General features: G+C 69.1%; 49 protein-coding genes (2 of these 49 cut by a window edge). 32 read left to right on the top strand and 17 right to left on the bottom strand.

The window, feature by feature from the left end:
- The 5 genes from HHL11_RS26205 to HHL11_RS26225 all read right to left on the bottom strand — a co-directional run.
- Positions 1-1,010 carry the 5' portion of a mandelate racemase/muconate lactonizing enzyme family protein gene (locus tag HHL11_RS26205; RefSeq protein WP_169421553.1) on the bottom strand. Its footprint begins 76 nt before the window's first position, so 1,010 of the gene's 1,086 nt are visible here — the first part of the coding sequence; its start codon is at positions 1,008-1,010; the stop codon falls past the left edge of the window.
- Positions 1,011-1,028: 18 nt separating this feature from the next.
- The gene (locus HHL11_RS26210; protein ID WP_169421554.1) at positions 1,029-2,246 is read right to left on the bottom strand and encodes an ABC transporter substrate-binding protein; all 1,218 of its coding nucleotides are present in this window, start codon (positions 2,244-2,246) and stop codon (positions 1,029-1,031) included.
- Between the two features lie 66 nt (positions 2,247-2,312).
- Positions 2,313-3,545, bottom strand: a complete 1,233-nt coding sequence (locus HHL11_RS26215; RefSeq protein ID WP_169421556.1) for an MFS transporter — start codon at positions 3,543-3,545, stop codon at positions 2,313-2,315.
- A gap of 127 nt (positions 3,546-3,672) precedes the next feature.
- Complete coding sequence (locus tag HHL11_RS26220; RefSeq protein ID WP_169421557.1) at positions 3,673-4,611, bottom strand: tripartite tricarboxylate transporter substrate binding protein; 939 nt, start codon at positions 4,609-4,611, stop codon at positions 3,673-3,675.
- A complete protein-coding gene (locus tag HHL11_RS26225) occupies positions 4,608-5,519 on the bottom strand; it encodes a LysR family transcriptional regulator (protein WP_169421559.1) in 912 nt (303 codons plus the stop codon). The genes HHL11_RS26220 and HHL11_RS26225 overlap by 4 nt, the downstream gene beginning before the upstream one ends.
- Positions 5,520-5,610: 91 nt before the next feature.
- Here HHL11_RS26225 and HHL11_RS26230 point away from each other — a divergent pair, with 91 nt between their 5' ends.
- The 4 genes from HHL11_RS26230 to HHL11_RS26245 all read left to right on the top strand — a co-directional run bounded on the left by HHL11_RS26230 (position 5,611) and on the right by HHL11_RS26245 (position 11,475).
- Positions 5,611-8,289 (top strand): tannase/feruloyl esterase family alpha/beta hydrolase, encoded by a 2,679-nt coding sequence (locus HHL11_RS26230; RefSeq protein WP_169421560.1) that lies wholly within the window; start codon positions 5,611-5,613, stop codon positions 8,287-8,289.
- Positions 8,289-9,623, top strand: a complete 1,335-nt coding sequence (locus tag HHL11_RS26235; protein WP_169421562.1) for a hypothetical protein — start codon at positions 8,289-8,291, stop codon at positions 9,621-9,623. The genes HHL11_RS26230 and HHL11_RS26235 overlap by 1 nt, the downstream gene beginning before the upstream one ends.
- A 22-nt stretch (positions 9,624-9,645) precedes the next feature.
- The gene (locus tag HHL11_RS26240) at positions 9,646-10,638 is read left to right on the top strand and encodes a tripartite tricarboxylate transporter substrate-binding protein (RefSeq protein WP_169421563.1); all 993 of its coding nucleotides are present in this window, start codon (positions 9,646-9,648) and stop codon (positions 10,636-10,638) included.
- Positions 10,639-10,788: 150 nt separating this feature from the next.
- Positions 10,789-11,475 (top strand): dienelactone hydrolase family protein, encoded by a 687-nt coding sequence (locus tag HHL11_RS26245; protein ID WP_169421564.1) that lies wholly within the window; start codon positions 10,789-10,791, stop codon positions 11,473-11,475.
- Here the strand turns inward: HHL11_RS26245 and HHL11_RS26250 are convergent.
- From HHL11_RS26250 to HHL11_RS26265, 4 genes are all read right to left on the bottom strand, one after another.
- Positions 11,462-13,000 carry an ABC transporter permease/substrate-binding protein gene (locus HHL11_RS26250; protein WP_169421565.1) on the bottom strand — a complete coding sequence of 513 codons (1,539 nt, stop codon included), beginning with the start codon at positions 12,998-13,000 and terminating at the stop codon, positions 11,462-11,464. The genes HHL11_RS26245 and HHL11_RS26250 overlap by 14 nt on opposite strands.
- 192 nt (positions 13,001-13,192) lie before the next feature.
- The gene (locus HHL11_RS26255; protein ID WP_169421567.1) at positions 13,193-13,414 is read right to left on the bottom strand and encodes a hypothetical protein; all 222 of its coding nucleotides are present in this window, start codon (positions 13,412-13,414) and stop codon (positions 13,193-13,195) included.
- 329 nt (positions 13,415-13,743) lie between these two features.
- The gene (locus HHL11_RS26260) at positions 13,744-14,259 is read right to left on the bottom strand and encodes a DUF2867 domain-containing protein (protein WP_342593283.1); all 516 of its coding nucleotides are present in this window, start codon (positions 14,257-14,259) and stop codon (positions 13,744-13,746) included.
- A 51-nt stretch (positions 14,260-14,310) separates the two neighbouring features.
- Entirely contained in the window at positions 14,311-14,727 is a 417-nt protein-coding gene (locus HHL11_RS26265) for a hypothetical protein (protein ID WP_169421569.1), read from the bottom strand.
- A 122-nt stretch (positions 14,728-14,849) separates the two neighbouring features.
- On the opposite strand from HHL11_RS26265, the gene HHL11_RS26270 reads away from it, so the two are divergent.
- From HHL11_RS26270 to HHL11_RS26295, 6 genes are all read left to right on the top strand, one after another.
- The gene (locus HHL11_RS26270) at positions 14,850-14,978 is read left to right on the top strand and encodes a helix-turn-helix domain-containing protein (protein ID WP_169421570.1); all 129 of its coding nucleotides are present in this window, start codon (positions 14,850-14,852) and stop codon (positions 14,976-14,978) included.
- Positions 14,979-15,008: 30 nt separating this feature from the next.
- Positions 15,009-16,091: a sensor histidine kinase gene (locus HHL11_RS26275; RefSeq protein ID WP_169421571.1), complete on the top strand. Its 1,083-nt coding sequence runs from the start codon at positions 15,009-15,011 to the stop codon at positions 16,089-16,091.
- Positions 16,079-16,798: a LytR/AlgR family response regulator transcription factor gene (locus HHL11_RS26280; RefSeq protein ID WP_169421572.1), complete on the top strand. Its 720-nt coding sequence runs from the start codon at positions 16,079-16,081 to the stop codon at positions 16,796-16,798. Before HHL11_RS26275 ends, HHL11_RS26280 begins: the two co-directional genes overlap by 13 nt.
- A 76-nt stretch (positions 16,799-16,874) precedes the next feature.
- Positions 16,875-17,771 (top strand): sterol desaturase family protein, encoded by an 897-nt coding sequence (locus HHL11_RS26285; RefSeq protein WP_169421573.1) that lies wholly within the window; start codon positions 16,875-16,877, stop codon positions 17,769-17,771.
- A 47-nt stretch (positions 17,772-17,818) separates the two neighbouring features.
- Complete coding sequence (locus tag HHL11_RS26290; RefSeq protein WP_169421574.1) at positions 17,819-18,394, top strand: TetR/AcrR family transcriptional regulator; 576 nt, start codon at positions 17,819-17,821, stop codon at positions 18,392-18,394.
- Between the two features lie 55 nt (positions 18,395-18,449).
- The gene (locus tag HHL11_RS26295; protein ID WP_169421575.1) at positions 18,450-19,421 is read left to right on the top strand and encodes a quinone oxidoreductase family protein; all 972 of its coding nucleotides are present in this window, start codon (positions 18,450-18,452) and stop codon (positions 19,419-19,421) included.
- On the opposite strand, the gene HHL11_RS26300 is transcribed toward HHL11_RS26295, so the two are convergent.
- Both HHL11_RS26300 and HHL11_RS26305 read right to left on the bottom strand, forming a co-directional pair.
- Positions 19,411-21,354, bottom strand: a complete 1,944-nt coding sequence (locus HHL11_RS26300) for an FUSC family protein (RefSeq protein ID WP_169421576.1) — start codon at positions 21,352-21,354, stop codon at positions 19,411-19,413. The genes HHL11_RS26295 and HHL11_RS26300 overlap by 11 nt on opposite strands.
- A gap of 82 nt (positions 21,355-21,436) precedes the next feature.
- Positions 21,437-22,465, bottom strand: coding sequence for an AraC family transcriptional regulator (locus HHL11_RS26305; RefSeq protein WP_169421577.1), 1,029 nt, complete (start codon positions 22,463-22,465; stop codon positions 21,437-21,439).
- Between the two features lie 103 nt (positions 22,466-22,568).
- On the opposite strand from HHL11_RS26305, the gene HHL11_RS26310 reads away from it, so the two are divergent.
- The 6 genes from HHL11_RS26310 (at position 22,569) to HHL11_RS26335 (ending at position 30,284) form a co-directional block, all read left to right on the top strand.
- The gene (locus HHL11_RS26310) at positions 22,569-24,242 is read left to right on the top strand and encodes an AMP-binding protein (RefSeq protein ID WP_169421578.1); all 1,674 of its coding nucleotides are present in this window, start codon (positions 22,569-22,571) and stop codon (positions 24,240-24,242) included.
- Positions 24,239-25,861, top strand: coding sequence for a carboxyl transferase domain-containing protein (locus tag HHL11_RS26315; RefSeq protein ID WP_169421579.1), 1,623 nt, complete (start codon positions 24,239-24,241; stop codon positions 25,859-25,861). Before HHL11_RS26310 ends, HHL11_RS26315 begins: the two co-directional genes overlap by 4 nt.
- A 74-nt stretch (positions 25,862-25,935) precedes the next feature.
- Positions 25,936-26,772, top strand: a complete 837-nt coding sequence (locus HHL11_RS26320) for a hypothetical protein (protein ID WP_169421580.1) — start codon at positions 25,936-25,938, stop codon at positions 26,770-26,772.
- A gap of 16 nt (positions 26,773-26,788) precedes the next feature.
- On the top strand, positions 26,789-27,562 hold the full coding sequence (locus HHL11_RS26325) for an enoyl-CoA hydratase/isomerase family protein (protein ID WP_342593284.1): 774 nt from the start codon (positions 26,789-26,791) through the stop codon (positions 27,560-27,562).
- Positions 27,563-27,647: 85 nt separating this feature from the next.
- Positions 27,648-28,286: a DUF4126 domain-containing protein gene (locus HHL11_RS26330; protein ID WP_169421582.1), complete on the top strand. Its 639-nt coding sequence runs from the start codon at positions 27,648-27,650 to the stop codon at positions 28,284-28,286.
- Between the two features lie 6 nt (positions 28,287-28,292).
- On the top strand, positions 28,293-30,284 hold the full coding sequence (locus tag HHL11_RS26335) for an acetyl/propionyl/methylcrotonyl-CoA carboxylase subunit alpha (RefSeq protein WP_169421583.1): 1,992 nt from the start codon (positions 28,293-28,295) through the stop codon (positions 30,282-30,284).
- On the opposite strand, the gene HHL11_RS26340 is transcribed toward HHL11_RS26335, so the two are convergent.
- Positions 30,281-31,348, bottom strand: a complete 1,068-nt coding sequence (locus HHL11_RS26340) for an alpha/beta fold hydrolase (RefSeq protein ID WP_169421584.1) — start codon at positions 31,346-31,348, stop codon at positions 30,281-30,283. The two genes, HHL11_RS26335 and HHL11_RS26340, sit on opposite strands and share 4 nt — an antisense overlap.
- 60 nt (positions 31,349-31,408) lie before the next feature.
- Between HHL11_RS26340 and HHL11_RS26345 the strand changes: the two genes are divergently transcribed.
- From HHL11_RS26345 to HHL11_RS26370, 6 genes are all read left to right on the top strand, one after another.
- Entirely contained in the window at positions 31,409-32,329 is a 921-nt protein-coding gene (locus HHL11_RS26345) for a 2-hydroxyacid dehydrogenase (RefSeq protein WP_169421585.1), read from the top strand.
- 4 nt (positions 32,330-32,333) lie between these two features.
- Complete coding sequence (locus HHL11_RS26350; protein WP_169421586.1) at positions 32,334-33,242, top strand: hydroxymethylglutaryl-CoA lyase; 909 nt, start codon at positions 32,334-32,336, stop codon at positions 33,240-33,242.
- Positions 33,243-33,352: 110 nt separating this feature from the next.
- Complete coding sequence (locus tag HHL11_RS26355; protein WP_169421587.1) at positions 33,353-33,856, top strand: YbaK/EbsC family protein; 504 nt, start codon at positions 33,353-33,355, stop codon at positions 33,854-33,856.
- Positions 33,857-33,932: 76 nt separating this feature from the next.
- Positions 33,933-34,142 (top strand): DUF1289 domain-containing protein, encoded by a 210-nt coding sequence (locus HHL11_RS26360; protein ID WP_169422289.1) that lies wholly within the window; start codon positions 33,933-33,935, stop codon positions 34,140-34,142.
- Entirely contained in the window at positions 34,139-34,768 is a 630-nt protein-coding gene (locus tag HHL11_RS26365; protein WP_169421588.1) for a 2-hydroxychromene-2-carboxylate isomerase, read from the top strand. The genes HHL11_RS26360 and HHL11_RS26365 overlap by 4 nt, the downstream gene beginning before the upstream one ends.
- Positions 34,769-34,893: 125 nt before the next feature.
- Entirely contained in the window at positions 34,894-36,570 is a 1,677-nt protein-coding gene (locus HHL11_RS26370; protein ID WP_169421589.1) for an MFS transporter, read from the top strand.
- A 46-nt stretch (positions 36,571-36,616) separates the two neighbouring features.
- Here HHL11_RS26370 and HHL11_RS26375 read toward each other — a convergent pair whose 3' ends face one another.
- Positions 36,617-37,720 carry an ABC transporter substrate-binding protein gene (locus HHL11_RS26375; RefSeq protein ID WP_169421590.1) on the bottom strand — a complete coding sequence of 368 codons (1,104 nt, stop codon included), beginning with the start codon at positions 37,718-37,720 and terminating at the stop codon, positions 36,617-36,619.
- Positions 37,721-37,883: 163 nt separating this feature from the next.
- Between HHL11_RS26375 and uvrA the strand changes: the two genes are divergently transcribed.
- A complete protein-coding gene (gene uvrA / locus HHL11_RS26380) occupies positions 37,884-43,595 on the top strand; it encodes an excinuclease ABC subunit UvrA (RefSeq protein ID WP_169421591.1) in 5,712 nt (1,903 codons plus the stop codon).
- 52 nt (positions 43,596-43,647) lie between these two features.
- Complete coding sequence (locus HHL11_RS26385; protein ID WP_169421592.1) at positions 43,648-44,961, top strand: S1C family serine protease; 1,314 nt, start codon at positions 43,648-43,650, stop codon at positions 44,959-44,961.
- 9 nt (positions 44,962-44,970) lie between these two features.
- Here the strand turns inward: HHL11_RS26385 and HHL11_RS26390 are convergent, their stop codons facing one another.
- On the bottom strand, positions 44,971-45,531 hold the full coding sequence (locus tag HHL11_RS26390; RefSeq protein ID WP_169421593.1) for an outer membrane beta-barrel protein: 561 nt from the start codon (positions 45,529-45,531) through the stop codon (positions 44,971-44,973).
- Positions 45,532-45,653: 122 nt separating this feature from the next.
- On the opposite strand from HHL11_RS26390, the gene HHL11_RS26395 reads away from it, so the two are divergent.
- The 3 genes from HHL11_RS26395 to HHL11_RS26405 all read left to right on the top strand — a co-directional run bounded on the left by HHL11_RS26395 (position 45,654) and on the right by HHL11_RS26405 (position 48,193).
- A complete protein-coding gene (locus tag HHL11_RS26395) occupies positions 45,654-46,694 on the top strand; it encodes a histone deacetylase family protein (protein WP_169421594.1) in 1,041 nt (346 codons plus the stop codon).
- 91 nt (positions 46,695-46,785) lie between these two features.
- Complete coding sequence (locus HHL11_RS26400; protein WP_169421595.1) at positions 46,786-47,310, top strand: hypothetical protein; 525 nt, start codon at positions 46,786-46,788, stop codon at positions 47,308-47,310.
- Between the two features lie 85 nt (positions 47,311-47,395).
- A complete protein-coding gene (locus tag HHL11_RS26405) occupies positions 47,396-48,193 on the top strand; it encodes a gamma-glutamyl-gamma-aminobutyrate hydrolase family protein (RefSeq protein WP_169421596.1) in 798 nt (265 codons plus the stop codon).
- On the opposite strand, the gene HHL11_RS26410 is transcribed toward HHL11_RS26405, so the two are convergent.
- Genes HHL11_RS26410 through HHL11_RS26420 form a run of 3 tightly spaced genes read right to left on the bottom strand, consistent with a single transcriptional unit; the run spans position 48,179 to position 51,014 of the window.
- On the bottom strand, positions 48,179-48,973 hold the full coding sequence (locus HHL11_RS26410; RefSeq protein ID WP_169422290.1) for an HAD-IIB family hydrolase: 795 nt from the start codon (positions 48,971-48,973) through the stop codon (positions 48,179-48,181). The genes HHL11_RS26405 and HHL11_RS26410 overlap by 15 nt on opposite strands.
- A 14-nt stretch (positions 48,974-48,987) precedes the next feature.
- Positions 48,988-50,235 carry a S41 family peptidase gene (locus tag HHL11_RS26415; RefSeq protein WP_169421597.1) on the bottom strand — a complete coding sequence of 416 codons (1,248 nt, stop codon included), beginning with the start codon at positions 50,233-50,235 and terminating at the stop codon, positions 48,988-48,990.
- A complete protein-coding gene (locus tag HHL11_RS26420; protein WP_169421598.1) occupies positions 50,235-51,014 on the bottom strand; it encodes an IclR family transcriptional regulator in 780 nt (259 codons plus the stop codon). The genes HHL11_RS26415 and HHL11_RS26420 overlap by 1 nt, the downstream gene beginning before the upstream one ends.
- Positions 51,015-51,135: 121 nt before the next feature.
- Here HHL11_RS26420 and HHL11_RS26425 point away from each other — a divergent pair, with 121 nt between their 5' ends.
- The 5 genes in view from HHL11_RS26425 to HHL11_RS26445 are tightly spaced (at most 13 nt apart) and all read left to right on the top strand, a layout consistent with a single transcriptional unit that may run on beyond the window.
- The gene (locus tag HHL11_RS26425) at positions 51,136-52,245 is read left to right on the top strand and encodes a C45 family autoproteolytic acyltransferase/hydrolase (RefSeq protein WP_169421599.1); all 1,110 of its coding nucleotides are present in this window, start codon (positions 51,136-51,138) and stop codon (positions 52,243-52,245) included.
- A complete protein-coding gene (locus HHL11_RS26430) occupies positions 52,242-53,102 on the top strand; it encodes an alpha/beta hydrolase (RefSeq protein WP_169421600.1) in 861 nt (286 codons plus the stop codon). The genes HHL11_RS26425 and HHL11_RS26430 overlap by 4 nt, the downstream gene beginning before the upstream one ends.
- A gap of 13 nt (positions 53,103-53,115) precedes the next feature.
- Complete coding sequence (locus tag HHL11_RS26435) at positions 53,116-54,663, top strand: ABC transporter substrate-binding protein (RefSeq protein WP_169421601.1); 1,548 nt, start codon at positions 53,116-53,118, stop codon at positions 54,661-54,663.
- Between the two features lie 13 nt (positions 54,664-54,676).
- On the top strand, positions 54,677-55,621 hold the full coding sequence (locus tag HHL11_RS26440; RefSeq protein ID WP_169421602.1) for an ABC transporter permease: 945 nt from the start codon (positions 54,677-54,679) through the stop codon (positions 55,619-55,621).
- Positions 55,618-56,341: the 5' portion of an ABC transporter permease gene (locus HHL11_RS26445; protein ID WP_169421603.1), read on the top strand. The gene runs 95 nt beyond the window's last position; the window shows 724 of its 819 coding nt (coding positions 1-724); it begins with the start codon at positions 55,618-55,620; the stop codon falls past the right edge of the window. The genes HHL11_RS26440 and HHL11_RS26445 overlap by 4 nt, the downstream gene beginning before the upstream one ends.

Consider the following 56,341-nt stretch of genomic DNA (forward strand, 5'->3'; position numbering starts at 1 on the left):
TCGACGTAGCCGTCCTTGCCGCAGCGGATGACGTCCTGCATGCCGAGGTCCAGCACGCCCTGCGGGACCGGGATCTCGAAGAAGTCGCAGTTGTGGATGGCCAGCATCACGTGCAGGTGGGCCGCCTGGATCAAGGTGGTGCCGTAGCTGTGCGGCTCGAACTTGGCGTTGAAGCAGTCGCACAGCGCGGCGATCTTCTTCATCGCGCTGATGCCCCCGATCCAGTCGCCGACCGTGCGCACGCTGTCGACGGCGTTGTTCACCAGGTACTTCGGATACTCGCGGAGGCCTTCGGTGACGCTCTCGGCCGCGGTGATGGGAATGCGGAAGGTGCGGGCCAGGTCCTGCAGGCCGATCAGGTCGGCGTCGGCGATGGGCGCTTCGTACCAGTAGAAGTCCAGGTCCTCCAGCACCTTGCCGACCTTCATCGCGCCGAGCCGGTCGTAGGCATTGACCGGGTCCAGCATCAGGTCCATCTTGCCGGCGAATTCCTTGTGCACGGCCTTGCAGACTTCGATGTCCTTGTCCGGGACGCCGAAGGCATGCAGCTTGAAGGCGCGGAAGCCCTGCTCGTAGCATTCGTGCGCGAGGTCCACGTATTCCTGCACCGTGTCGTACATGAAGGTGCTGGCGTAGGCCTTGATGCGCTTGCGCGCGGCGCCCAGCAGGCGATACACGGGCTCGTTGTGGTGCTTGCCCAGCAGGTCCCACAGGCAGATGTCCACCGTGCTGGCGGCCGCCGATGGGATGCGGTAGCCGCTGGTCAGCTTGGACGTGATGGCTTCGATGTCGTGCGGGTCCTGGCCGACGAGGTATTCGCGGTAGCCCTCGATGGCGCCCTCGATCTCGCCCGGTGGCAGCAGGTAGGTGAGGCACAGGCCTTCGTGGCCTTCGTCGGTGCCGATGCGCAGCAGCACGTGCTGCAGGTGGCGCGGCGCGATCTCCTCGTTCCAGCGGAACTTCTGCGGCAGGTGGCGCAGCACGTGCGCCTTGACGTATTCGATCTTCATGCTTGTCTCCTTCGTGTTTCAGGCGTTGGGGGCGCGGCGGCGCAAGAGTCCCCGGGTTTCCTGGCTGAGCGGCTCCTGCGTGGAGTTGGACACCGCCATGCCCACGACGGATACGTCGTAGGCGGTGTGGTTGGCCGGGCTGAACTTCATGGGGCCGAACAGGCCGGGGATGGCGCTGGAGGTGTCCAGCACCTGCTTCACGTGGTCCGGGTCCCAGGACTTCGCCTGCTCCACGGCGTACTTGAGCGCGTAGAGGAAGTCGTAGAAGGGCGTGGTGGCGGCCGGGCCCAGCTGCGTCTCGGTGAGCTTGCCGGCGGCGATGCGCTTGACGAAGTTGCGCACGCGCGCGGTGGGCAGGTCGTCGTCGGTGTAGGTGAGCGCCTGGAAGGTGGCGGTGAAGACCTCGGGGTAGCGCGCGCTGTCGGGGACGGCGCCCGGCGTGCCGGCGAACAGCAGGCCCGCGTGCCCGGCCAGCGGCGGCTTCCAGCCGATGCGCGACAGGCCCACCAGCATCTGCGTGATGTCGGCGTTGTTGGCCACGTGCACCTGCAGCGCCTCGGCGCCGTCGTTGCGCAGCTTGCGCAGGAAGGGCGTCATGTCCGCCGTCTTGATCGGGAAGGTCTGGTCCGACACCACCTGCATGCCGCGCTTCGCGAGTTCGCGCATGGCGGCGGTGCGCACCGAGGCGCCGGCGGCGCTGTCTTCCAGCAGCAGGCCGATGCGCTTGTAGCCGCGCTTCGCGTAGTACTCGGCGATGCGCTGCACCACGGCGTCGGCCGTGAAGTTGAACTGGTAGTGGTAGGGATAGCGCTTGCCGTCGCCGACTTCGCTCGCGGTTGCGTAGGAAGCGGAGATCACCTTCGCCGGCGTGGAGACTTCCAGCGAGGCCAGCGTCTGCGAGCTGCCGGTCGGGCCCAGGATGAAGCGGCAGCCTTCGTCGACGAGGCGCCGCGTGACGATCGGCTCCTTGCCCGGCGCGGCCTCGTCGTCCACCAGCACCTTCACCAGCTTCGTGCCGAGGATGCCGCCGGCGGCATTGATCTCCTCGAAGGCGATGTCGGCGCCCAGGTAGTTGGGGCTGAAGCTGCTGGCCAGCGGGCCGGTCATGGGCTGGATCCAGCCCAGCTTCATTTCGCCGGCCGCACGCGCCTGCAGGCCTGCAAGCGTGGCCGCACCGGCGACGGCCGCACGGCCGCCTTGCGCCAGCAGCGTGCGGCGCGTCAGGACTCGGATCATGTTGTCACCTCGTGGCGACAGACTACGAAGCGCAGCGCCGGCGCTCCATCGTCGCAACCGACGATTTCAGGCCGGCTTGCGCGCCAGCAGGAACAGCACCGAGCCCGAGCCCGCCATCAGCGCGAGCAGGGTAAACCCGAGACGGTAGCTGCCGGTCAGGTCGGCGAAGCCACCGGCCACCAGCGGCCCGCCGATCTGGCCCATCGACACCAGGATGGCCGAGAGCCCGAGGATCATGCCGATCGACTGCAGGCCGAAGTAGTCGGCGCGCAGCGCCTGCATGAAAGGCCCGCGCACGCCCCAGGCCACGCCGTGCAGGACGGCGAAGGCGCCCAGCATCATCGGGTTCACCGCATACGTGAGCAGCAGCAGGCCCAGCATGTGCGCCAGCATGCAGGCGGCGGCCACGTAGCGCTTGTCCCAGCGGTCACCCACGGCCGCGCCGAAGAGCACACCGGCGCCTTGCGACAGCGTCATCAGCGTGATGACGACAGAGGCCTGCGGCAGCGAATAGCCCAGGCCTTCCTTCATGTGCGAGATGGCATGCACGTTGACGGCCGTCACCACCAGCAGCGCCAGCGCATGGCCCACGCCCAGCAGCCAGAAGGCACGGGTGCGCAGCGCTTCGCGCGCGGTAAAGGTGCGATGCGGAGTCGCCGGCGCCGCGCTCGCCGTGGGCGCGGCAGCTGGCGTCGGCGGTACGCCGTCCACCGTCTCGCCGACGTCCTCGGGCCGGCCGCGCACGACGGCGGCCAGCAGCGAGCCGCACACCAGCCACAGCGCCGCGGACAGCAGCGCCATCGTGCGCCAGCCCCAGGCTTCCATGATCCAGCCGACCACGGGCGCGGCCACGCCGCCCGCCGCCAGGCCGATGCCCATCAGCGACAGTGCGCGGGCGCGCCGGCGATGGAACCAATGCACCAGCGTGATCGACAGCGGGAAGTAGCCGCAGAAGCTGTTGGAGATGGCGATCATCATGATCGCGCCGTAGAAGTGCCCCAGCGAGTCGGTGAAGCTGAGGAAGAAGAAGCCGAGCGCTACCAGCAGCACGCCGGTGCGCACCATGATGCGCGGGCCGAAGCGGTCCACCAGCCATCCGAGCAAGGGCCCGAGCACGGCGCCTTCGATCGACAGCAGCGCGGCGCCGCCCGAGAGCGCGGTCTTGCTCCAACCGCGTTCGGCGGACAGGACCGCGACGTAGGCGCCGAAGGCCTGCATCAGCAGCGCCGCCTGCAGGAACTGGATGCCGGCGCCCGCCGCGGCGATGCGCCACCCGTGGAACAGCTTGGGGGAGGTCAAGCGGTGCAGTGTAGCGGGGAGGCCGCGCCCTGGCCTCGATGTAGGGTGCGCAGCTTGCTGCGCACCGCACGAAGCGCTTCGCATGGTGCGCAGCAAGCTGCGCACCCTACATGGCCCGTGTGCGGGTTCAGCGCTTCCGCATCGCCGCCACCAGCCGCGCGTTCGCCGCCGACTGCTGCGCGATCGCATGCGTGAAATCGGCGGGGCTGCCGGTCGCCGGCAGGTTGCCGCTGGCGAGCAGCTCGTGCCGGAACTCCGGCTGCGCCAGCACCGCGGCACAGGCCGCGTTGATGCGCGCCACTTCGCCGGCGGGCGTGCCTTCGGGTGCGAACAGGCCGAACAGCGAAGAGAGATTGGCGCCCGGACAGCCGACCTCGGTGAACGTGGGCACGGACGGCAACTGCGGCACGCGAGACGAAGCGCCCACCGCCAGCGCAGTGAGCCGGCCGCTGCGCACGTACTCGATCTGCAGCGGCGCGAGGTTGGTCGAGAGCAGCTCGAAGCGCCCGGCCAGCGCGTCCTGCAGCTGCGGCCCGCCGCCGGCATAGGGCACGTGCACCATGTCCAGCCCCAGCGCGAGCCGCACCTGTTCCAGCGCCAGGTGGCCGATGGTGGCGATGCCCGAAGTGGCCCAGCGCAAGCCACCCGCTTGCGCGCGCGCCACGCGCACCATCTGCGCGAAGTTGTCCGCTGCCAGCGCCGGCGTGCCCACCAGCAGGAGAGGCGTATGCATCACGCCGCTCACGGGCGCCACGCGCGGCGCCAGGCTGCCGAAATGCGGCGACAGTGCCAGCGGGCTGATCGCGGAGAAGGCAAGCGTGCGGCCATCGGCCGGCACGCGCGACAGTGCCTGCAGCGCGACGCTGCCGCCGGCGCCGGGCCGGTTCTCCACCACGACTGCCTCCACACCCAGCAAGGGCCCGAGCTGCAGCGCCAGCAGCCGGGCGACGCGGTCGCTGATGCCGCCGGGCGGATAGGCGACGAGGATGTGCACCGCATCCGCCGCGCGCACGCGCACGGCAGCGGCGGCACAGGCGGCGGCAAGCAGCGTCCGGCGCCGCGTCATGCGTGCTTTTCTTTCGGCGCCACCTGCCGCACCAGTTGTACGAAAGACTGCAGCGCGCCACGCAGTTCGGAAGCGCGATAGACCAGCGTCACCGGCGCCGTCAGGCTGCGCGCCTGCGCGATCGGCCGGTATTCCACCAGCCCCGGGTGCACGCCCTGCATGGACGCCGGCACGACGGCGATGCCTTCGCCCGCCGCCACCAGGCTCAGCGCGCTGATCATGCGGCCCACCTCGTGGCCCACCGTGGGCGTGAAGCCCTGCTGCTCGCACAGCGCCAGCAGGTCCGCATAGAGGCCTGGCGCGCCGCTCTGGCGGACCAGGATGAAGCGTTCGTCCTGCAGCTGCGGCAACGCCAGCGCCTTGCGCTTGCCGCGCAGCAGCGCATGGCCGGCCGGCAGCGCCACCAGCACCGGCTCGCGCGCCAGCGTCTCGAACACCAGGCCCGGTGGCCGCGCCACCGGCACGCGCAGGAAGCCGCAATGCAGGCGGCCGGCGGCCAGTGCGTCGGTGAGGCCGGCCGCGTGGTCCTCGGTGATCTGCAGCGCGATGCCCGGGTAGGTGCTGCGGCACTCGCGCAGCAGGCGCGGCATCAGGTCGTGCGAGGCGGCGGAACTGGTGAAGCCCACCGCCAGCACGCCGGAATGGCCCGCCGCCACCGCTTTCATGCGGGCGCGCACGGCCTCGACGTCGTCCAGCAGGCGGCGGCTGTCGGCCAGCAGCAACTGGCCGCTGTCGGTGAGCGTAACGCCCTTGGGATGGCGGTGGAAGAGGGTGGTGCCCAGCGTCTCCTCCAGCGCGCGGATCTGCTGCGACAGCGGCGGCTGCTGCATGCCCAGCTGCGCCGCCGCGCGCGTGATGTGGCCGGTCTCGGCCACGGCCACGAAGTAGCGCAGGTGCTTCAGGTCCATATGTTTTTCGTCTGCAGATCGCCCTTTTATTGTATTTGACCTTATGGACCCGCGTCCCTATCGTTCGCCCCCACAAGTAGGAGACAAGAAGATGCGCCACGCATTTCTCGCGCCGCTGCTCGCGGCCGCGTTGCTCGCCGGCTGCGGCGGCGGCGACGATGCCGCCCCCGTCACCACCGGCGGCGACACCACCACGACCACCCCGCCCGACGACGGCACCACCACCACCACGCCGCCCGCCGCCACCGCGCTGGCCTGCGGCGACCTGGCCGGCCGCACCGTCGCTGCTTCGGCCATTGGCGTCGCCAGCGGCGCGGCCACGGTGGCGTCGGCCACGCTGGTTGCCGCCGACGCCACTGGCAACCAGCTCGGCGCCTATTGCCAGGTGCGCGGCACCATCGCGCCGCTGGACTCCGCCGCGCCCGACATCAACTTCGCCGTCAACCTGCCGGAAACCTGGAACGGCAAGTCCATCCAGTTCGGCGGCGGCGGCTTCGACGGCACGCTGATCGACGGCAAGGAGCAGGTGCGCTTCGGGCCGCCGGAGAAGATGGCGCCGCTGGGCCTGGGCTACGCCACCTACGGCGACGACGCCGGCCACCAGAGCGGCAGCATCACCGACGGCACCTTCGCGACCAACGACGAGTCGCTGGCCAACTACGGCGGCAACACGCTGAAGAAGTCGCACGACGTTGCGATGGCGCTGATCAACCTGCGCTACGGCAAGGCGCCCAAGCACTCCTACTTCCTCGGCACGTCCACCGGCGGCCGCGACGCGCTGACCGCCATCCAGCGCTGGCCGGGCGACTACGACGGCGTCATCGCCAACGAGCCGGCGCTCAACTACACCGGCACGCGCCTGTCGAACGTTGCGGTCGGCCGCGCCCTGTACCTGAACGGCGGCGCGGGCTGGATGAACGTCGCCAAGACGCTGCTGGTGCAGCGCACCGTGCTGTCCGCCTGCGACCGCCTCGACGGCGCCAGCGACGGCGTCATCAGCAACGTCGAAAGCTGCCGGCAGCTGAACTCGCAGGTGCTGGCAACGCTGCGCTGCGCCGGTGGCACCGACCTCGGCGACACCTGCCTGTCCGATGCGCAGATCAACACCGTGCGCACGATCGAGTCGCCGCTGAACTTCACCAACTACTCGCTGGCGCACGGCGTCACCAAGGCGGGCGGCTACAACTTCCTGGAAGGCACGCAGGTCGCCGGTTCGTACACCACGCGTGACCTCGGTACGCGCAAGGTGCCGGGCAACCCCGCCACCACGGCCGACGCCAACCAGTACGTCACCGGCGACCAGTGGGTGAAGTACTTCGTCACGCGCCAGCCCGCCTTCGACACGCTGACCTTCGACCCGCTGGACCCGGGCGCCTTCACGCAGCGCGTGGTGGACGTCTCCGGCATCACCGACGCGGCCGACCCCGACCTGCGGCCCTTCCTGGCGCATGGCGGCAAGCTGATCCTGCTGCACGGCCTGGCCGACGAGGTGATCAGCAACAACAGCACCATCGACTACTACCAGCGCGTCGTCACCACGGTGGGCCAGGCGGCGGTGGACCAGGGCATCCGCTTCTACACCGTGCCCGGCATGGGCCACGGCACCGGCGTGTTCATCCCGTCCTGGGACTCGCTGGCCGCGCTGGAGAACTGGGTGGAAGGCGGACTCGCGCCCGCCACCGGCGTCGCGATGGACACCGTGGCCGGCACCTACGGCCGCACGCGCCCGCTGTGCCAGTGGCCGGCCTGGCCCAAGTTCAGGGGCAGCGGCAGCCTGGACGCGGCCGTCAACTACAGCTGCGTGCAGGAAGTGGGCGACCCGCTGGCTTGCCAGAACCTGCCCGGCTCGGTCACGGCCTACAAGGGCGGCGACGTGTTCGGCGAAGAACTCACCGTCAGCATCGACCCGACCAACCTGACGTACAGCATCAACGTCGACGCCAGCCTGCAGCGCACCGCCGGCACCACGCGCAGCGGCACGCTGCTGCCCCTGGGCAACTGCAGCTACTCCAGCAACGAGACCGGCGCGGTGTTCAGCTTCGGCGCGGGTGGCGTGCTGCAAGGCGGCGTCAATGCGCCTTCGGGCAGCAGCTTCCTGCCGCTGGTGGCTTTCTCCGACACCTTCAACAACGCGGCCAACCCGGCCGTCTTCAACACCGTCGCCAACATCTTCAACGCCGTCGGCGTGCAGTACGGCAGCGGCGGCACCGCCACCAGCTACGCCGGCTCGGCGCGGCTGCGCAACGCGGGCACCTTCCAGACCTGCCAGGACCCGGCCACGAGCCAGTGGATCACCTACGACGCGGCCTGCACCAGCACGACCAAGGGCTACATCACCTGGAACGCGGCCCACAACGCCTTCGACCTGAAGAACACCTCGCCGACGGGCAGCGCCGTCACCACGGGTGGCACGCTGACGGGCACGGTCGTCGCCGGCAAGGTGGGCACCGCCTACGTGCCGCTGGTGCTGATGCGTGAGTCCGCGACCAGCTACGGCATGCGCCTGTACATGCCGCAGGTCACGCAGAGCTCCGGCACCGCCGATGGCGCTTATGCTTCGCTGTCCACCGCGGGCACGAGCTCGGCGGCGACGGTCGCGGGCAGCACGCTGTCCGCCACCGCCGGCAACGCCGCGCTCACCTTCGACAGCCCCGTGCTGGGCGTGGTGCAGGCAAGCGGCACGCCGAACGGCTTCTTCCTGTTCAACGCCGGCCTCTATGGCTTCATCCCGAGCGCCGGCGGTTCCTTCGAAATGGGCGTCCGACACTGATGAAAAAACGATTCCTTCTCCTCGCCGCCGCGCTCGCCCTGGCGGGCTGCGCAACGCAGGCCCCGGCGCCCGCGCCGGTGGCCAGCAGCGAAGCCGCGCCGCAGTCCATGGCCTGTCCCAAGGACATCCCGGCGGGCACCCGCTGCCTGACCGGGCGCGATTCGGCCGGCGCCTTCTACCTGATCGCCATGCCGGCGCAGTGGAACGGCACCTTGGTGCTGCACGCGCACGGCGGTCCCACGCTGGGGCCGCCCAAGCTGGAACGCTCCATCGAGGACCTGGAGCGCTGGGCCATCACGGTGAAGGCGGGCTATGCCTGGGCCGGCTCCACCTTCCACCAGGGCGGCGTCGCCGTGCACTCGGCGGCCGAAGACACCGAGCGCCTGCGCCAGATCTTCGTGCAGCACGTGGCCAAGCCGAAGTTCACCATCCTGCACGGCCAGTCCTGGGGCGCGAGCGTCGCGGCGGTCGGTGCTTCGGTCTACACGCAAGGCAAGCCCTACGACGCGGTGCTGCTCACCAGCGGCGTGCTGGCGGGCGGCAGCCAGGCCTATGACTTCCGCCTCGACCTGCGGGTGATCTACGAAGCCCTGTGCGGCAACCACCCGCGCGCCGACGAAGCGCAGTATCCGCTGTGGATGGGCCTGCCGGCCGATTCGAAGATGACGACCAAGGACCTGGCCGCGCGCGTCAACGCCTGCCTGGCGCTGGACAAGCCGGCGGCGCAACGCACGCCGGAGCAGCAGCGCAAGGTGCAGACGATCGTCGACGTGGTCAAGATCCCGGCGAGCTCGATCCAGAGCCACCTGAACTGGGCCACCTTCAGCTTCCAGGACATCGCGCAGAAGCGCAGCGGCGGCCGCAGCGTGTTCGGCAACACCGGCGTGCAGTACCGCGGCTCGCCCGACGACGCGGCCCTCAATGCCAAGGTGCTGCGCTACGTGGCTGACCCGCAGGCCAAGGCCGCCTTCGCCGCCGACACCGACCCGGACGGCAAGATCCCGGTCCCTGTGCTGACGGTGCATGCCATCGACGACCCGACCGCCTTCGTCGAGATGGACGACACCTTCCGCCACACCATGGAGCGCGCCGGCACCGCCGACCACCTGGTACAGACCTTTACCGCGGACCACGTGCACAGCTACCTGAGCGACCCGGTGTACCCGACGTTGTTCGCGGCGCTGCAGTCCTGGGCCCAGGGCGGCCCGAAGCCGACCCCTGCCTCCGTCGCGGCCCAGTGCCAGCAGATGGAAGCCAGCTTTGGCTCAGGTTGCCGCTTCCGCCCGGATTACCATCCCCAACCGCTGGCCACGCGCGTGCCGCCGCGGCCCTGATTTCACCCTGGAACCTTTAAGCATGAAGAAGCTCCTGACCCTCACGGCCGCCGCCCTGGCGCTGGCCTTCTCCGCCACCGCCCCCGCCCAGGATGCCTGGCCCGAAAAGGGCAAGACCATCACCATCGTCGTGCCCTTCACGGCCGGCGGCCCCACCGACAAGGTCGCCCGCGACCTGGCCGAAGCCCTGCGCAAGCCGCTGGGCAACGCCAACATCATCATCGACAACGCCGCCGGCGCCGGCAGCCAGGTCGGCACCTCCAAGGTGGCGCGCGCCAACCCGGACGGCTACACGCTGCTGCTGAACCACATCGCCATGGCGACGATGCCGGGCCTGTACCGCAAGCTGCCCTTCAGCGTCGAGAACGATTTCGAGTACCTGGGCATCGTCAACGACGTGCCGATGACGCTGGTGGGCAAGCCCTCGCTGCCGGCCAACAACTTCAAGGAACTCACGACCTGGATCGCTGCCAACAAGGGCAAGATCAACCTGGGCAACGCCGGCGTCGGCTCCGCGTCGCACCTGTGCGGCCTGCTGTTCCAGAGCGCGATGCACACCGAGATGACGCCCGTGCCGTACAAGGGCGCCGCGCCGGCGCTGGCCGACCTGATGGGCGGCCAGATCGACCTGCTGTGCGACCAGACCACCAACACCACGCCGCACATCGAGGCGAAGAAGGTCCATGCCTACGGCGTCACCACCGCCAAGCGCCTGACGGTGCCGGCGCTGAAGGACCTGCCCACGCTGCAGGAAGCCGGCCTGAAGGGCTTCGAAGTGACGATCTGGCACGGCCTGTACGCGCCCAAGGGCACGCCGGCCGCCGTGCAGAAGCGCATCAACGAAGCGCTGAAGGTGGCCCTGAAGGATCCGCAGTTCATCAAGAACGAAGAGATGCTGGGCGCGGTGATCGCCACCGACAAGCGCATCGAACCGGCGGAACACAAGAAGTTCGTGGCTGCGCAGATCGGCATCTGGACGCCGATCATCAAGGCGGCCGGCGTTTACGCCGACTGAGCGTTTCCTGCTTCGTGAAAACGGCCCCGTTCGGGGCCGTTTTTTTTTGCCTCGCTGCGCAGCCTTGCGAAGCGCGTCGGGCGGTGCGCAGCGAGCTGCGCACCCCACATTTTGCGAAGGCGGCGTGATCCGGGCCGACAATCCAGGGCCATGAACGAGCAACTCGAACTCATGGCCGCGGACGGCCACCGTTTCGGCGCCTACGCTGCCCGCCCTGCCACCGCCGCCCGCGCGGGCATCGTGGTGCTGCAGGAGATCTTCGGCGTCAACGCGCACATCCGCAGCATCTGCGACCGGCTGGCCGCGCTCGGCTACCTGGCCGTCGCGCCCGCGCTGTACGACCGCGCCGAGCGCGACGCGCAGCTGGCCTACGGGGCCGAAGGCGTGGCGCGCGGACGCGCGATCCGCCAGCAGGTGAACGACGATGTCGCGATGCGCGACGTGGCCGCAACTGTCGACGCGATCGGCGCCGAACTCGGCCCGCAAGGCAAGATCGGCGTCATCGGCTTCTGCTGGGGCGGCACGCTGGCCTGGCTGGCCGCCGCTCGGCTGGCACGCGTGGACGCCGCAGTGGCTTTCTACGGCACCGGCATCGCCGGCTACCTGGCCGAGGCGCCGCGCAAGCCCGTGCTGCTGCACTTCGGCCGCCAGGACACCAACATCCCGCAGGCCGACGTGGCGAAGCTCCGCGCTGCCTTCCCCGCCGTGCCGGTGCACGAGTACGACGCAGGCCACGGCTTCAACTGCGACGACCGCGCGGCCTACGAGCCGGCCAGCGCGAAGGCGGCGTGGGACCGCACGACGGCCTTCTTCGCGGAGCAGCTCACTCGGGCTTGACGCTGCCGGGGCTGCGGCGCAGCAGCAGGCGCTCGATGAGGTCGAACACCCACTGCGTCACCAGCGCCAGCGCCGCGGCGGGCACCGCGCCAGCCAGCATGAAGGCGGTGTCGTTGACGGCCAGCCCGGCGACGATGCGTTCGCCCAGGCCGCCCGCGCCGATGAAGGTGGCGACGGTGGCCATGCCCACGTTCAGCACCGCCGCCGTCTTGATGCCGGCGAAGAGCGTGGGGGCGGCCAGCGGCAGTTCGATGGAGCGCAGCACCTGGCCGCGGCGCATGCCCAGCGCCAGCGCGGCGTCGCGCATGCCTTGCGGCACGCCCACCAGGCCCGCATGCGTGTTGCGCACGATGGGCAGCAGCGCATAGACGGCCAGCGCCAGCAGCGCCGGCACGAAGCCGATGGTGCCGACGATGGCGATCAGGAAGGCGAGCAGGGCCAGCGAAGGCACGGTCTGCACCATGCCCACCACGCCCATCAGCGCACCGGCCAGCCGCGGCCGGCGCTGCGCGACGATGCCCAGCGGAATGCCGATGGCGACCGCGATCGCCAGCGAGGCGAACACCAGCACCAGGTGCTGGCGCAGCAGGCGCGGCAGGTCGGGCGCGAACAGGCGGTCGATGAAACTCCGGCCGGTCGTCTGGGTGGTGTCCGCCTTGCCGGCGACGAAGCCCTTCGCCACCTCCTCGAAGGTCTTGCCGTCGATCTCCACCTGCCCGTTCATGCCTTGCATCGTCGCTTCGTCGATGCGGTTGGCGAGCGGGGCCAGCGGCTTCTCGTCCACCGAAGCCCGCATCAGCAGAACCGCGTCGTAGCGCGGGAAGAAATTGCGGTCGTCCTTCAGCACGCGCAGCTTCAGCCGCGCGATCTGGGCGTCGGTGGTGTAGGCATCGACCACGTCCACCTGCTTCTGCGCCAGCGCCTGGTAGGCCAGGCCGTGGTCCAGGCCGCTGCCCGGGTCGAAGGGGATCGCATAGGCCTTTTTCAGCGCCGGCCATCCGTCGGCCCGTACCAGGAATTCGTGCGACAGGCCGAAGCGCAGCTGCCCCTTCGCCTTCGCCAGGTCCGACAGGCTGGCGATGCCCAGCCGCGCCGCGTCGTCTTCGCGCATCGCCAGCGCATAGCTGTTGTTGAAGCCGAGCGGCACGCCCACCTTCAAGCCGCGCGGCTTCAGCCAGTCGTTGATCTGCGCCAGCGTGGGTGTTTCGTTGGCGGGCAGGTCCTTCTTCAGCAGCTCGCGGACGATGGTGCCGGTGTATTCCGGATAGAGCTGGATGCTGTTGCTGGCCAGCGCCTGGTCCATCACCGCGGTGTTGCCCAGGCCCTGCCTGTGCTGCGCCGGCACGCCGGCCTGCTGCAAGGTCTGGCTGACGATTTCGCCGAGGATGTAGCTCTCGGTGAAGCGCTTGGAGCCGACGACGACAGGGTCGGCGGCGAAGGCGGGCCAGGCCGCAAGAAGCGTGGCCGCAACGGCCAGCAGGCGCAGGGCGTGGCGGAGCGTGGGGAGCAGGGGGGAGGCGGCCATTCGCTGCGCAGTATGCGCGAAGGCTTGGCGGCGCGCTACTTGGCGCCAGGCCTCACGAGGCGCCTGCCCCGCTTTCAACTTTCTCGCGCACCCACGGCAAGCCTGGGTCAGGTCCGCGACTTCCTGGGAGTTGCGATCGACGCCCCACCGGGACCGATCGAGGGACCGGCATCTTCGCGATGGGTGAAGCCTTCATGCTTCATCACGATAGCCGAGCACAACTGCTTGCGTCTTCGGATCGAGAAGCGCATTGAATCGGTTTGCCTCCAGGATGGATGCCTCTGTTCCGTCCGCGTACAGAACCGCAAGCCACGAAGGTTCGACCTTTCGCGGGTCCGGGAGCAGCTCTTGCTGGAGTGCGTGCTGCATCGCCTTGACCACTGTCTTGTTTCGAGCGATTTCGAGCAGCTTCATTCGCTGGCGCTCCGTTCCCGTTGCGGACGTGAACGTCAGGGATCGAAGGTGAGCCAGGTTCCTTTTCCATTCGGCTCGCAAAGCAAGATCGTCTTCCGTCGGTTCGACGATCCTGCTGAGTGCATGCGTGTAGCGGGAGAGGTCCGGTCGACCCAGGAGAGCCTGGATCGATCCCCGGATCAGGTGCGGCGGGAGATTCAGGCACGGCCTGGACCCGGCATCGAATGCGACGGACGGATCCCAGCCGTCCCGGAAGAGGCATTGCATGACCTCGTCGACCGACTTTGGTGCTCCAAGGGACGGAGTACCTGGTTGATCCATGGCTGCGCTTACGCTTCCGCCGCCGGCGGCCAGCCGCTCCGTGCCGCGCTCCGAAGGCTGGATTGAACGACCCAGCGATGAAACGGGGCGATGAGAAAGATATAAAAACGACCCAGGCGATTGTGGCAATGGACCACGGTCGACAGGACCAAGCGACGCCGGGCTCCCGTCGACGACGGGCCGGAACACAGGACCGAGAGCCTGAAGTCCAGGTGCTTGTCGTCCTCTCCGAGAACGACTTCGGTGGGACCCGTGCTGTAGATCCTGAAGATGCCGAGCCGGCCCGCTCCGCTCTCCGCCTCCAGTGCGGCGAGATGCCTGGCTGTCTTGAGGCCGAAACCGGCCACGAGCGCGTCTCGAACCTTCATCAGGCGGCCGATCCACGGCGGCTGGTGGGCGAAGATGAACCTCGCCAGCAATTCGGGTTGGGCCGACGCTCCGGCGGGCAGCTCGATCGCGTAAGCGTCGGCGAGGTTCGTCGACGCGTAGGCCTTGGCAACCGCCGACTCCGCAGGGAGCGGCACAGAGGTCGGGCGAGAGTGTCCGGTCCGCATCGCGTGCCGCAGGCCGCCGGCTCAGTGCCTGTGCTTGTCGTGGCCGCGACCATGGTCGTGGTCGTGGTCACGATCGCGGTCGTCCCAATCGCGCCGATCGTGGCGGTCATGCCGGTGTTCCTCGACCATCACGTGCTGCTGGTACCAGTTGTCCCGGACGAAGTAGACCGGCGTGCCGCAGGCGTTGTATTCGTGGCAGTGCTTGGACCAGTGCTTCTGGTGGCCGGGCGGCACCCACAGGTAGACCGGCTGCACGACATGCACCGGACGCTGGATGATCACGGGCTGCGCCATCACCACTTCGGGCTGCGGGAAGCGGCCGATGTCGATGCGGCCGTACGCGCCCGGCTGGCTGATGTTGATCGATACGCCGACGTCAGCGGCGCTCGCCGAAAACGCCGCGGCGGCAAATCCCAACGCGAAAAGCAGTTTCTTCATTTGATTCCTTGCAGGTTGAACAGCCAGCTGTTCAACGGCTTATTTTCCGCCATCGTTGACCTGGGCTTGCATCAGGGTGCAACAGCGCGCCTCGCGGTCTGCTAACGTTGTCCGCCAGCGCCATGAGCAAGAAGTACATCACGCACAAGATGATCGAGGCCTTCCGCGCCGCGATCGAACATGGGGGCATCGGCGCCGGCGCGGACGCGCTCGGCATGTCCCAGCCTTCCGTCACTGCCGCGGTCGCCTGAGTTTCCGCGCTGGTGCATCATCGCACCTGCATGGAAACCACCAGCCTGAGCCTGCCGAACCGGCCCCACCGCCTGTGGCGGCGGGTGCTGTGGATCTGGGGCGCGTTCTGGGTGCTGATGTTCCTGATCGGCGCGCAGGAATACCTGTGGACGGGTGGCAAGCAGTTGTGGAACCCGGTCGTCGAATACGGCATCGCGGCCCTGGTGTCGACCGCGCTGGCCGTGGTGCAAGTGCGGCGCTCGCTGCGCTGCGACCACCTGCTGGGGCAGCCGGCGCGCTGGTTCCTGCGCATGTGGGCCTGGATGCCGCTGCAGGTGGTGGCCTTCATCGCGGCGATTCGTGGGCTGCGGCTGGTTTTCTACGCGCTCGCCGGCCTGCCCTTGCACCCCGCGCTGCAGGTGGAGTCGCTGCCTTACGAGGCGATCAAGTTCAGCCTGTTCTATGCGCTGCTGGGTGGCATCCAGTTCGGCGTGCACTCCTACCGCGCCTGGGCCACGGAGCGGCTGCGCGCGGAGCAGCAGGCGCGGCTCGCGCAGCAGGCGCAGCTGGCCCAACTGACGCAGCAGCTGCAACCGCACTTCCTCTTCAACGCCTTGAACACCGTGTCTTCGCTGATCCACACCGATCCGGACCAGGCCGACGCGCTGCTCACGCACCTGGGCAGCCTGCTGCGCGCCGCAACGGATGCCAGCCAGAAGCCCGAGCAATCGCTGGACGAGGAGATGGCGCTGCTGCGCGCCTATGCGGACATCATGGCGCAGCGTTTCGGCGACCGCGTGCGGATCGCCTGGGAGGTCGACGCGGGCGCCGGCCATTGCAGGGTGCCCACGCTGGGCCTGCAGGCGCTGCTGGAGAACTGCTTCCGCCACGTCGTCGAAAAGCGCCGTGCGCCCACGCACATCGTGGTGCGGGCGGCGCACCACGCGGGCATGCTGCGGGTGGAGATCGAAGACGATGGTGACCTGCAGGTGCTGCCGGCGAGGCGCGGCGTGGGCCTGGGCAACCTCGAGCGGCGGCTGGCTTCGCTGCACGGCGCCGGCGCCCGCCTGACCTTGCGCCTGCGGCCCGGCGGCGGGCTGCTCGCCGGCGTGGAGCTGCCATGCGCGCACTGATCGTCGACGACGAAGCGCCGGCGCGCGACAAGCTGCGGCGCATGCTGGCCGCTTTCGACGACGTCGAGGTCGTCGGCGAAGCGGACGGCGGCGCCGCTGCGATGGAGCTGGCGGCGCAGCTGCAGCCGGACGTGATCTTCCTGGACGTGCAGATGCCCGAGGTGGACGGCTTCGCGGTGGCCGCGTCGCTGCCCGACGACGGCCCGGAACTGGTGTTCGTGACGGCCTTCGACCGCTACGCGCTGCAGGCCTTCGACGCGCAAGCCGCCGACTACCTGCTGAAGCCGGTGGAGCCGGCGCGGCTGCAGCGGGCGATCCGGCGCCTGCGCATGGTGCCGCGCGTGCAGGCCGCACGCCCGCAGGCTGCGACGCCGACCACGCAACTGCTGGTGGTGGATCGCGGCGCGACCCACGTCGTGCGCAGCGCCGACATCCAGTGGCTGCAGTCGGCCGACAACTACGTCAACCTGAAGCTGGCGGGCCGCACCTTCCTGCTGCGCCGCACGCTCGAATCGCTGCTGAAGGACCTGGGGCCGGGCTTCGTGCGCACGCACCGGGGCGCCGCGGTGGCGCTGGCCGCTGTGCGGGCCGTGCGGCCGCGTGGCAACGGCGATGCAGTCGTCGTGCTGCAGGACGGCACCGAGGTCCCTTGCAGCCGCCAGCACCGGCCGGCGCTGCTGGAGCGGCTGCAGGCCCCGGCCGGCTGACGGTTCGCCCCGCCAGGGACGCGGTTCGTCCCAAAGCGCTTGGCGGCTCCGGCGGCCGTCCGTAGGCTGCAAAGCCATGGAAATCCTCTACGCCATCCTCAAGGCCGCCGTGGTCACGGTGCTGGCTTCGTCGCTGATCGAGGCGCTGGTGCTCTCGTGGCGCCAGGGCTTCGCCGGCTACGACTGGAAGGCCTCCGGCATCTCGGTCATCGACTTCCTGGTGCGCGAGTACCCGCTGGCCGTGCTGCTCCCCCTGGGCTTCTGGTTCGGCGCGATGGACTGGTTCTGGCAGCACCGGCTGTGGACCCTGCGCATGGACCACTGGACCGGCTGGGCCGCCTGCTTCCTGGGCCAGGAGTTCTGCTACTACTGGTACCACCGCGCGGCGCACCGCGTGCGCTGGTTCTGGTGCTCGCACGCCGTCCACCATACGCCCAACCAGCTGAACCTGTCGGCCGCCTACCGCTTCGGCTGGACCGGCCGGCTGACCGGCACGATCGCCTTCTTCATGCTGGCGCCGCTGTTCGGCATGCCGCCGCGCATCGTGCTGATGCTGCTGTCGCTGAACCTGCTGTACCAGTTCTGGACGCACGCCACCTGGATCCCGCGCCTGGGCCCGCTGGAGTGGATCCTGAACACGCCCTCGGCGCATCGCGTGCACCACGCCTCCAACCTCGAATACCTGGATGGCAACTACGGCGGCGTGCTGATCGTGTTCGACCGCCTGTTCGGCACCTACATCCCCGAGCGCGCCGACCTGCCGTGCAAATACGGCCTGGTCGAGCCGATCACGGGCTACAACCTGCTGACGATCGAGTTTCACCAATGGGTCGGCCTGTGGCGCGACCTGCGCACGGCCCGCTCGTTCGGCGAGGCCTGCGGCTACCTGCTCAAGCCGCCCGGCTGGCGTCCGGGTGGCGAAGGCAGGACGACGGAGGATTTGCGGCGGGAGGCGGTGGCGGCGACGGCCTGAAACCCCGTGTATTTGAACGGTCATTCCAGAATGGCTACAGTCGCCGCATGGCCCGACCCAAGCAGTTCGATCCCGACGATGCCCTCGATGCCGCCGTAGCGGTGTTCCGCGACAGCGGCTACGCCGGCGCGTCCGCGGAGATGCTCACTGCGGCGATGCAGATCGGCAAGCAGAGCCTGTACAACACCTTTGGCGGCAAGTGGGCGTTGTACCTCACCGCGGTGGGGCGCTATGCGGAGCAGGAGACGGCTGCGCACCTGGAGGCGTTGAACAGCGGCGCCACGCCGCTGGCCGGGCTCGAGCAGGTGTTCAAGCGCGTGGTCGCTGAAGCCCGCACGCCCTGCCTGGGCGTCAGCTGCCTCGCCGAGTTCGGCAGCGACAGCGAGGGTGGCGCTGACCTGCGGCCGGTCCGCGAGGCCGCCGGCAAGGTCCTGCGCACGGCGCTGGCCGCACGCATCCGCGAGGCCCAGGCGGCCGGCGATCTCTCGGCCGACACCGACGCGTTGCAGGGCGCTGGCTTCCTGGTATCCAACATCGCGGCGATCCGTCTCGCCGCGCGTGGCGGCGCCGGCGATGCGGAGCTGCGGACGCTCGCGCGGCTCGCGCTGCGGGCTCTCCAGTGAGCCGCCCCTTTTTTTGCCCAGTTCTGGAATGAACGTTCAAAAAAGGATCCCAACGATGAAAGCCATGGTGATTGCCCGCGCCGGCGGGCCGGAAGTGATCGAGCAGGTCGAGCGGCCGGAGCCGGCGCCAGGGCCGGGCCAGGTGCTGGTGGCGGTGGCGGCCGCGGGCGTCAACTTCATGGACATCGGCGTGCGCCAGGACGAGCGCTTCTGGTCCGAGTTCGCGTATCCGAAGCCGCTGGGCGTCGAGGGCGCCGGGCGCGTCCTGGCCGTGGGCGCGGGCGTGACGGAGTGGTCGCCTGGCCAGCGCGTGGCCTGGGCGTATGCGCCGGGCAGCTATGCGGAGCAGGTCGTGGTTCCGGCCGGCGCGCTCGTGGCCGTGCCGGACGGCGTCGACGATCGCACTGCGGCGGCGCTCATGATGCAAGGCCTGACGGCTAGCCATTTCGCGACCGACTTCTACCCGGTGCAGCGCGGCGACGTCGCGCTGGTGCACGCCGCCGCGGGCGGGCTGGGCCTGCTCCTGACGCAGATCATCAAGTTGCGCGGCGGCACGGTGATCGGCCGGGTCTCATCGGCGGACAAGGTTGCCGTGGCGAAGGAGGCCGGAGCCGACCACGTGATCGTCGACACGCAGGGCCGGTTCGCCGAAGAGGCCGTGCGCCTCTCCGGCGGCGAGGGCGTGCACGTCGTCTACGATGGCTCGGGCCCCAGGACTTTCCAGGGCTCGCTGGACGCGCTGCGCGTCTCGGGCACTTTCTGCTGGTACGGGCCGGTGCTCGGTGCGCCGGACGCGATCGAGATCATGCGCCTGCCCAAGAGCATCAAGCTCGGATATGCGGTGTTTGCGCACCATGTCCGCACGCCGGATCTGTTGCGCACGCGGGCAGCCCGCCTGTTCGACTGGGTGTTGTCCGGCCAGCTGCGCGTGCGCATCGGCGGCGAATACCCGCTGGCCGACGCGGCGCGCGCGCATGCCGACATGGAGAGCCGCGTGACCACCGGCAAGCTGTTGCTCATTCCCTAAGCCGGCGAGCGATCGCGTCGACCGTCTGCAGCCAGTGGGCTGCAACGCGCTGGCGCTCCTGGCACGCCTGCGGGGTGCCCATCGCGCGGGGAGCAGACGAGGGCTTGTCTTCCAGCGCATCTGCCGCAGCCTCCAGGTTGGAGGCGACCGCGGCGGCCGATTCGCGCAGGTCCTGCGCATCGCGGAAGTCCTCCGGATATTCGGCGGCCAGGTGCAGCAGGTGCCGGATGCAATACACCAGCACCGACAGCTGGTGCAACCGCTCGCGATGCGGCGCCTTGGCGGCCGGATAGCTGGGATGCGTCACCGGGCCGAGGGCGCGGCGCAGCGCCTGCAGCTTGCGATCGAGCGCACGCACGTCTTCGCGCGCCTCGCCGCGGCCCGGCGGTTCCAGCGCGGCGCGCAGCAGCGGCGCGGCTTCGCGCAGCAGCGCGGCGCTTTCGCGGTCGCTGTGCGATTGCGTGCGCACGGGGAACACCAGCAGCCCGCTGGCGATGCCCACGGCGGCGCCGGCCACCGTCTCCTGCAGCCGCGTCACCAGCAGGTCGGGCGTGTGTTCGCCGAGCAGCTCGTACAGCATGGCCAGCATGGCCGTCAGCAGCAGCGTGTAGAGCGGCTGCAGGCCGCTGTAGGCATAGAAGCCGGCGCCGATGAACATGAACAGCAGCACCAGCTGCAGCGCCATGTGGCCGTGCACGGCGTTGGCCAGCAGCAGGCCGAAGGTCACGCCCACGACATTGGCGAGGATGCCCTGCCAGGCTTGCGACAGCGCCTGCCCCATGCTGGTGGCGCGGGTGAAGACGACGAAGGCCGAATAGACGGCCCAATACCAGTGGTCGCTGGAGATCGCGTAGCCCACTGCGCTGGCGCCGAGCGCCGCCACCGCAGCCTGGCAGGCCTGGCGCTGGCTGTCGGTCAGCGCGTACCAGCGCCGGGGCGCGGCAGGCTCCGCCTTCTTGCCGGGCGGTGCCCGCTGCGGCTCGTCTTCGAGGCAGGGCAGCGGTGCTTGCCACGCCGGGGTCTCGACCAGCTCCCGCGCGGCTTGGCGGAAGCGCCAGGCCAGATCGGGGTCCGGCAGGCTGCGCGCGGCGACGCCTGCGAGCTGCATGCCATCGCCTGAAGCTTCACCACGGACGCTGCCGTGCAGCGCCCGCAAGGCTTCCTGCAGCGGCTCGGCGTGCGGCGCTGCCTCGCTGGCGCTCGCCAGCGTCTCGGCCGCGATCTCGCCATCCAGCAGGCGGTCGCGCAAGGTTTCGCCCGGCGCGCCGGCCACCGGCGGATCGCTGCCGAATTGCGTGAGGCGGGCGTCGATGCGCAGCGACAACGCGTTCAGCCGCGCGAGCTCGCGCCGCGCGTTCGAGCCATGCGCGAGCCTGCCAAGCAGCAGCCCGAAGCGCGCGCGCCAGGCCTGCAACTCGCTGCGCAGCTGGCGCTGCGGCGTCTCGGCGAAGGGCAGTCGCACCCCATAGGCGACGGCCGTGCCGGCGAGCAGGGCCGCCGCCGTCCAGGCCTCCTGGCCCGGCTCCAGCTTCAGCAGCAAGGCATAGAAATAGGAGAGGTAAGCCAGCGCGCCCAGTGCGGCGCCGCGCGGGCCGAAGCGCCGCGCCAGCAGGCCGGCGACGATGACCACGGCGAAGCAGGCTGCCGCCAAGCGCGCGCTGCCGGAAGTCCACGCGGCGAGCCACATGCCGGGCAGGGCGGCCAGCGGTGAGAGCAGCAGCGTGCGTCTTTGCTGCTTCGGGCTCGGATCCTGCAGAACGACGCACGTCATCAGCGGCACCACCGCACCCGCCAGCGCGACCGACGAGGGCTGGTCCACCAGCCGCGCCAGCGGCAGCAGCACGCCGGCGGCAAGGCCGGCCGTGAACAGCGCGCGCAGGCTGCCGCGCAGGCGCTCCCAGCCCGGGTCGGAGGCGAGCAGCCGTTCCAGCATTCGGCGATGCTAGGGGTGTTGCGACGCGCGCCGTGTAGGACCCAGGCCCAGCCGCCGAGTCTCGACGCCGGGGCCGCCCCGGCTACGACGAGCCGTCGCGGAAGGCGCCAGGCGCCACGCCCGCCCAGGCCTTGAAAGCCCGCGCGAAGCTCTTCTCGTTGCGAAAGCCCACGGCCGCCGCCACCTGCTTCACCGGCTTGCCGGTGCGATAGAGCAGGTCCCGCGCCATCTCCATGCGGACCTCGTCCTTCAGCTGCTGCAGGCTGGCGCCTTCTTCCTTCAGCTGGCGGTGCAAGGTGCGCGGCGAGACGTGCAGCATGGCCGCGATGGCTTCGGCGCTGGTGGCCTGCTCCGGCTGCGCGGCCAGCACCTGGCGCACCTGCGGCACCAGCAGGCGGTCGCGCCGGTACTGCAGCACCGTGATGCGCAGCGCCCGCTGCAGCATCTGCGCCAGCGCCTTCTCGTCGCGCCGCAGCGGCAACTGCAGGTAGGCCGCATCGAAGCGCAGCTCGGCATGCTCCGCGCCGAACTGCTGCGGCCCAGGGAACATGTGGGCATAAGCCTCGGCGTGCGGTGGGGCGGGGAAGGGCAGCCGCGTTTCGCGCAAGGGGATGCGTGAATCGATGTACCAGCAGGCCAGGCCATGGACGTTGCGCAGCAGGAAGGCCAGCACCAGCTCGCGCACGTCGGCCGGGATGGGCCGGCGCTCCTCGGCGACGATCGCGGCCACCGGCCCGTTGACGTTGAGCGTGAGCGCGATGTCCTCGGTGAGCAGCCCGTGGTGGCGGCACCAGCGCTTGAGCGCGACGCCCAGCGTGGGCGCACCCAGCGAGGCGCGGGCCAGCATGCCGTAGCTGCCCCAGGGCAGCCGCCGGCCGTAGGCGCCCAGGCCTTCGTCGTCCAGCTCGTGCATGGCGGTGGCGGACAGGGTTTCCATCTGCCGCGCCGTCATGCGGCCGCTGGACTGGCGCAGCTGGCCTGGCGTGATCTGTACCGCCATCAGGGCCTCCTCCGGGGCCTGTCCGGCGCGCCGGTAGGCCGCCACGATCGCCCGGGCGAAGGCCATGGGCGTGGCGGCGGCGGGCAGCGGTGGGGCGGGAGCGGTGGCCATGCCGGAACTGTGGACCAGCTTGGCAGGATTTGCAACCCGGCCAGCGCCCCGCGACGCGCCCCGCGCGACTATGCTTGTCATCCGCACCCAACGGAAGCTGAACATGCTTGACGATCCCCGCCTGGCGCAGGCCCGCGGCCCCCAGGAGCCGCCGCTGATCGAGCAGACCATCCCGGCCTTCTTCGACGCCATCGCGCAGAAGCAGCCGGACCACCCCGCGTTGGTGAGCCGGCACCAGGGCCGGCGCTACAGCTACGGCGAGCTGCGGACCGCGTCGCGCCAGCTGGCCAGCGCGCTGCTGGGCCTGGGCTTGCGCAAGGGCGACCGCATCGGCATCTGGTCCCACAACAACGCCGAATGGGTGCTGATGCAGCTGGCCACCGCGCAGGTGGGCCTGGTGCTGGTCAACATCAACCCGGCTTACCGGACGGCGGAACTGGAATACGCGCTGAACAAGGTAGGCTGCGTGGCGCTGGTGACGATGCCGCGCTTCAAGACCAGCGACTACCTGGGGATGTTGCGCGAGCTGGGCCCCGCCAAGCTGCCGCAGCTGAAGCACACGGTGTGGATCGACGTCGCCGGCCAGGGCGCGGACGAGCCCGGCATGCAGCGCTTCTCCGAGCTGCTGGCGCGCGGCAATCCGGACGATCCGCAAATCGATGAAATCGCGGCCACGTTGGCCCCAACCGACGCCATCAACATCCAGTTCACCAGCGGCACCACCGGCTTCCCCAAGGGCGCGACGCTCACCCACCGCAACATCCTGAACAACGGCTTCTTCATCGGCGAGGCGATGAAGCTGACGGCCGCGGACCGCCTGTGCATCCCGGTGCCGCTGTACCACTGCTTCGGCATGGTGCTGGGCAACCTGGCCTGCTTCACGCACGGGTCCACCATCGTCTATCCCAACGACGCCTTCGATCCCTTGACGGTGCTGGAGACGGTGCAGGCCGAGCGCTGCACCGGGCTGCATGGCGTGCCGACGATGTTCATCGCCGAACTCGATCACCCGCGCTTCAAGGAATTCGACCTCTCGACCTTGCGCACCGGCATCATGGCCGGCTCGCCCTGCCCGATCGAGGTGATGAAGCGCGTGGTGCGCGACATGCACATGGAGGAGGTCACCATCGCCTACGGCATGACCGAAACCAGCCCGGTCAGCTGCCAGAGCTCCACCGACACCCCGCTGGAAAAGCGCGTGGCCACCGTGGGCCTGGTGCAGCCGCACCTGGAGGTGAAGATCGCGGACCCCGAGACCGGCAAGCCCGTCGCACCCGGCGCCACCGGCGAGCTGTGCACGCGCGGCTACTCGGTGATGCTGGGTTACTGGGGCGACGAGGCCAAGACCCGCGAAGCCATCGACGCCGAGGGCTGGATGCACACCGGCGACTTGGCGACCATGGACGCCGAGGGCTACGTCAATATCGTCGGCCGCAGCAAGGACATGGTGATCCGCGGCGGCGAGAACATCTACCCGCGCGAGGTGGAGGAGTTCCTCTACCGCATGCCGCAGGTGCAGGACGTCCAGGTGGTGGGCGTGCCGGACCGCAAGTACGGCGAGGAGCTGTGCGCCTGGGTCATCGTCAAGCCGGGCCAGCAGCTCGCCGAGGAAGACGTGCGCAAGTTCTGCCAGGGCCAGATCGCCCACTACAAGGTGCCGCGCTACATCCGCTTCGTGGACGCCTTCCCGATGACGGTGACCGGCAAGATCCAGAAATTCAAGATCCGCGACGCGATGAAGGCCGAACTGGGCCTGCAGGAAGACAAGACGGCATGAGCATTCTCCACACCCAACTCAACTCCCGGTCCGCGGACTTCCAGGCGAACGCGAGCGCCATGCAGGCGCTGGTGGAAGACCTGAACGCGCAAGTCGTCATGCACGCCGCCGGCGGCGGCGAAAGCGCGCGCGCCAAGCACATCGCCCGCGGCAAGCTGCTGCCGCGCGAGCGCGTGCAGATGCTGCTGGACCCGGGCACGCCCTTCCTGGAGATCGCGCCGCTGGCCGCGCACGGCATGTACCTCAATGGGCAGGGCCAGATGGACGCGCCCTGCGCGGGCTTGATCGCCGGCGTGGGGCGCGTGGCCGGCGTCGACTGCGTGATCGTGTGCAACGACGCCACGGTCAAGGGCGGCACCTACTACCCGATCACGGTCAAGAAGCACCTGCGGGCGCAGGAAGTCGCCTTCCAGAACCGCCTGCCCTGCGTCTACCTGGTGGATTCCGGTGGCGCCAACCTGCCGAACCAGGACGAGGTGTTCCCGGACCGTGATCACTTCGGCCGCATCTTCTACAACCAGGCCAACCTGTCGGCGCAAGGCATCGCGCAGATCGCGGTGGTGATGGGCTCCTGTACCGCCGGCGGCGCCTACGTGCCGGCCATGAGCGACGAGACCATCATCGTCAAGGAGCAGGGCACCATCTTCCTGGGTGGGCCGCCGCTGGTGAAGGCCGCCACCGGCGAAGTGGTCAGCGCGGAAGACCTGGGTGGCGGCGACGTGCATACGCGCCTGTCCGGCGTGGCCGACCACCTGGCGATGAACGACGAGCATGCGCTGGCGCTGGCGCGCCAGGCCGTCGCCACGCTGAACCGGCGCAAGGAGTCGCCCGTCGAACTGCGCGCGCCGGTCGCGCCGAAGTTCGACGCCAAGGAGCTGCACGGCGTCATCCCCACGGATGCGCGCAAGCCCTTCGACGTGCGCGAGATCATCGCCCGCGTCGTCGACGGCAGCGAGTTCCACGAGTTCAAGGCGCGCTACGGCGCCACGCTGGTCTGCGGCTTCGCGCACATCGAAGGCATGCCGGTGGGCATCATCGCCAACAACGGCATCCTGTTCAGCGAGTCGGCGCAGAAGGGTGCGCACTTCATCGAGCTGTGCTGCCAGCGCAAGGTGCCGCTGGTGTTCCTGCAGAACATCACCGGCTTCATGGTGGGCCGCAAGTACGAGAACGAAGGCATCGCCCGCCACGGCGCCAAGCTGGTGACGGCGGTGGCCACGGCCAGCGTACCGAAGTTCACCGTGATCATCGGCGGCAGCTTCGGCGCCGGCAATTACGGCATGTGCGGCCGCGCCTACTCGCCGCGCTTCCTGTGGATGTGGCCCAACGCGCGCATCTCGGTGATGGGCGGCGAACAGGCCGCGAGCGTGCTGGCGACGGTCAAGCGTGACGGCATCGAAGGGCGCGGCGGCAAGTGGAGCAGCGAAGAGGAAGCCGCATTCAAGCAGCCGCTGCTGGACCAGTTCGCCCACCAGTCGCACCCCTACTACGCCAGCGCGCGCCTGTGGGACGACGGCGTGATCGATCCGGCCGACACCCGCCGCGTGCTGGCGCTGGGCCTGTCGGCGTCCCTGAACGCGCCGATCGGCGAGCCGAAGTTCGGCGTCTTCCGCATGTAAGACGCGAGGGCGCAACAGAAGTGATGCATTCTGGAACGGTGCGGCCATACTGGCTCCTCCAACGAGGAGGAACCATGACACGCGCACTCATTGCAATCCTGCTGGCGGCCGCCGCCGCCAGCGCCTTTGCCCGCAACGACAAGCTGTTCCTGCCCATCGAACCCGCGATGCGCAGCAACGGCACCCGCCAACTGGTCAGCCCCGACATCGTGCTGCGCTTCGGCAGCGCGAGCGCCGCGGGCGTCGACACCAGCATGGGCACCGTCGAAGTGCGCACGATCGGCGACCCGTACGCCGGCTCGAACCCGAACAACAACGGCGGCGGTGCACGCCAGCGCCAGGGCGACGACGCCACCTGCCTGGACGCCTTCCGCAAGGCGCTGCTGGAACTGCAGCAGCGTGCCCGTTCGGCCGGCGCGGTGGCCGTGGTCGGCATCGTCAGCAACTACAACCACGTCGAGATGGACAGCCCGCAGGCCTACGAGTGCCATGCCGGCATGACGCGCGCCGTGGTGGAACTGAAGGGCCGCCTGAGCCGCATGGCGCAGCCGGTGGCCGCGCCGGTGTTGCCGCGAGCGCCGCAGGTCATCATCGAGCAGCCGCCGGTGACGGAAGCCGTGCCGCAGCCGCGCCACATCGCGACCGGCTTTGCCGCCATCGACGATGTCGACGCCATCCCCTTCCTGGGCGATCGCGGCCGCGCGGAATACCGCAAGTGGCTGGCGCTGCCCACGCCCAAGGCCTTCGCGCTCGCGCCCAACGGCTATTTCTGGCAGACGCAGGGCGTGCGCCCCAAGGATGCGAGCCTGCCGATCGACCCGGTCGAGCGCGCGCTCGTCGGCTGCGAGCGCTCGGCAGGCATGCCGTGCAAGCTCTACGCCGTCAACGGCGCGGTCGTCTGGACCAAGTAGACCCAAGGAGGCCAGCGTGCTGCAGATCACCCACGAAGGACCCATCGCGACGGTTACGCTGGACCGCCCCGACGTGCGCAACGCGTTCAACGAGGAGCTCATAGCCGGCCTGGCCCAGGCTTTCCGCGAACTCGGTGCGCGCGCGGACGTGCGCTGCATCGTGCTGGCCGCGCGCGGCCCGGCCTTCTGCGCCGGTGCCGACCTGAACTGGATGCGCAAGATGGCCGACTACACGCGCGAGGACAACCTCGCCGATGCCGGCCAGCTGGCGGAGACGCTGCGCACGCTGTACACCTGCCCCAAGCCGACGCTGGCCAAGATCCACGGCGACGTCTACGCCGGCGGCATGGGCCTGGTCGCCGCCTGCGACATCGCGGTGGCGCTGGACACCGCGCACTTCTGCCTGAGCGAGACGCGCCTGGGCCTGGTGCCCGCCACCATCAGCCCTTACGTGATCCGCGCCATGGGCGCGCGGGCGGCGCATCGCTACTTCCTGAGTGCCGAGCGCTTCACCGCCACCGAGGCGCACCGCATCGGCTTCGTGCACGAGCTGGTGAGCAGCGGCCACCTGGACGACCGGGTGGGGGAGATCGCCAACTCGCTGGCCACGGCCGGTCCGGCGGCGGTGCGCAGCTGCAAGGAGCTGCTGCATGACGTGGCGGGCCAGGAGATCACGCCGGAGCTGATCGCGCGCACGGTGCAGGGCATCGCCGACATCCGCGCCACGCCCGAAGGCCGCGAAGGCGTCCAGTCCTTCCTGCAAAAGCGCAAGCCGAACTGGCTGGTGTGATGGCCCCCAGTCTCCGCACTTCGTGTCGTCGCCACCCCCCGAGGGGGCGCAATTCGCCTTGGGGCGGCCCGGCGGCGAATTGACCATGGATTCGCTGGACCACCTGCTCGACACGCCGCACCTGCTTGCGCTGGCGGCGGCGCTCGGCTGGGCCAGCGGCTTCCGGCTCTATGCCGCGGTGTTCCTCACCGGACTTGCGGGTTACCTGGGTTGGGTGGACCTGCCGCATGGCCTGCTGGTGCTGCAGCACCCGGCGGTGCTGGCCGCGAGCGGCTTCATGCTGCTGGTGGAGTTCTGCGCCGACAAGATCCCGCTGCTCGACTCGATGTGGGACGCGGTGCACACCTTCATCCGGATTCCCGCGGGCGCCGCGCTCGCTGCCGGTGCGCTGGGCGCGGACAACCAGGCCATGACCTGGGTCGCGGCGCTGGTGGGCGGCAGCCTGGCCGCCACCAGCCACGCCACCAAGATGACGGCGCGGGCCGCGGTCAACACCTCGCCCGAGCCCTTCTCCAACCTGTTCGTCTCGCTGGCCGAAGACGGGCTGGTGGTGTTCCTGCTGTGGTTGTCGGCCACGCACCCGGCGCTGTTCGCGCTGGTGCTGGCGGTGAGCGTGGTGCTGGCGGTCGTGCTGCTGGTGCTGCTGGTGAGGTTCCTGCGCACGGTGGCGCGGGGCCTGGGTGAGTTCTTCCGCGGGCGGCCGTTGCCGCGCGAGCTGGGTTAGGAAATCATGTTCAAGAAAATCCTCATTGCGAACCGGGGCGAGATCGCTTGCCGCGTTGCGGCCACTGCGTGCCGCATGGCCATCCGCACGGTGGCCGTCTATTCGGATGCCGACGCGCATGCCAAGCACGTCGTGGCCTGCGACGAAGCGGTGCACATCGGCGGCAGCGCGCCGCGCGAGAGCTACCTGCAATGGGAGCGCATCATCGCCGCCGCCAAGGCGACCGGCGCCGAAGCCATCCACCCCGGCTACGGCTTCCTGAGCGAGAACGAGGCCTTTGCCGCCGCCTGCGCGGAAGCGGGCCTCGTCTTCATCGGCCCGCCGGCCTCGGCCATCCAGGCCATGGGCCTGAAGGCCGAATCGAAGCAGCTGATGGAAAAGGCAGGCGTGCCGCTGGTGCCCGGCTATCACGGCCACGACCAGGACCCGGCGCTGCTGCAGCGCGAGGCCGACCGCATCGGCTACCCGGTGCTGATCAAGGCTAGCGCGGGCGGCGGCGGCAAGGGCATGCGGGCGGTGGAGAAGAGCGAGGACTTCGCGGCCGCGCTCGCTTCCTGCCAGCGCGAGGCGCGCAACAGCTTCGGCGACGAAGCGGTGCTGGTCGAGAAGTACGTCCTGCGGCCGCGCCACATCGAGATCCAGGTGTTCGGCGACGCGCACGGCAACTACGTGTGGCTGTTCGAGCGTGACTGCTCGGTGCAGCGCCGCCACCAGAAGGTGCTGGAGGAAGCGCCCGCGCCCGGCATGACCGAGGCGATGCGCAAGCGCATGGGCGAAGCCGCGGTGGCGGCGGCGCGCGCGGTGGACTACGTCGGCGCCGGCACCGTGGAATTCATCGTGGAGCAGCGCGGGAAGGAGATGAACTTCTTCTTCATGGAGATGAACACGCGCCTGCAGGTGGAGCACCCCGTGACCGAAGCGATCACGGGCCTGGACCTGGTGGAGTGGCAACTGCGCGTGGCCGCGGGCCAGCCGCTGCCGCTGCAGCAGGCGGACCTGCGCATCCACGGCCATGCCATCGAGGCGCGCATCTGCGCCGAGAACCCGGACAACAACTTCCTGCCTGCCACCGGCAGCCTGCAGGTCTATCGCAAGCCGCCGCACGTGGAGTTCGAGCGCGGGCCCGTGCGCATCGACGATGGCGTGCGCGAGGGCGATGCCATCTCGCCCTTCTACGATTCGATGATCGCCAAGCTGATCGTGCATGGCGCCACGCGCGAAGAAGCCTTGGCGCGACTGGATGCCGCGCTGGCGGCGACGCACATCGTGGGCTTGGCGACCAACGTGCAGTTCCTGCGCTACGTGGTCAAGAGCCGCTCCTTCGCCGAGGCCGACCTCGACACGGCGCTGATCCAGCGCGAACAGGCCGTGCTGTTCGACCAGCAGCCGGTGGGCCTGGAGCTGGCGGCGGCCGCCGCAGTGGCGAAGACCTTGCTAGACGAACAGGCGCTGGCGGGCAACGACCCGTTCAGCCGCCGCGACGGCTGGCGCTCGCACGGCGTTGCCGGCCGCCGCTTCGAATTCGATTTCGGCGGGCAACACCAGAAGGCGGAGCTGCGCTACCTGCACGACGGCGCGCTGCAGCTGGCGGTGAACGGCTCGGCGCCGGCGCCTCTGGCCTTCCGCGTGGGCGAGGGCTGCATCGAGCTGCAGCACGGCGAGCGGCGTGTGCGCGCCGTGGTCTACACCACCGGCGAGACCGACCACGTGTTCACGCCGCAGGGCGCGGCTGCGATCGTGTCGGTGGACCTGCTGGCGCACGCGAGCGAGGGCGCCGCGGAAGGCGGCCGGCTGACGGCGCCGATGCCGGGCAAGGTGGTGTCCTTCTCGGTGAAGGCCGGTGACAAGGTCGCCAAGGGCCAGCCGCTGGCGGTGATGGAAGCGATGAAGATGGAACACACCATCGCCGCGCCGGCGGACGGGACGGTGGCGGAACTGCTGTATGCGCCGGGGGACCAGGTGGCGGAAGGGGCGGAGTTGTTGAAGCTCGCGGCCTAATCCAGTCGCGGCGCCGCCTTCAACACCTGCTCCAGCTCCTGCTTGTAAAACCTCGCCTGCCCCGTCGTCCCATGCCCCAGCGTCTGGTCGCTCGCCGGGATCAGGTAGATCCGGCCGTTCTTCACGCGCTTGATCTCGCGATCCAGCACGCCCAGTTCCGGCGGGTTGCGCTCGTCGTCGGCGGAGTTGATGGCGACCAGGGTTGCCGTGATCTTCTCCAGCCCCGGCGACGGGTTGTAGTCGCGCGAGGACGCCCACTGGTAGATGTGGTCGTTGGCGTCGCCGGGGAAATCGGCCTTCAGCCGCGCGTCCAGCGCCGCGTCCGCCTTCTCGTGGTTCGGCCCCGCCTTGAAGTACGAGTAGTTGCCGCCGCTGGTGGCGGTGCCGAAGAACACCGAGGCCAGCCGCAGGCTGGGCGGCTGCTGCGTGTAGTTGCCGTTGTTCCAGGCCGGGTCGGCCTTGATGCTTTCCACCAGCAGGCGCCGCAGCATCCAGTTGCGGCCCGACATCGGGCCGGGCGTCGATGCCATCGGCACCGCCACGTCCATGAAGCCCGGGTACTTCTGCGCCCAGATCCAGGTCTGCATGCCGCCCATGGAGTTGCCCATGACGAGGCGCAGGTGCTTGATGCCCAGGCCCTCGGTGACCAGCCGGTACTGCGCATCGACCATGTCGTCGTAGTTGTACTGCGGGAACTTCATGCGCAAGCCGTCGGAGGGCTTGGTGGAACCACCGGTGCCGATGGCGTCCGGCAGGATGATGAAGTAGCGGCCGGCGTCCAGCGCCTGCCCGGCGCCGAACAGCTCGCCCGCGAAGGCCGGCGTCAGCTGGCTGGCGCCCGAGCCGGTCGTGCCATGCAGCACCAGCACCGGCTCGCCGGCGGGATTGCCCACCGTGCGGTAGTGGATGCGCAGTTCCGGCAGCACCTGCCCGTTCTGGAAGCGGTAGTCGCGCAGGACGAAGTTGCCTTCCTTGGCCGCGGGGTAGTCCGCGGCGTTGGCAATGCCGGTGGCGGCGAGCAGCACGGCGCCCAGGCCGGCCTGCAGGAATCCCTTGCGGTCCATGGTGTCTCCTTGTTGGTCGGGCCAGCATGGCACCCACGGCGCTCCCGCACAATAGGGACCATGCGCATCGCCGTCTGCTGTACCGACCAGAAGGTCGCCCCCTGGATCGAAGGCCTCGCCGCGGCCCTGCCCGAAGCGGAAGTGTTCGAATGGCGCCCCGACGCGCCCGAGGCCGACCATGCCGTCGTGTGGGCGCCGCCGCAGGCTTTCTTCGACGCGCAGCCGCGGCTGAAGGGCGTGTTCAATACCGGCGCCGGTGTCGATGCGCTGCTCAAGCTGCAGCTGCCGCCGCAGGCCACGCTCGTGCGGCTGGACGACGCGGGCATGTCCGTGCAGATGGCCGAGTTCGTCTGCCATGCGGTGATCCGCCACTTCCGCGAATTCGATGGCTACGAGCGCGACGAAGAGCAGGGCAAGTGGGGCTTCCGCAAGCCGCGCCTGCGCAGCGACTATCCGGTCGGCGTGATGGGCCTCGGCGTTCTGGGCCAGCGCGTGGCGCAGGCGCTCGCGGCCTTCGAGTTCCCGGTGCGGGGCTGGAGCCGCGCGACCAAAGACGTGCCGGGCGTGCAGTGCTTCCACGGCGAGCAGGGCTTCCAGGATTTCCTGGCCGGCACGCGCGTGCTGGTCTGCCTGCTGCCGCTGACGGACGACACGCGCGACATCATGAACCGCGCCAACCTGTCGCGGCTGCTGCCGGGCGGCTACGTGGTGAACGTGGCGCGCGGTGCGCACCTCGTCGACGAGGACCTGCTCGCGCTCCTGGACAGCGGCCACCTCGCAGGCGCCGCGCTCGACGTGTTCCGCACCGAGCCGCTGCCCGCGGACCACCCCTTCTGGCGCCACCCGAAAGTGACGGTGACGCCGCACACCTCCGCGCGCACGCTGCGCGACGAAAGCATCGCCCAGATCGCGCGCAAGCTGCGCGCCTTCGAGCGCGGAGAACCCATTGCCGGCGTGGTCGACCGGAAGAAAGGATACTGAAGCCATGCGTTACCCCGCCAAGGTCAAGCTCGTCGACGTCGGTCCGCGCGACGGCCTGCAGAACGAGAAGCAGCCGGTCCCGGCCGAGGTCAAGATCCAGCTCGTGCACATGCTGCAGGACGCCGGCCTGAAGGAGATCGAGGTCACCAGCTTCGTGTCGCCCAAGTGGGTGCCGCAGATGGCCGACGCCACCGAGGTGATGGCGGGCATCCAGCGCAAGCCCGGCGTGCGCTACTCGGTGCTGGTGCCGAACATGAAGGGGCTGGAAGCCGCGTTCCCCTCGAAGCCCGACGAGGTCGTGGTGTTCGGCGCGGCCAGCGAGGCCTTCAGCCAGCGCAACATCAATTGCTCCATCGCCGAGAGCATCGAGCGCTTCGCGCCGGTGGTGGAAGCCGCGCGCGCCAAGGGCATCTACGTGCGCGGCGCGATCTCCACCGCCGTCGGCTGTCCCTACCAGGGCGAGGTGAAGCCGGAGTCGGTGGAGCTGGTCGCGCGGCTGATGAAGGAGATCGGCGTGCAGCACTGCGGCGTGGCCGACACCATCGGCGTCGGCACGCCGCGCAAGGTGCAGGCCGCGATGGAAGCGGCGCTGAAGCACTACGCGCTGGACGACATCTCCGGCCACTTCCACGACACCTACGGCCAGGCGCTGCCCAACACGCTGGCCTGCCTGGAACTGGGCGTCTGGCAATACGACGCATCCGTCGCCGGCCTGGGTGGCTGCCCGTACGCGAAGGGCGCGACCGGCAACGTGGCGACCGAGGACGTGGTCTACATGCTGCACGGCATGGGAATCGATACCGGCATCGACCTCGACAAGCTGATCGACGCCGGCAAGTACGTGAGCGACTTCCTGGGCCGCAAGCCGGTGTCGCGGGCGGCGCAGGCGATCCTGACCAGGCGTGCGGGCTAACATTCGTCATTCCCGCGAAGGCGGGAACCCGGGGCGTCCGCCTTGGGCCGCGCGGGGTGCGCGGTTTTGAAAGCACTGGATCCCCGCCTTCGTGGGGATGACGAGGAACTATGTGCGGATCTGAATTGCATTCATTGCCCGAAGGCGTGCAGCGCGTCGCGCGCGTGCTGCAGGACAAGGGCCATCCCCATTCGCCGGTGATGCTGGACGACGCCGCGCGCACGGCGCAGCAGGCGGCTGATGCGCTGGGCATCCAGGTGGGCCAGATCGCCAAGAGTATCATCTTCCGGCGCAAGAGTGACGACGTCGCGGTGCTGGTCATCGCCTCGGGCGACCGGCGCGTCGACGAGAAGAAGGTCGATGCCATCGTCGGCAAGACCGGCCGCGCCGACGCTGAATTCGTCAAGGCCAAGACCGGCTTCTCGATCGGCGGCGTGTCGCCCGTCGGCCATGCGCAGGCCCCGGTGACGCTGATCGACCGCGAGCTTTTCCGCTTCGAGGAGATCTGGGCCGCGGCCGGCCACCCGCACGGCGTGTTCAAGCTGCGCCCGCAGGACCTGGAGCAGCTCACCGGCGCGCCGGTGGCGGACGTCGTGCAGGCGCCGGCAGCATGAGCCCGCCGGGCCGCCCCAAGGGCGAATATCGCAGTGCGCAGCACGGAGGTTTCCTGTGAGCCTCGGCGCGCGGCAGATGATCCGCGACCGGGCGGCGGAAGTGGAGGCAGACGAGGGCCCGGTGCTGTCGCCCTGCATCTCGGTGTGCCGCATGGACGCGGCCTCGGGCCTGTGCGAAGGCTGCTGGCGCACGCTGGACGAGATCGCGGGCTGGAGCCGGATGGGCGACGAGGACAAGCGCGCCGTGTGGCGGCGCCTCGCGGAAAGGGTGGGACCGGAAGAATGAAGCACATCACCTTCTACCTGGACTTCATCTCGCCCTACGCCTACCTGGCGTTCGAGAAGCTGCCCGAGGCGCTGAAAGGCCTGAGCTACGAGGTCGACTACCAGCCGGTGCTGTTCGCGGGCTTCCTCAAGCACCATGGCCAGCTCGGGCCGGCGGAGATCGCGCCCAAGCGCGACTGGACTTACCGCCAGGTGCTGTGGCTCGCGCACCAGCACGGCATCCCCATGCAACTGCCGCAGCGGCACCCTTTCAATCCGCTCGCGCTGCTGCGGCTGGCCGTTGCGTGCGGCGCCAACCGCTACGTTTGCGAGACGATCTTCCGCCACGCGTGGCGCGGTGGCGCAGCGGCCGACGACGCGGCGCGCCTGCAGGCCCTGCAGGAACAGCTGCATCCCAAGCGCGACCCTGCCAGCGATGAAGTGAAGGCAGAACTGAAGGCCGGCACCGAGGCCGCCATCGCGCGCGGCCTGTTCGGCGTGCCGACCTGCGAGGTCGATGGCAAATTGTTCTGGGGCTTCGATGCGCTGGTGCCTTTGCGTGCCTATCTCGAAGGCGACCCGTGGTTCACGCAAGGCCACTGGGAAGCGGCCGCGGCGCTGCCCTCCGGGATCACCCGGAGTCGCTAACTCACATCGTGAAAGCGCGGCTTCGGGTTTGACCTGAATCCGTAAGCGTGCGTTGGATTCGCGTCAGTGGCGGGTCAGAGCCGGGGCGTCGAATCCAGTCTCCACACACACCCATGGAGACAAGCATGGCAACTGCCAGTGCAACCGCCGCCGCCGGAAGCGCCGCCCGGCCGATGACGCCGGAGGAGAAGAAGGTCATCTTCGCCTCGTCGCTCGGCACGGTTTTCGAGTGGTACGACTTCTACCTGTACGGCTCGCTGGCCGCGATCATCGGCAAGCAGTTCTTCTCGGGCCTCGACCCCAGCTCCGGCTTCATCTTCGCGCTGCTGGCCTTTGCCGCCGGCTTCATCGTGCGGCCCTTCGGCGCCATCGTGTTCGGCCGCCTGGGCGACATGATCGGCCGCAAGTACACCTTCCTGGTGACCATCCTGATCATGGGCCTGTCGACCTTCATCGTCGGCATCCTGCCCGGCTACGCCAGCATCGGCGTGGCCGCGCCGGTGATCCTGATCGCGCTGCGCCTGCTGCAGGGCCTGGCCCTCGGAGGCGAGTACGGCGGTGCCGCGACCTACGTCGCCGAGCACGCGCCGCACGGCAAGCGCGGCGCCTACACGGCGTGGATCCAGACCACCGCCACGCTGGGCCTGTTCCTGTCGCTGCTGGTCATCCTGGCCTGCCGCGAGTTCCTGGGCGCGGACTTCGACACCTGGGGCTGGCGCGTTCCCTTCCTGGTCTCCATCGTGCTGCTGGCGGTGTCCGTGTGGATCCGCATGACGCTGAGCGAATCGCCGGCGTTCCAGCGCATGAAGGCCGAGGGCAAGACGTCCAAGGCGCCGCTCGCCGAATCCTTCGGCCAGTGGAAGAACCTGAAGATCGTCATCCTGGCGCTGGTGGGCCTGACCGCCGGCCAGGCCGTGGTCTGGTACACGGGCCAGTTCTATTCGCTGTTCTTCCTGACGCAGCAGCTGAAGGTGGACGCCGTCACCGCCAACCTGATGATCGCCGCGGCGCTGGCCATCGGCACGCCCTTCTTCCTCATCTTCGGCGCGCTGTCCGACCGCATCGGCCGCAAGCCGATCATCATGGCCGGCTGCCTGCTGGCCGTGGTCACCTACTTCCCGGTGTTCAAGGCGCTCACCGAAGCGGCCAACCCCGACCTCGCCGCCGCGCAGGCCAAGAACAAGGTGGTCGTCGTGGCCGACCCCAACGAGTGCTCGTTCCAGTTCAACCCGGTCGGCACCGCCAAGTTCACCAGCTCCTGCGACGTGGCCAAGCAGCTGCTGGCCGCCGGCTCGGTGAGCTACGAGAACGAAGCCGCGCCGGCCGGCACCGTGGCCAGCATCAAGATCGGCGACACGGTGATCCCCAGCTACGCGAGCAAGGGCCTGCCCGCCGACGAAGCGAAGAAGAAGGACGGCGAATTCAAGAAGACCGTGGCCGACTCGCTGAAGGCCGCCGGCTATCCGACGAAGGCCGACCCGGCCAAGATGAACAAGGTGCGGATGGTCGTCATCCTGGCCTACCTGGTGATCCTGGTGACCATGGTCTATGGCCCGATCGCCGCGATGCTGGTGGAGCTGTTCCCCACGCGCATCCGCTACACGTCGATGAGCCTGCCGTACCACATCGGCAACGGCTGGTTCGGCGGCCTGCTCCCCACCACGGCCTTCGCCATCGTGGCGCAGACCGGCAACATGTACAACGGCCTCTGGTACCCCATCGTCATCGCTGGCGTGACCTTCGTGATCGGCACGCTGTTCGTGAAGGAGACGAAGGACGTGGATATCTACGCGCACGACTGAGCGCGGCGTAGATCAAGCAAGGGCGGCCGATGGCCGCCCTCTTTTCTTACCGCCGGAACTTCCCTTCCACGCCGATGATCGACAAATCCGCGAAGTCCAGCCCCGTGTGGTCCGTCGGGCTGTAGCTCACTTCCAGCCCGCCCAGGTCGAAGTGCTGCATGCTCTCCAACGCCTTCTGCAGCTTCTCGCGCGTGACCGGCGGGCTGCAGCGGCGCAGCGCTTCCACCAGCACCTTGGCCGCGGCGTAGCCTTCCAGCATGGCCGGCGAGATGTCGTCGCTGCCCTTGGCCCGGGCCAGGTCGCGCGCTTCCTTCACCATCGGGTAGGCGATCGAGCGCTCATAAGGGAACACCTGCGTGACGATCACCCCGCGCGAACTGTCGCCCAGGCTCTTGATGAAGCCGCCCGAGGCGTTGTTCGACAGCGTGACCACCTGCGCTGCCGAACCCGCCTTGCGCAGCGCCTTCACGCCGTCGGCCACCGCGTTGCCGGAGGCTATCCACACCAGGGCCTGCGGGTCGGTCCTGGTCACGGCGGGAATGATCTGCGCGAAGTCCGGCTTGTTGCGGTCGGTCTTGATGATGATCGTCGGCTCCAGCTTCGCCTTGGTGAAGCCCTTCTTCGCGCCCTCGAGGCCGTCCGCCCCGAACGAGTCGTCGGTATGCAGCACGGCGATGCGCGTGATGCCGACCGTGCTCAGGTACTCCACCGCCTTCTCGGCCTCGCGCTGGTAGGTGGCGCGCACGTTGAAGATCCACTTGTTCACCGGCTGGTGCAGCGACATGGCGCCGGTGGAGGGCGCCACCAGCGGCACGCCGTATTTCTCCAGCAGCGGCATCACGCCTTCGGTGTGGGGCGTGCCGCGATTGAGGAACAGCGCGACGACGTTCTTCTCTTCGATCAGCACCTTGGCGTTGGCGACCGCCTTCTTGGGATCGAAGGCGTCGTCGAGGGCGATGATTTCGATCTTCTGCCCGTTCACGCCGCCCTTGGCGTTGACGTGGTCGATCCACAGCTTCGCGCCGTTCGAGGTCTCCTTCACCCCGGCTTCGGCCACTCCGCTGAATCCGGCCGTCTGGCCGATGAGGATCTGCGCCCAGGCAGGCGCGAACGTGAAGGCGGCGCACGCCGCAACCATCCATGCTTTCATGGGTCCCCTCCGTTTGGGGGCGAGTGTATGGATGGGCATGCTTTTTGGCTACCGGGTTGGCCGTAAGCAAGTAATTTTTCGCGGACGAACGGGCCAAGACCCCACGGCGGCCGGGCCTGGGGGTCCTCCCTAGAATGTTGGGCCTCATTCCAAGAAGCCCTCCATGTCCGACCAGGGAACCATCCGCATCCGCGGTGCCAGACAACACAACCTCAAGAACCTCGACGTCGACCTGCGCACCGGCGAACTGACGGTGGTGACGGGCCCATCCGGCTCCGGCAAGTCCAGCCTGGTGTTCGACACCCTCTATGCGGAAGGCCAGCGGCGCTACGTGGAGACCTTCTCCGCCTATGCGCGCCAGTTCCTGGACCGCATGGACAAGCCCGCGGTGGACCGCGTGGAAGGCGTGCCGCCGGCCATCGCCATCGACCAGACCAACCCGGTGCGGTCCTCGCGCTCCACGGTCGGCACGATGACGGAGCTGAACGATCACCTTAAACTTTTGTTTGCACGGGCCGCGCAGCTGTTCGACCGACAGACGGCGTTGCAGGTGCGCCACGACACGCCCGAGACCATCTACGAGCAGCTGATGGCGCGCACGAAGGAAGGCGACCCGCGGCTGGTCGTCACCTTCCCGGTGGAACTGCCCGCCGGCACGACGCCGGAAGAAGTGGAGCAATGGCTGTCCGCCAGCGGCTTCACCCGCGTGCAGGCCGAACGCGAAGTCGGCACGCCCACTGGCCCACGCAAGGTGCTGGACGTGGTGGCCGACCGCTTCAGGATCCAGAACACCGAGAAGGCGCGCGCCATCGAGGCCATCGAAGTGGGCCTCAAGCGTGGCAGCGGCCGGCTGAACGTCTACGCCGGCAATGAGGAAGAGAAAGAGGTCTGGCGCTTCTCCACCGGCCTGCATTGCCCGGACAGCGACATCCGTTACGGCGACCCGGTGCCGTCGATGTTCTCCTTCAACTCGCCGGTCGGCGCCTGCGAGGTGTGCCGCGGCTTCGGCCGCGTGATCGGCGTCGACTACGGCCTGGTCATCCCCAACGACAAGCTCACGCTGCGCGCCGGCGCGGTGAAGACCTTCCAGACGCCGGCCTGGGCCGAGTGCCAGGACGACATGATGCGGCACGCCGAAAGTGCCGGCGTCCCGCGCGACACGCCCTGGGCCAAGCTGACCCAGGAGCAGAAGAACTGGGTGATCCAGGGCGCGCCCAACTACAAGGACGGCAACTGGAACAAGCAGTGGTACGGGGTCAAGCGCTTCTTCGAGTACCTCGAAAGCAAGTCCTACAAGATGCACATCCGCGTGCTCTTGTCCAAGTACCGCAGCTACACGCCCTGCGAAACCTGCGGCGGCGCCCGCCTGAAGACCGATGCGCTGCTGTGGCGCCTGGGCAGCAAGTTTGACGCCGATGCGGTGCTGGAACCATCGAAGCGCTTCCTGCCGCGTGGCGTGCAGTGGTCGCGTGAGCAACTGGAGGCGCTGCCCGGCCTGACCGTGCACGACCTGATGCTGATGCCGATCTCGCGGCTGCGCCAGTTCTTCGACCGCATCGAGCCGGAAGCCGAAGCGCATGCCGGCACCGGTGAACTGCAGGCGCTGAAGCTGTTGTTCGAGGAAATCACGACCCGCCTCAAGTACCTCGTTGACGTCGGCATCGGTTACCTCACGCTGGACCGCCAGAGCCGCACGCTCTCGGGCGGCGAAGTGCAGCGCATCAACCTGACGACTGCGCTGGGCACCTCGCTGGTGAACACGCTGTTCGTGCTGGACGAGCCGAGCATCGGCCTGCACCCGCGCGACATGGGAAGAATTACGCAGGCGATGCACCGCCTGCGCGACGCCGGCAACACGCTGGTGGTGGTGGAGCACGACCCCGCCGTCATGGTGGCGGCCGACCGCATCATCGACATGGGCCCGGGCCCCGGCGAGCGCGGCGGCAGCATCGTGTTCGACGGCACGACCAATGACCTGCGCGATGCCGACACGCTGACCGGCGCCTACCTGGGCGCGCGCAAGCACGTGGGCATGGGCTTCAAGCGCGCCGTCACCGAGAACACGCCGCGCCTGGTCCTGGAAGGCGCGCGCGAGCACAACCTGCAGGACGTGGCTGTGGAGTTCCCGCTGCAGCGCATGGTCTGCGTGACCGGCGTCTCGGGCTCCGGCAAGTCCTCGCTGATCCAGGACATCCTGGCGCCGGCGCTGCTGCGCCACTTCGGCCGCGCGACCGAAACGCCGGGCGCGCACGACCGCCTGCTCGGCGCCGACCACCTCTCGGACGTCGTGTTCGTCGACCAGTCGCCCATCGGCAAGACGGCGCGTTCCAACCCGGTCAGCTACGTCGGCGCCTGGGATTCGATCCGCGAGATCTTCGCCACCTGCCCGGTGAGCAAGCAGCGCGGCTACACCGCGGCCAAGTTCTCCGTCAACTCCGGTGACGGCCGCTGCCCCACCTGCGGCGGCTCCGGCTACGAGCACGTGGAGATGCAGTTCCTGTCGGACGTGTACCTGCGCTGCCCGGACTGCGACGGCAAGCGTTACCGCCCCGAGATCCTCGAAGTGCACATCGAGCGCACGCCGGTGGGCGGCAAGGAGCCGCGCCGGCTGAACGTGGCCGACGTGCTGGAGCTGACGGTCAGTGAAGCCGCTTCGCTGTTTGCCAATGACCGCGACGTCATCCGCGCGCTGCAACCGATCGTCGACGTCGGCCTCGAGTACGTGAAGCTGGGCCAGCCGGTGCCGACCTTGTCGGGCGGCGAGTCGCAGCGCCTGAAGCTGGCGGGCTTCCTGGCCGGCGCGGCCAAGTCGTCGACCGCCAGCCGCCAGGGCACGGCCACCAAGGGCACGTTGTTCCTGTTCGACGAGCCGACCACCGGCCTGCATTTCGACGACATCGCCAAGCTGATGCGCGCGCTGCGGAAGCTTTTGGAAGGCGGCAACTCGCTGATCGTGATCGAGCACAACCTCGACGTGATCCGGGCGGCCGACTGGCTGATCGACCTGGGCCCGGAAGGCGGCGACGGCGGCGGCCTGGTCGTGGCCGAAGGCCCGCCGGAGGAAGTAAAGCTGCATCCCACCTCGCACACCGCGCAGGCGCTGCGCGAGTACGACGGCACCCTGGGTGTGTCGGAGAAGTTGCCGCAGAAGGCGGAAGAGGGCGCTTACCTGGCGCAGCGCCCCAACGCCATCCAGATCGTCAACGCCAAGGAGCACAACCTCAAGTCGCTCAGCGTCGACATCCCGCACGGCAAGTTCAGCGTGATCACCGGCGTCTCCGGTTCCGGCAAGTCCACGCTGGCCTTCGACATCCTGTTCAACGAAGGCCAGCGCCGCTACCTGGAGTCGCTGAACGCGTATGCGCGCTCCATCGTGCAGCCGGCCGGCCGGCCCGAGGTGGACGCCGTCTATGGCATTCCTCCGACGGTGGCCATCGAGCAGCGCCTGTCGCGCGGCGGCCGCAAATCGACGGTGGGCACGACCACCGAGGTGTGGCACTTCCTGCGCCTGCTGTACGTCAAGCTGGGCGTGCAGCATTGCGTGCACGAAGGCGCCGAGGTGAAGCCGCAGACGGTGGACTCCATCGTGGCGCAGGTCATGAAGCGCTACCGCGGCCAGCACATCGGCCTGCTGGCGCCGCTGGTGGTGAACCGCAAGGGCGTGTACACGGAACTCGCGGATTGGGCGCGGCCGCGCGGCTACACCCACCTGCGCGTGGACGGCAACTTCCTGCCCACCACCAGCTTCCCTCGCATCGACCGCTTCAAGGAACACACCATCGAACTGCCGGTGTGCGACCTGGACATCACGCCCGAGAACGAAGCGCTGCTGCGCGACAAGATCGAGCTGGCGCTGGAACACGGCAAGGGCGTGCTGCACGTGCTGGCGCCGCTGGACGGCCTGAAGGCCGCTTTCCTCGACGGCATCGGCAAGCACGACGCCATCGGCAAGATCGAGGTGTTCTCCACCCTGCGCGCCTGCCCGGTCTGCGCCACCAGCTACCCCGAGCTGGACCCGCGCCTGTTCTCGTACAACAGCAAGCACGGCTGGTGTCCCGACTGCGTGGGCACCGGCGTCAAGCTGACGCGCGAGCAGCGCAAGGCGCTGGACGACACGCTGTTCGCCGGCGACGACAAGGGCCGCGAGCAGACCTTCGCCGAGCCCGAGCTCGAAGAGGTTAGCGACGAGGTCTGTCCCGGTTGCCAGGGCACGCGCCTGAATCCGCAGGCGCGCAACGTGCAGTTCGACAAGACGGCCATCTCCGACGTCGCCGCGCTGTCGGTGCTGGACGTGCGGCGCTGGGTCGAAAGCCTCGGCGTGCGCGGCGTGCTGAGCGCGCGCGAGCAGGGCATCGCCCGCGACCTGATCCCCGAGATCCATTCGCGCCTGCAGTTCCTGGAGGAAGTGGGCCTGGGCTACCTGACGCTGGATCGCGGCGCACCGACGCTTTCGGGCGGCGAGGCGCAGCGCATCCGGCTGGCGGCGCAGCTGGGCTCCAACCTGCAGGGCGTCTGCTACGTGCTGGACGAGCCGACCATCGGCCTGCACGCGCGCGACAACCAGATCCTGCTGGACGCGCTGCACAAGCTGGGCGACAAGGGCAACACGCTGGTGGTGGTGGAGCACGACGAGGACACGATCCGCCGCGCCGACCACATCATCGACATCGGGCCCAGCGCCGGCAAGCGCGGTGGCCGCGTGGTCGCGCAGGGCACGGCGGCGGAAGTGACGCAGAGCGAAGAGTCGCTGACCGGCCGCTACCTGCTGCACGCGATGAAGCATCCGCTGAAGCCGCGCCGTGGCCCCAACGACGATGGGCTGAAGCTGCGCGGCGCCAACCTGCACAACCTGGACAATGTCGACATCGACGTGCCTCTCAAGCGCCTGGTGGTGGTGACCGGGGTGTCCGGCTCCGGCAAGTCGACGCTCGCGCGCGACGTGCTGCTGGCCAACGTGCAGGCGGCGGTGCACCAGCGTTCCACCAAGGCGGGCCGCGATGCCGACACGGCGGGCAAGCGCCCGAAGTGGGTGGGCGCGAAGTCGCTCGATGGCTACCAGTCGGTCGATCGCGTGCTGGAAGTGGACCAGACGCCCATCGGCAAGACGCCGCGTTCCTGCCCGGCCACCTACATCGGCTTCTGGGACACCATCCGCAAGCTGTTCGCCGACACGCTGGAGGCGCGCGCCCGCGGCTACGGGCCGGGCCGCTTCTCCTTCAACACCGGCGAAGGCCGCTGCCCCACCTGCGAAGGCCAGGGCGTGCGCACCATCGCCATGAGCTTCCTGCCGGACGTGAAGGTGCCGTGCGAGACCTGCCGTGGCGCGCGCTTCAATCCGGAGACGCTGGCCGTCACCTGGCGCGGCAAGAGCATCGGCGACGTGCTGCAGATGGAGGTGGACGAGGCGGTGGAGTTCTTCGCCTCCATGCCCAACATCAGCCACCCGCTGCAGCTGCTGCGCGACGTGGGCCTGGGTTACCTCACCTTGGGCCAGCCCTCGCCCACGCTGTCAGGCGGCGAGGCGCAGCGCATCAAGCTGGTGACCGAGCTGTCCAAGGTGCGCGACGACGTCACGCGGCGCGGCCAGAAGGCGCCGCACACGCTGTACGTGCTGGACGAGCCGACCGTGGGCCTGCACATGGCCGATGTGGAGAAGCTCATTCGCGTGCTGCACCGGCTGGTGGACGGCGGCCACAGCGTCGTCGTGATCGAGCACGACCTCGACGTCATCGCCGAGGCCGACTGGATCATCGACCTGGGCCCCGAGGGCGGCAGTGGCGGCGGCCACGTCGTCGCGGCCGCGCCGCCGGAGGAAGTTGTGGCGAAGGGGACGCATACCGGCGTCGCGCTGGCGCCGGTACTGGCGCGCACCTGAGCCGGTAGGCTATAAGTCGGGGAGCCGTGGACCGAGGCAGGAGGGAGTAGCCATGCGAGCAATCGGAGTGTGGGCAGGGATCGCGATCCTGGCGGCCGCGGCGTGGGCCCCTGCCCGGGCCGACGTGCCCCGGGTGCAGGACGTGCCGGTGAAGGAAGCGCTGCCCTTCCCGGCCGGCCAGGAAGCTCGGTCCCTCGTCCTCAAGACGGCGAAGGCGCGCTTCACTTCGCCGCCCACGCACATCGGCGAGCTCCATGACGGCCTGTTCTGCGGCAAGAAGGGTGACATCACCTGGACGGACCGGCTGTTCCAGACCATCACGCCCGGGCTGGGCAAGACCTTCCGCGGCGAGCTGGAGAAGGCGGGCTACCCGATGGCGCCCTCAGCTTCGGACACGCTGTTCCCGACCGCCGCCGACAAGGAGGCGCTGCAGAAGCGCGCCGCCACCCAGCTGCAGGTGGGCGCGCTGGTGAAGGACGTCGCCGCCAATTTCTGCGTGCGCGGTGGCGGCAGCGCGCAGGGCGGCGTGTACCTGCGCATCTTCTGGCAGGTGTTCGCGCCCGACGAACAGAAGGTCATCTTCGAGGCCACCACCGAGGGCAGCTACCAGAACGCGGGCGGCGAAACGGCGTCGCTCAGCTCCTTCTTCCTGCGCGCCTTCGAGGGCGCTTCGCGCAACCTGCTGGCGGAGCCGGGCTTCCGCGACGCCGTGGCCAACATGCCGGTGGCGGCGCAGGTGCCGGTTGCCGCGGCCGCCACGCCGTCGGCCGAAGGCGTGCTGCATCTCGCCGGCAGCAAGGCCGCCACGGCCCAACTGCAAGGCAACCTGACGCTGCTGCGTGCGGCGGTGGCGACCATCGTCACGAACACGGGCAGCGGCAGCGGCTTCTTCATCAGCACCAGCGGGCACCTGCTGACCAACCAGCACGTGGTGGGCGACTCGAAGTTCGTGAAGGTGAAGCTGCCGACCGGCCGCGAGATCCTGGGCGAGGTCGTGCGGGTCGATCGCGAGCGCGACGTCGCGCTGATCCGCACCGAACCCGCCGGCATCGCGCCGATGCCGGTGCGCAGCAGCGAAGCGAACGTGGGGGACGACGTCTACGCGCTGGGTTCGCCGCTGGGCGACCGCTTCAACAGCACGCTCACGCGCGGCATCCTCAGCGCCTACCGGACCATGGAAAACAAGCGTTACCTGCAGAGCGACGTGGCCATCCTGCCCGGCAACAGCGGCGGCCCGCTGCTCGACGCCCAGGGCAACGTGCTGGGCATCACCGTCGCCGGGCTCGGAGCGCGCGGCATGGCCGGGATGAATTTCTTCATCCCGATCGGCGATGCCCTCGCCAAGTTGGGCATCGAGCTGAACTGAGTTGCCGGGCTACCAGTGGTAGCCGACAGCGAGGGTCAAGCCATCCACGTGGTGGCTGCTCTGCTGCGAGTAGCGCATCCAGTCGATGCCGGCGTACCAGTTGGGCGTGAAGTAGTAGTTGCCGCCGAAGCCCCAGGCGAAGTCGTTGTCCCGTTGCGTGGTGCTGGCGATGCCGGCGGTGCGCGAGTCGACGTCGACGGCGGTATGCGCCCAGCCCAGCCGGCCGAAGACCTCGGCCTGCTGGATCCGGTACTTGGGTTTCAGGAAGATGCCATACATGGCCTTCGGTTTCACGTTGACGCGCCCGGAAACACCGTTGACGGTGACGTTGGTCTCGTCGTCGCTGATGCCGCCCGAGATGAACGCCTCGGCCGCGAAGTACGGATGGAAGTCGTACCCGAGCAAAGCGCGCAGCGTGGCCGGCTGGGCAGTCTGGCCCAGCGCTTGCACTCGCATCCAGGTGTACCCGAATTCACCGTAGAGGCCGGGCGGCATCGCCATCTGGGCCTGGGCAGCGCTGCCGCCCAGCAGGAGAAACGCGGCCGCGGCCGCGAGAGCGCTTCGTTTCATTTCAGTCCCCGTGAAAGGAAGGAGTTCGTTCTGGATGACTCCGGGCACGGAGTCGGTTCGAGTGTCGGCACCGGGCACCGGCGACGCCATTGGACGAAAGGTCCACCGGCTACGATGCGCGCATGAAGGTCTTCCTCAACGATCGGCATCCCCTGCACCACGGTCGTCACGAAATGTTCCGCGGCGAACTGGTGCCTTGCTTCGAAGTGCCAGCGCGTGCGGACTATGTGCTGCAGGAACTGCGGGACCGCAGCTTCGGCACGGTCCAGTCCGCGCCGCCGATCGAGCGTGCAACGCTGGAGCGTGTGCACGCCGCGCGCTACCTGGACTTCCTCACCGGCGCGTGGGACGAATGGGTCGCCCTGGACCCGGACAACGCGCAGCGCGACGCGCTGCCTTCGTACTGGCCCATCCGCACCTTCCGCAGCGACGTGCTGCCTGCCAGCTTCCCGGCGCGGCTGGGACTGTTCTCCTTCGATGCCGGCTCGCCGCTGACGGCGGGCACCTGGGAAGCGGCGCGCCAGGGCGCGGCTTGCGCAGCTGCTGGCGCCGCGGCCTTGCTGGCCGGCGAGCGCAGCGCGTTCGTGCTGACCCGGCCGCCGGGCCATCACGCGGGACCCGACTTCTTCGGCGGCTATTGCTTCCTGAACAACGCGGCCATCGCGGCGCAGGTCTTGCGCGACGGCGGCATGGAGCGCGTGGCCGTGCTCGATGTCGACTACCACCACGGCAACGGCACGCAGGCCATCTTCTACGAGCGCGAAGACGTGTTCTTCGCCAGCGTGCATGGCGATCCGCACACCGAGTACCCGTACTACCTGGGCTACGCCGACGAACGCGGGGAGGGCGCCGGCCTGGGCTGCAACCTCAACCTGCCGCTGCCCAAGGGCACGGACTTCGCGCGCTGGCGTGACGCATTGCGCGTGGCGCTGCAGGCCATCGCGGCCCATGGCGCGCAGGCGCTGGTGGTCTCGCTGGGCGTCGACACCTTCGAGGCCGATCCGATCTCGGGCTTCCGGCTCGCGAGCGACGACTACCTTCGTGTCGGCGCCGACATCGCAGCCGCGGGGCTGCCGACGCTGTTCGTGCTGGAGGGCGGCTACGCCGTTGCGGAAGTCGGGCGCAACGTCGTGAACGTGCTGGCCGGTTTCGTGCAGGAATAACGCATCCCATTTGCAATGTCGGCGCTGTCCGACGAACTTTACACGCGCGCCTTTCCAGACTCTGCGTTCCTTCCACTTGCGGAGTTTGAAAGTGAAAGCAGCGCTGTATTGCTCGATGGCCGTGCTGGCCGCATCCCTGCTCACCGCCTGCGGCGGCGGCGACGAGGGCCTCTTCGTCGAGGACAAGACGCCCACGCCCTCGGGCTCTCCCGCTTCGGCCACCATCGCCGGCGCGACCGCCGCCGACGCGGCGCTGAACGGCAGCTATGCGACGGACAACCTCAACACCAACAACGTCACGCACGTGGAACCCATCAGCGGCAGCGACAACACCTGCCGCTTCAAATTCAACAGCCTGCCGCAGGTGGGCAACCCGAACCGCATGATGGACGGCGACATCCGCTACGTGCCCGATAGCACCGCGCTGTCGACGACCTTCATCTCGGTCGATGCGATCGAGTTCTCGCTGCAGGGTTCGGCGGGCGCCACCGTGGACAAGGCCAACAACCAGGTCGTCTACACCGGCGCGGTGTTCACGTCCACGCAGGGCACCGGCCGCACCATCACGCTGACCGCCACCATCCCGATGCGCGGCAACCGCCCCGGCGGCTGCTGACGTCGGCCGCGTCCGACGCGCGAATCGGCGGCGCTGGCGGCGCGGCCATGGATGCGCCTTGGCACGATGAGCGCCGAGGCATTCCATGGCCAGGAAGACCCCGCACAAACCCCTCGTCTGGTTGCCGGCCTGCCACCGCAACCTGGACCTCTCGGATCCCGGTGGCTACTCGGTGCTGGGCGATCGCTATGCGGCCGCCGTCACCGCGCTCGGCCTGCAGCCCGTGCTGTTTCCGATGGCCGAAGCGGAGGACGTGCCCTGCCTGCTGCCGCTGGTGGACGGCGTGCTGCTCACCGGCTCGCCGTCCAACGTGGAGGCCACGCACTTCGGCGCGACCGCGCTGGCCACCGACCTGCTGGATCCTCGGCGCGACAAGCTGACGATGCGGCTGGTGCGCGAGGCGCTGGTCGGCGGCGTGCCGCTGTTCGGCGTCTGCCGCGGGCTGCAGGAAATGAACGTGGCCCTCGGCGGCAGCCTGTACCAGGTGGTGCATGGCGAGGCCGGCATGCTGGACCACCGCGAGCCCGAGAGCGAGGACCTGGCGGTGCAGTTCGCCGAAGCCCACGACGTGCTGCTGGAAGCGGGCAGCGCCTTCGCGCAATGGGCCGGTGGCACGCGCGCCAGGGTCAACTCGTTGCACGGCCAGGGCATCAAGCGGCTGGGTGAAGGGCTGATTGCCGAGGCACGCGCGCCCGATGGATTGGTGGAAGGCGTGCGCGTCGCCGGGGCGCAGGGCTTCGCGTATGGCGTGCAGTGGCACCCCGAGTGGCACCACGAGCAGCATCCCTTCTACGAGCGCACGCTGCAGGCCTTTGCATCGGCCTGCCGGGAAGCGCGGCGCGTGAAGGATGCGGAGCCGGAGGGCCGGTCAGCCCCGGGCTGACAGGATGGCCCGCGCCACCTCGGCGAAGCCAGCCCCGCGCTCGCCATCGGCCACATACGCCGGCTTGAACGCCAGCTGTGCCTCGAAGCGGCGGATGTTCGCCACGCCCACGCTGTGCGGGAAGTGCTCGAACATCAGCACGTCGTTGGTCGAATCGCCCACGTACACCCAGCGCTGCAGCTCGGCGTCGAGGTCACGCCCGAGCAGCTCGCGCACCACCCAGCGCGCGCCGGACAGCTTGTTGTGGTCGCCGTACCAGCCGTTGACGTGGATCGAGCTGACCGTCGCGTTCATGCCTTCCTCACGCATGATCGCCACGACGCGATCGATCTGCGCTTGCGGCAGGTGCGCGAATTCGCTGTGGTCGATGGCGATGTCGGTTTCGCGGCCCGGGCTGTCCTGCGAGACGGTCGCGCCCGGCACCTCGCGCACGATGCGCTGCGCCACCTGCTGCATGCGCTCGTAGTTGGCCGAGCGCACCGGTTCGGGCTGCACGTACAGCTTGCGCAGCTGGAGTGGCATGGCGCCATGCGTCAGGGCGACCGCGCCGTTCTCGGCCACGATGGCATCCACCGGCCACTGCAGCGCGAAGGGCTCGCTCCAGCCGACCGGCCGGCCCGTGATAGGGATGACGTGCACGCCGGCCGCGCGCAAGGCATCCAGCGCCTGCAGCACGTCGGGCGTGACCGCGTGATTGGTGGTGAGCGTGTCGTCGATGTCGGTCAGCACGCCGGCGATGCCGGCGCGCGCAGCCGCGGGCCAGCCGGCCAGCGGCTGCATGGAAGCGCGGCGCGTCAATTGAGGATCCGTCCGGCCCAGGCCGGGCGTGCGCTTTCTTCCAGGTCCAGCTGCGGGATGCTGCTCTGCGCGGTGGCGGCGCCCGCGGGGCAGGCGCCAGTGTCGATGTGGTGGATGGCGGCCTGGAACAGGGGGTCGCCGCCGCTTCCGGGGGTGGTGCTGCGGTTGTCGGTCACGGTGCAGGTGGGAGAGAAGCCGGTGGTGTAGTCACCGAAGCCCTTGTTGTTGGTGCCCTTGAACTCGATCGGGAAATAGGCGTAGCCGCAATTGTTGCGCTGGTGGAAACCATAGGGCTTGCCGCAGGTGGTGCCGCCGACGGTGACCACCTGCACGTCGACGCCGCGCAGGCTGTTGATGACCGACTCGCTCGCCGAGCAGGTGAGGCCCGAGGTCAGCACGTACACGCGCGGCAGGTTCAGCTGGGGCAGCGCAGTGCCCACGCCGAACTGGCTCTCCGGCGTCGTCACGGTGTTGATGAAGGGCAGCCGGCTGGCCGCCGTCTCGGCGCCGCGCTTGTCGTTGTACGTGAGCTGCTCGAAGGTCTTGCCGACGTTGCCCGCGCCCGTGACCATGGACGCCGTGCTCTGGGCGATGTACAGGTAGCCGCCGGAGTTGAAGCGCAGGTCCAGCACCAGGTCCTGCACGCCTGCGCTCTGCATGTTGCGGAAGTCGGTGATCAGCTCGTCCTGCGCGCCGATGCTGAAGTCGTTGAACTGGATGTAGCCCACCTTGCGGCCGGTGCCGGGCGAGGTGATCACGTTGGCCTGCGGCACGGCGGTGCTGAGCGACAGGGCCGTGCTGTCGACCGCGGTCGCTCGCGCGGGCAGCAGGTTCTGCGACAGCGCGGCGGCGACCGCCGACGTGGGCAGCACGGCGCTGAAGCGGTCCTTGGGCTGGCCATTGGCGTCGGGCGTCTTCACCAGCAGCGCGTTGAAGTAGTCGGTGATGTTGCTGAAGGCCGCCGCGTCGACGTCGGGGATCTCGTTGTACCAGTAGTACACCTCGTCCATGTATGCGCGGATGAACTGCTTCTGGCCGTCCAGCGTGCAGATGCCGGCGTAGTTGGACGAGGCCCCGAAGCGGGTCGAGGGCGGCGTGGTCGGGGTGGAACTCCCGCTGTCGCCGCCACCGCCCCCGCCGCCGCAGGCGGCAAGCAGCAGGGACGCGGCCAGGGCCACGGAAGGCAACCGGAGGGACGAGGGCTTGTGCATGTTGGACTTCACCGGCGGATGCGAGCCGCCCATTATTGCCCTCCCGCCGTCCCGCCAGGGGTTTGCACGTAACCGAGAAGGCGGGAAGCTTCCTGCGCCTGTTGCTGCAGGGCACGCAGGAAGGCATCCACCTGTTCCGTCATGCGGCTGGCCGGGGTGGAGATGCTGAGGGCGGCGACGACCTGGCCGCTGGCGTCCCGCACCGGTACGGCGATCGCCGCGGTGTCGGGCGCGCGCTCGCCGATCGAGAGGGCGTAGCCCTGCGTTCGCACCTTGCGCAGTTCCTGCGCCAGGGCCGTCTTGGTGGCCGGCGTCGCCGCGGTGAAGCGCTGCCGCTCCATCGCCATCACGGTTTCCACCACGTCGGCGGGCGCGGCGGAGAGCAGCAGCTTGCTGGAGGCGCCGGCATACAGCGGCCGGCGGCGCCCCACCTCGCCGTGCACCCGCAGCGACTGGGTGGACTCCCACTTGGCGATGCACACCGTCTCCAGCCCGTCGCGGATGCGCACGGCGCAGGTTTCGTTGAACTGCGCGCCCAGGCGCTGCAGCGGCTCCTGCACCACCTGCACCAGGTCGATCTGCGCCGTGGCGGCGGCGCCGAGGTGCAGCGCCTTGAAGCCCAGGCAATAGGTGGCCGGGTCGCCGCGCCGCCGCACCATGTCGCGCTGCTCCAGCGTCGTCAGGAGGCGAAAGCTGCGCGCCTTGGTGTTGCCCGAGCGCTTGGCCAGTTCCGACAGGCCCAGCCCCGGCTGCTGCGCCACCAGGAACAGCAGGTTCAGCGCTTCGTCGACGGCGGCGACCGTGTAATCCATGGGTTCCATTCTGGGTGTGGTGGTTCGAACAGTGAACCAGGGTTTCGCCTATTGTTCCGAAGTCGCTTGAGTTGTTTTAATAGGCGAACCGAGACCTCATTCTACGAACCGCTCGCCTGCGATGACTCCCCCGTTTCCCCTCATCACGCTCACCGGCGGCCCGCGCGAACGCGGACTGCAGTACGGCCGCCAGGCCCGCGACCGCATTCACCGCAGCGTGAGCATCTATGGCGGCCAGATCCAGGGCATGGCCCTGGGCCGCTCGGACATCGAGCCCATCGTGCAGGCCTTCCTGCCGAAGATCGAGGCCTTCGACCCGGCCTACGTCGAGGAGATGCGCGGCATCGCCGAAGGCGCCGGGCTGGAGCTGAGCGACGTGGCGATGATCAACGCCCGCACCGAGATCCTGCGGCTGGCGCAGCGCGAGAGCGAGCTGAAGCGGCTGGACCAGCACCCGGACGGCTGCACCGGCGCCATCCTGCTGCCTTCGGTGACGGCTTCCGGCCGCCTGCTGCACGGGCAGAACTGGGACTGGCGCGCCGAATGCGCCGAATCCACCGTGGTGCTGAAGATCCGGCGCGAGGACGGCCCCGACATCCTCACCATGACCGAAGCGGGCGGGCTGGCGCGCTGCGGCCTCAATTCCGCCGGCATCGCCGTCACGGCCAACTACCTCAGTTGCGATCGCGACTACACGCAGGCGGGCGTGCCGCTGGCGCTGCTGCGCCGCAAGGTGCTGGAGACCGAGCACGTGGCGCTGGCCCTGCGCACCGTGTACGCCACGCCGAAGTCGGCATCGAACAACCTGATGGTGAGCCACGCCGGCGGCTTCGGCCTGGACATCGAATGCGCGCCGGACGAAAGCTTCCTGGTGCATCCCGTCAACGGCATGCTGGTGCACGCCAACCACTGGCAGAGCCCCGTGGCGCTGGGCAAGCTGCGCGACACCGGCATCGCGAACTCGCCGGATTCGCTCTATCGCGACGTCCGCGTGCGCCAGCTGCTGGAAGCCGACAGCGGCAAGCTGGGCCTGGACCACCTGCGCGCCGCCTTCTTCGACGACTTCGCCAAGCCCTGGTCGGTGTGCCGCCCGCCGCGCATGACGGTGGAAGGCAACATGAGCGCCTCCGTGGCCATGGTGCTGATGGACCCCGCCGCCGGCCGCATGGAAGTGGCGCCGCTGCCCGCGCTCAATCGCGAATTCACCACCTACAGCCTGGACCTGCAATGACGGTGACGCCCCCCGCTTCCGCCGATGCCACCGCCAAGGGCGCGGCGCTCTACGACTTCGAAGAGACCATCGTCTTCGCCCACGCCCGCGACCCGCGCTTCAGCTACTGCCTGTACGTGCCGCGCAGCCTGGGCCCCGCGACCGAGCTGGTGGTGATGGTGCACGGCACCGGCCGCGCCTTCATGAAGTACCGCGACCTGATGTCGCCCTTCGGCCGCTGGAACGACTGCATCATCCTGTGCCCGCTGTTCCCGGCCGGCGTGATGGGCGACGGCAACCGCGACGGCTTCAAGCACCTGCGCGAAGGCAACGTGCGCTACGACCAGCTGCTGCTGGACATGGTGGACGAAGTCGGCGCGAAGTACGGCCGGCGCTTCGAGCAGTTCGCGCTGGCCGGCTACTCCGGTGGCGGCCAGTACGTGAACCGCTTCGGCCTGCTGCACGCGCCGCGCCTGTGGGCGCTCACCATCGGCGCGCCCGGCTCCGTCACCTTGCTGGACGCCAGGCGCAACTGGTGGGTGGGCACGGCCGACGCGCAGGAGCGCTTCGGCATCGCGCCCGACCTGCAGGCCCTGCGCAAGCTGCCGGTGCAGCTGGTGGTGGGCGCCGCCGACACCGAGACCTGGGAGATCACCCACAAGGAAGGCGGCAAGCACTGGATGCCGGGCGCCAACGACGCCGGCCGCACCCGCGTGGAACGCGCGGGCACCCTGCAGCGCTCCTTGCAGGAAGCCGGGGTGAACGCCCGGCTGGACGTGCTGCCCAACATCCCGCATGACGGCGCCAAGTGCGTGCCCGCCATCGAGGACTTCCTCGCCGAACAACTGCGTGCGCGCCGTGCCGCCGCGCGTGCCTGAGACAAGGGACTCCATGAACTCCAGAACCGCACTCGTCCTCGCCGCCGCACTGGGCTTCGCCGCCGCGGCGCCCGCGCAGACCGTGAACGTGGCGCGCAACGCCGACATCCGCAGCCTGAACCCCGGCGTCAACCGCGACGACAACACCGACGCGGTCATGCTGCACATGGTGGAAGGCCTGGTCGCGATGCGCGAGAACGGCAGCGTCGGCCCGCTGCTGGCGGAGAACGTGGCGCTGGCCAAGGACGGCGTCACCTACACCTTCACGCTGCGCAAGGGCGTCAAGTTCCACAACGGCGCGCCGCTGACGGCGGCGGACGTCCTGTGGAGCTGGAACCGCTACATGGATCCGAAAACCGACTGGCGCTGCCTGTCGGAGTTCGACGGACGCAATGGCTTGAAGGTGGAGTCCGTGACGGCGCCCAACCCGCAGACCGTGGTGATGCGCATCAACAAGCCCAACGGCCTGTTCCTGGACACGCTCGCGCGCCCGGACTGCGCCGGGGCCGGCGTGATCCACAAGGACTCGCTCAACGCCGACGGCAGCTTCAAGGCGCCGGTCGGCACCGGTCCCTTCAAGCTGGATGAGTGGAAGCGCGGCGAGTACGTGAAGCTGTCGAAGTTCGCCGGCTACGTCTCGCCGGCCGGCAAGGACACCGACGGCTACACGGGCGCCAAGCGGCCGCTGGTGGACGCCGTCAAGTTCATGGTCATCCCCGACCCGGCCACCACCAAGGCGGCCATCGTCTCGGGCGCGATCGACACCGCGGAAATGCTGGACAGCGACCTGCTGGACCTGCAGAAGGCGCCCAACGTGGACGTGCAGACCACCACCAACGGCGTCAAGGAAGTGATCCTGTTCCAGACGCGCGACCCGGTCATGGGCAAGCAGAAGATCCGCGAAGCGATTTCGCACGCGCTGGACCTGCGCCAGCTGGTCCCGGCCGTGACCAGCGGCCTGGCAAAGCCCAACCCCTCCGTCATCCACACCGGTTCGCCCTTCTACGACGAGACGCAGAAGCAGGGCTACAGGTACGACCCCGCGCTGGCCCGCAAGCTGCTGCAGGAAGCCGGCTACAAGGGCGAGGTGATCAAGATGATCACGAACAAGCGGGCCGCGCGCCCCAGCTTCAACATCGCCCTGATCTCGCAGCAGATGATGCAGGCCGTCGGCCTCAACGTGGAGATCGAGGTGCTCGAGTGGGCGACCCAGCTCGATCGCTACAACAAGGGCAACTACCAGATGATGGCGTTCTCCTATTCGGCGCGGCTGGACCCGGCCCTGAGCTACGAGCAGTTCTCCGGCCCCAAGGACAAGCAGCCGCGCAAGGTGTGGGAGAACCCGCAGGCGCTGGCGCTGATCGAGAAGGCCAGCGCCAGCTCCGACGAGGCCGAGCGTCGCAGGATCTTCGACGAGCTGCACAAGAGCTTCCAGCAGGACATCCCCATGCTGATGCTGTTCAACGAAGTGCAGGTGAACGCCGTCTCCAGGCGGATGCAGGGCTTCCGGCCCTGGGTGGCAACCAAGCCGCGCCTGTGGGAGGTGAAGGTCACCCGCTGACCGGACGCTGCGCATGCTGAGTTTCATTGCCCGGCGCCTCGCGATGGCGGTGCCCACGCTGTTCATCGTGTCGGTGGCCGTGTTCGCGCTGGTGCGGCTGGTGCCGGGCGATCCGGCGTCGCTGATGCTCGGCGACCTCGCCACGCCAGCCGCGCTCGCCGACCTGCGGCACCGCCTGGGCCTGGACCAGAGCCTGCCGCAGCAGTACCTGACCTGGCTCGCCAACCTGCTGCATGGCGACCTCGGGCAGTCCATCACCTCGCAGCAGCCGGTGCTGCCGCTGGTGCTGGACCGCTTCGTGATCAGCGCGCGCATCGTGCTGGTCGCGGTGCTGCTGGCCGCTTTCGTTGCCGTGCCGGCCGGCATGGTGGCCGCATGGCGGCAGGACAGCGCGGTGGACCTGGCAGTTGTCGGCCTGTCCACGCTGCTGCTTTCGATCCCGACCTTCTGGCTCGGCCTGCTGGTGCTGCTGCTGTTCGGACTCAAGCTCGGTTGGCTGCCGGTGGTTGGCTATGTCGGCTTCGCGGAGGCCCCGGGCAAGGCCTTGCTGTACCTGCTGATGCCGGTCCTCACGCTGTTCCTGCACGAGATCGGCGTGGTGGTGCGCATGGCGCGCGCGAGCACGCTGGAAGTGCTGCGGCTGGACTACATCACCCACGCACGGGCCAAGGGCCTGAGCGAAGGCGAGGTGATGTGGCGCCATGCCTTCCACAACAGCTTCGGCCCGACCTGGACCCTGCTCGGCCTGGTGCTCGGCAACCTGCTGGGCGGCATCGCCGTGGTGGAGACCGTGTTCACCATCCCGGGCCTGGGCCGCTTGCTGGTGGATTCCATCTTCGGGCGCGACTACCCCGTCATCCAGGGCTGCCTGCTCCTCATCGCCTTCGTCTACGTGCTGGTGAACCTCGTCGTCGACCTTCTCTACCCGCTGTTCGATCCGCGGGTCACGGCCCAATGAAGCGCGTCGCTCCCAACGCGCTGTTCGGCGGCCTGATCATGGCCTTCGTGCTGGGCGGCGCCATGCTGGGCGCCGTCTGGACGCCTTACGATCCGATGGCGCTGGACTTCGCCGCGCGCTTCTCGGCGCCGAACGCGGCCCACTGGCTGGGCACCGACGAATTCGGCCGCGACGTCCTGAGCCGCATCATGAAGGGCGCTGCCAGCAGCGCCTCGATCAGCCTGTTCGCCGTTGTCAGCGCCGTGCTGGCGGGCACCGCGCTGGGCGTGCTCACCGGCTATGTGCGCGGAACCTTCGACCGCGTCGTCGGCGCGTTCACCGACGCGTTGCTGGCTTTCCCTGGCATCCTGCTGGCGCTGGGCCTGCTGTCCGTGTTCGGCGCCAACCGCTGGGGCATCATCGCCGCGCTGGCGATCGCATACACGCCGTCCGTGACGCGGGTCGTGCGCTCCGCCGTGCTGTCGCTGCGCGAGCGCGAGTTCGTCGATGCCTCGCGCGTGATGGGCAACTCCGAGACCTTCACCATGCTGCGGCACATCGTGCCCAATTGCACGGCGCCCATCACGGTGCTGGCAACCTCGATGTTCGGCTGGGCCCTGCTGTCGGAGAGCGCGCTGAGCTTCCTGGGCCTGGGCGTGCCGCCGCCGGCGCCCACCTGGGGCAACATGCTGGCCGCCAGCCGGCCGCATTTCGAACAGGCCGTGTGGCTGGGGATCTTCC

Origin of the sequence: Ramlibacter agri, from assembly GCF_012927085.1 — a bacterium.
Taxonomy (GTDB): domain Bacteria; phylum Pseudomonadota; class Gammaproteobacteria; order Burkholderiales; family Burkholderiaceae_C; genus Ramlibacter; species Ramlibacter agri.

Bases quoted from the DNA above. Each gene is read 5' to 3' on its own strand.
- HHL11_RS26430 (WP_169421600.1), top strand. From the start codon at position 52,242: ATGACGGTGACGCCCCCCGCTTCCGCCGATGCCACCGCCAAGGGCGCG.
- HHL11_RS26365 (WP_169421588.1), top strand. From the start codon at position 34,139: ATGAAGCACATCACCTTCTACCTGGACTTCATCTCGCCCTACGCCTAC.
- HHL11_RS26395 (WP_169421594.1), top strand. From the start codon at position 45,654: ATGAAGGTCTTCCTCAACGATCGGCATCCCCTGCACCACGGTCGTCAC.
- HHL11_RS26425 (WP_169421599.1), top strand. From the start codon at position 51,136: ATGACTCCCCCGTTTCCCCTCATCACGCTCACCGGCGGCCCGCGCGAA.
- HHL11_RS26440 (WP_169421602.1), top strand. From the start codon at position 54,677: ATGCTGAGTTTCATTGCCCGGCGCCTCGCGATGGCGGTGCCCACGCTG.
- HHL11_RS26230 (WP_169421560.1), top strand. From the start codon at position 5,611: ATGCGCCACGCATTTCTCGCGCCGCTGCTCGCGGCCGCGTTGCTCGCC.
- HHL11_RS26420 (WP_169421598.1), bottom strand. From the start codon at position 51,014: ATGGATTACACGGTCGCCGCCGTCGACGAAGCGCTGAACCTGCTGTTC.
- HHL11_RS26245 (WP_169421564.1), top strand. From the start codon at position 10,789: ATGAACGAGCAACTCGAACTCATGGCCGCGGACGGCCACCGTTTCGGC.
- HHL11_RS26285 (WP_169421573.1), top strand. From the start codon at position 16,875: ATGGAAATCCTCTACGCCATCCTCAAGGCCGCCGTGGTCACGGTGCTG.
- HHL11_RS26350 (WP_169421586.1), top strand. From the start codon at position 32,334: ATGCGTTACCCCGCCAAGGTCAAGCTCGTCGACGTCGGTCCGCGCGAC.
- HHL11_RS26435 (WP_169421601.1), top strand. From the start codon at position 53,116: ATGAACTCCAGAACCGCACTCGTCCTCGCCGCCGCACTGGGCTTCGCC.
- HHL11_RS26360 (WP_169422289.1), top strand. From the start codon at position 33,933: ATGATCCGCGACCGGGCGGCGGAAGTGGAGGCAGACGAGGGCCCGGTG.
- HHL11_RS26335 (WP_169421583.1), top strand. From the start codon at position 28,293: ATGTTCAAGAAAATCCTCATTGCGAACCGGGGCGAGATCGCTTGCCGC.
- uvrA (WP_169421591.1), top strand. From the start codon at position 37,884: ATGTCCGACCAGGGAACCATCCGCATCCGCGGTGCCAGACAACACAAC.
- HHL11_RS26330 (WP_169421582.1), top strand. From the start codon at position 27,648: ATGGATTCGCTGGACCACCTGCTCGACACGCCGCACCTGCTTGCGCTG.
- HHL11_RS26355 (WP_169421587.1), top strand. From the start codon at position 33,353: ATGTGCGGATCTGAATTGCATTCATTGCCCGAAGGCGTGCAGCGCGTC.
- HHL11_RS26220 (WP_169421557.1), bottom strand. From the start codon at position 4,611: ATGACGCGGCGCCGGACGCTGCTTGCCGCCGCCTGTGCCGCCGCTGCC.
- HHL11_RS26300 (WP_169421576.1), bottom strand. From the start codon at position 21,354: ATGCTGGAACGGCTGCTCGCCTCCGACCCGGGCTGGGAGCGCCTGCGC.
- HHL11_RS26210 (WP_169421554.1), bottom strand. From the start codon at position 2,246: ATGATCCGAGTCCTGACGCGCCGCACGCTGCTGGCGCAAGGCGGCCGT.
- HHL11_RS26270 (WP_169421570.1), top strand. From the start codon at position 14,850: ATGAGCAAGAAGTACATCACGCACAAGATGATCGAGGCCTTCCGCGCC.
- HHL11_RS26225 (WP_169421559.1), bottom strand. From the start codon at position 5,519: ATGGACCTGAAGCACCTGCGCTACTTCGTGGCCGTGGCCGAGACCGGC.
- HHL11_RS26275 (WP_169421571.1), top strand. From the start codon at position 15,009: ATGGAAACCACCAGCCTGAGCCTGCCGAACCGGCCCCACCGCCTGTGG.
- HHL11_RS26375 (WP_169421590.1), bottom strand. From the start codon at position 37,720: ATGAAAGCATGGATGGTTGCGGCGTGCGCCGCCTTCACGTTCGCGCCT.
- HHL11_RS26405 (WP_169421596.1), top strand. From the start codon at position 47,396: ATGGCCAGGAAGACCCCGCACAAACCCCTCGTCTGGTTGCCGGCCTGC.
- HHL11_RS26280 (WP_169421572.1), top strand. From the start codon at position 16,079: ATGCGCGCACTGATCGTCGACGACGAAGCGCCGGCGCGCGACAAGCTG.
- HHL11_RS26305 (WP_169421577.1), bottom strand. From the start codon at position 22,465: ATGGCCACCGCTCCCGCCCCACCGCTGCCCGCCGCCGCCACGCCCATG.
- HHL11_RS26310 (WP_169421578.1), top strand. From the start codon at position 22,569: ATGCTTGACGATCCCCGCCTGGCGCAGGCCCGCGGCCCCCAGGAGCCG.
- HHL11_RS26345 (WP_169421585.1), top strand. From the start codon at position 31,409: ATGCGCATCGCCGTCTGCTGTACCGACCAGAAGGTCGCCCCCTGGATC.
- HHL11_RS26410 (WP_169422290.1), bottom strand. From the start codon at position 48,973: ATGCAGCCGCTGGCCGGCTGGCCCGCGGCTGCGCGCGCCGGCATCGCC.
- HHL11_RS26295 (WP_169421575.1), top strand. From the start codon at position 18,450: ATGAAAGCCATGGTGATTGCCCGCGCCGGCGGGCCGGAAGTGATCGAG.
- HHL11_RS26340 (WP_169421584.1), bottom strand. From the start codon at position 31,348: ATGGACCGCAAGGGATTCCTGCAGGCCGGCCTGGGCGCCGTGCTGCTC.
- HHL11_RS26240 (WP_169421563.1), top strand. From the start codon at position 9,646: ATGAAGAAGCTCCTGACCCTCACGGCCGCCGCCCTGGCGCTGGCCTTC.
- HHL11_RS26255 (WP_169421567.1), bottom strand. From the start codon at position 13,414: ATGAAGCTGCTCGAAATCGCTCGAAACAAGACAGTGGTCAAGGCGATG.
- HHL11_RS26265 (WP_169421569.1), bottom strand. From the start codon at position 14,727: ATGAAGAAACTGCTTTTCGCGTTGGGATTTGCCGCCGCGGCGTTTTCG.
- HHL11_RS26370 (WP_169421589.1), top strand. From the start codon at position 34,894: ATGGCAACTGCCAGTGCAACCGCCGCCGCCGGAAGCGCCGCCCGGCCG.
- HHL11_RS26290 (WP_169421574.1), top strand. From the start codon at position 17,819: ATGGCCCGACCCAAGCAGTTCGATCCCGACGATGCCCTCGATGCCGCC.
- HHL11_RS26320 (WP_169421580.1), top strand. From the start codon at position 25,936: ATGACACGCGCACTCATTGCAATCCTGCTGGCGGCCGCCGCCGCCAGC.
- HHL11_RS26250 (WP_169421565.1), bottom strand. From the start codon at position 13,000: ATGGCCGCCTCCCCCCTGCTCCCCACGCTCCGCCACGCCCTGCGCCTG.
- HHL11_RS26390 (WP_169421593.1), bottom strand. From the start codon at position 45,531: ATGAAACGAAGCGCTCTCGCGGCCGCGGCCGCGTTTCTCCTGCTGGGC.
- HHL11_RS26415 (WP_169421597.1), bottom strand. From the start codon at position 50,235: ATGGGCGGCTCGCATCCGCCGGTGAAGTCCAACATGCACAAGCCCTCG.
- HHL11_RS26235 (WP_169421562.1), top strand. From the start codon at position 8,289: ATGAAAAAACGATTCCTTCTCCTCGCCGCCGCGCTCGCCCTGGCGGGC.
- HHL11_RS26315 (WP_169421579.1), top strand. From the start codon at position 24,239: ATGAGCATTCTCCACACCCAACTCAACTCCCGGTCCGCGGACTTCCAG.
- HHL11_RS26385 (WP_169421592.1), top strand. From the start codon at position 43,648: ATGCGAGCAATCGGAGTGTGGGCAGGGATCGCGATCCTGGCGGCCGCG.